We start from the raw sequence: 56087 nt of genomic DNA, 5'->3' as shown, positions 1-56087 counted from the left end.
GCCGGCACGCCGCCCGCAGGCGTCCAGCCAGGCACGAGGATCTTCCCATTGCGGTCCATGATCGCCGTGAGCGCATGCGCGAGGATGATCGCCGGGTCGCGCGTGAGCCCGCCCCAGTGGCCGGAATGCACCCCGCCCTGGCGGAGCGACACGACGAGGTCGAAATGGAAGGTGCCGCGCGTGCCGGTGCAGATCGTCGGCACCTCTGGCGTCACGCGCGGCCCATCGGAGCCGATCAGCACGTCGGCGGCGAGCAGGTCATGGTTCGCCGCGACAAACTCGCGCAGACCCACCGACCCACGCTCCTCCGCGGTCTCGATCACAAGCTTGAGGTTGAAGCCGAGCCGACCGCCGCGCTCGGCAAGGACGGCTTCGAGAGCGGCGAGGTTCAGCGCGTGCTGGCCCTTGTTGTCGGCCGTGCCGCGGCCGTACCAGCGGCCGTCGCGCTCGGTCAGCGTCCAGGGGTCGAGCCCCTCGCTCCACTGCTCGGGGAGGCCGCGCACCGTGTCGCCATGGCCGTAGGTGATCACCGTCGGCAGCCCATCGCCCTCGATCCGTTGGCCGACGAGGATGGGGCCCGCGCCGGGATGGGGGTTGTCGTGGATCGTGACGGTGAAGCCGAGCCGGGTGAGCCAGTCCTTCAGCGCGCCGCCGAGGTAACGGTCAAGGTCCGGCCTGTGCGCCTCCTCCTGGCTGGTGGAGGGGATGGCGACGAGTGCGCTCAAGGTGTCGCGGAACGCGCCGCTGTCGAAATGCGCCTTTGCCCGTGCAATCGCCGTCTCGCGTGTGCCCATTGGTCCCTCCGTGCTGCGGGCGGACGCTGGCACCGGACCGCGCGACCGTCTAGCCTCGCTGCCGCATGGCACGGCTTCTCATCGGCAACGGGGCTGGATTCTCGGGCGACAGGCTCGATGTTGCGCTGCCAGTGGTGCGCACGCTGATCGCGCGCGGCGGGAAGGCGGTCATGACGTTCGAGACGCTGGCCGAACGCACGCTGGCGCTCGGCGTTCTCGCCCGCCGCGGCAACGCGGAGGCGGGCTTCGAGCCGATGCTGCTGCCGCTGCTGCGCCCAATCCTTAGCCTCTGCCTCGACAACGCCATCCCCATCATCGGCAATTTCGGCGCTGCCAACCCGCGCGCGGCTGCGGCGGCGATCGCGCGCCTGGCCGCCGAGCTTGGGCTTCGCAGCCCCCGCATCGCGGTGGTGGAAGGCGATGACGTGCGCGACCTGCTCGACGATCCGGGCGTCCTGTGGCCAGAAGGGCGGCCCGGCGGGTCGATCATCGCCGCGAACGCCTATCTCGGCGCCTTTCCCATCGCCGAAGCGCTTGGGCTCGGGGCGGAGGTGGTCGTCACCGGCAGGATCGCCGATCCAGCGCTCGCCCTCGGCCCGCTGATCCACGCCTTCGGGTGGAGCGCTGGTGCGCTCGACCGTCTCGCTGCTGGAACACTCGCCGGCCATCTTCTGGAATGCGGCGCACAGGTCACGGGCGGCTACTTCGCCGATCCAGGGGTGAAGGACGTTCCGGGCATGGCACGCCTCGGCTTCCCGATCGCGGAGGTGAGCGATGATGGCGGCATCGTCATCACCAAGGCCGACGGCACGGGCGGGTTGGTGGACCGGCGCACGGTGACCGAGCAGATCCTCTACGAGATCCACGACCCCGCTGCCTATCTGACGCCCGACGTGACGCTCGATGTCACGGGCGTGACGATCGCTGAGGAGGAGCGTGACCGCGTGCGCGTCGCCGGTGCGCAGGGCCATGCGGCACCGCCGACGCTGAAGGCAACGGTCAGCCTCGAAGGTGGGTTCCTCGGCGAGGGCGAGATCAGCTACGCGGGGCCGAACGCTGCTGCCCGCGCGCGCCTTGCCGCCGAAACGCTGCGGCAACGCATCGCGCCTGCCCAGGATAGCATCACGGGGAACACGATCCGTTCGCGCATCGATATCCTCGGCCTGCAGGCGGTGTTCGACAGCGACGATGCCGCACGCGGCGCCAACGCCATGCCTGATGGCGAGTTCCGCGTGCGCCTCGCCGCAGCATCGCCCGATCGCGCAGCCGCCGAAGCCGCTTCGCGCGAGGTGCTGCACCTCTACTGCACCGGGCCTGCCGGCGGCGGCGGCGTGCGCATCGCTGTCACGCCGCGCATCGCCACCACATCGGCCCTCATCCCGCGTGCCCGCATCACCCCGCGTGTGAGCCTGATCGGATGAGCAACGTGATCGTGCCGCTGCATGCGATCGCCCATGCCCGCACCGGCGACAAGGGCAACCGGATCAACTGCGCCGTGATTGCCTATGCACCCGAGGCGTTCCCCGTACTGCTTGCCGAGGTGACGGAGGCGCGGATCGCCTCCCTCTTCGCCCACCGGCGGCCATCGCGCGTAGTACGCCATGAGTTGCCGAAGCTCCATGCGCTCAACCTTGTCATCGACGATGTGCTCGAGGGCGGGGTGAACGGCTCCCTCGGCCTCGACGGGCACGGCAAGACCCTCTCGTTCCTCGTGCTCTCCCTTACCGTGAGGGTTCCGGCACCCGTTCTCGCGGCTGTGCGGGCAGCCATTGGCGCGCGGCGCCTGAGCGTCTAGCCTGCCGGCGATTCCCGACCAAGGAGTTGCCGCGTGCTGCAGATCCGCACCCCCTATCTCATCTTCCTCGGCGATGCGCATGACCAGCTCGCCGGCAAGACCGGCGTCGGCATCGCCGAGTGGCGCCGCGATTGGTGCGTCGGCCAGCTGCGCCTTCCGGGCTGCCAGGCCGATGCCGGCCTGGCTGACCTGACGCTTGAACAGGCAGCCGAGCAGGGTGCGAAGACGCTCCTGATCGGCACCACCGTGCGCGGCGGCAGGATCAACGAGGCGTGGCAGCAGCTGATGGTGCGCGCGCTCGAACTCGGGATGGACATCGCGTCGGGCCTGCATGACAGGGTGGGCGACCTTCCCGCCGTGCGCGAGGCAGCGGCGCTGTTCCACCGCACCATCCATGACGTGCGCACGCCCGAGGGCAACTTTCCCATCGGCACCGGCATCCGCCGCGCCGGCAAGCGCGTGCTGACCGTCGGCACCGATTGCTCGATCGGGAAGATGTACACCGGCCTCGCGCTCGATCGTGACATGAAGGCCGGCGGCATGAACGCCACCTTCCGCGCCACGGGGCAGACGGGCATCCTCATCGCCGGTTCCGGCATCCCGCTCGACGCCGTGGTGGCCGATTTCATCGCCGGTGCGGTCGAGATGCTCTGCCCCGCCAACGCGCCCGACCATTGGGACGTGGTGGAGGGCCAGGCGACCGTGCTGCATCCCTCCTATGCCGGCGTGACGGTCGGGCTCGTGATGGGCGCGCAACCCGATGCGCTCGTGATGGTCCATGCCCCCGACCGGCCGACCATGCGCGGCCTTGGCGCCAGGCCTGTTCCCGGCATCGCCGAGACGATCGCAGCACATGAGGCCTGTGCACGCATCACGAACCCGGCAGCGAAGGTGATCGGCATCAGCCTCAACACCTCGAAGATGGACGAAGGGGCGGCAATGGCCGAGATCGCGCGCACGGCAGATCGTTTCGGTATGCCGACGATCGACCCGGCACGCACCGGCTGCGGGCTGATCGTCGATGTGCTGAAGGGGATGTAGGGCAATGCCGCGCCTGTTGACCGTGCATGAGGAGGTGTTTCCGCTTAAGGGCACGTTCCGCATCAGCCGCGGTGCGCGCACCGAGGCGCGTGTTCTCGTCTGCGAGATCACCGATGGCGACGTGATCGGCCGTGGCGAGTGCACGCCCTATGCGCGCTATGGCGAGACGGTGGATGACGTGGCGAGGGCGATCGCCGCGATCGGTCCCTCCATCGCGGGTGGCCTCGAACGCGAGGGGTTGCAGCGGGCGATGCGCGCAGGTGCCGCCCGGAACGCCGTCGATTGCGCGCTGTGGGACCTCGAGGCAAAGCTCTCGGGCAAACGGGTGTGGGAGCTCGCCGGCCTGCCAGAGCCTGCGCGCGTGACGACCGCCTACACGCTCTCGGTCGACGCGCCGGAAGCGATGGGGAAGGCTGCAGCGGAGGCGGCATCGCGCCCGCTGCTGAAGCTCAAGCTCACCGGCGATGGTGAGGATGCCGCGCGCATTGCCGCCGTGCGCGCCAACGCACCCTCATCCCGCATCATCGTCGATGCCAACGAGGCGCTGACCCTCGACCAGGCGCGCGAGATCGCGCCAGCGCTCGCCGAAGCCGGCGTCGAGATGCTCGAACAGCCGCTGCACGCGGAGGCCGATGAGGCGCTGCGCGATGTCGCCTTCCCGCTGCCGCTCGGCGCCGACGAGAGCTGCCATGACACGACAACGCTTGCCCGCCTCGCCGGGCTCTACCAGGTCGTCAACATCAAGCTCGACAAGACCGGGGGGCTGACCGAGGCGCTGAAGCTGCGCGAGGCGGCGCAGGCACGCGGCTTCAGGGTGATGGTCGGCTGCATGCTGGCCAGTTCCCTCTCCATGGCGCCGGCCCATCTCGTGGCGCAGGGGGTCGATTTCGTCGACATCGACGGCCCGCTGCTGATGGCGCGCGACCGCACGCCCGGCCTGCGCTACGATGGCAGCCTCGTCGACCCGCCGGAACCTGACCTTTGGGGTTGACCGCGAGCCCTGGCGCAAAAGCCCTGGCGCAAAAGCCCTGGCGCAACACCGATCCGGAGACACTCCCTTGCCACCGAAGCCGCGCGGCCGCCTGTTCTTCGCCAACCCAGGCCCCACCAACATCCCCGACAGCATCCTCCGCGCGATCGACCGCCCCTCGGCCGACTTCATGGATGAAGGCTTCATTGCGCTGTTCGAGGATTGCTCCGCCCGCCTGAAGCAGGTGCTGCGCACCGACGGGCACATCTTCATGTACGCCGCCTCCGGCCACGGCGCGTGGGAGGCGAGCCTCGTCAACCTGTTCTCGCCCGGCGACACGCTGCTGATGCTCGAAAGCGGCTATTTCAGCGAGAGCTGGACGGAGATGGCGCATAAATTCGGCCTGTCCGTCGAGACGGTGCCGGCGGATTGGCGCCGCGGCGCGCAGGCCGAGGCGGTGAAGGCAGCGCTCGCGGCCGACACGGGCCACAGGATTTCCGCGGTCTGCACCGTGCACAACGAGACCTCCACGGGCGTGACGCTGCCGGTCGCCGCGATCCGCGCTGCCCTCGACGAGACGAAGCACCCGGCATTGCTGCTCTCCGACACGATCTCGTCCCTCGGCTCGCTGCCCTACACGATGGATGCATGGGGCATCGACCTTACCGTCGGCGGCAGCCAGAAGGGGCTGATGCTCCCGACGGGGATGAGCTTCACCGCCGTCAGCCAGAAGGCGATGGTGGCGCATGCGAAGGCCACCATGCCGCGCCACTACCTCGACTGGTCGGTGATGCTGACGCGGCGGCACAAGAGCTTCGTCGGCACCATCCCGACGCAGATGTTCCACGGGCTTGCCGAAGCGCTCCGCCTGCTCGAGGAGGAGGGGATGGAGGCCGTGTATGCGCGCCACCATCGCCTGGCCAAGGCCGTGCGCGCTGCCGTGAAGGTGTGGTCGGGCAACGATGGGCCGCAGCTCTTCTGCACCGACCCGGTGCGTTATTCCGACAGCGTCACGGCCATCCTGATGCCCGAGGGGCACAACGCCGAGGGCGTGCGGAAGGCTGCCGCGCGCTACAACGTCTCGCTCGGCGGGGGCTTGGGCAAGCTTGGCGGGCGGGTGTTCCGCATCGGCCATCTCGGTGACCTGAACGAGCCGATGATCCTCGGCACGCTTGCTGCCGTGGAACTCAGCCTGCGCGATGCCGGCGTGCCGCATGGCAGGGGTGGGGTGACGGCAGCAATGGAAACGCTCTCTGGCTAGGGCAGTATCCGCTGATGTTGCATCGCCGAGCGTTCCGTCATCGAGTCGAATCGCTCGCCAGATGATGGCTGGACCATGAGTAGCGACCGCGGATCATGGTCCAGCGAACGCTGTTCGATTGGAATCGATCGCGCGGCAGATCCTGGCCCAGGCTCCATCCGTTTCACGCCCTGAAACGCAGTGTCGCGGCAGTGGTCCCTCGTCGACCGCACTTCTCCCGTGCCGGGGTCATCGCGACGGGTTGGCCGAAGGCGACGCTCGACCCGGATCAGAACTGCCCGAACTTGCGGGTTGCAGTGTTGCCGGCCTGACTCGTTGCATGTGAGTAGAACTTCCATACTCCGTTCGGTCGAAGCCGACCGAACACGAAACCGAAGCCGTCATAGTCCGTGAGATACGTGCAGGTGATGACGTTCGCCATCAGCAGCCCGAGCACTCCGGTCACGAGATCCGTAATGCCCTGCAACTGAGCCGCTATGGCCCCGGCAACACCGCCGCCGTTCTGGTTGGAGTGGATGAACCATATCTCGCCTGCCCCGCCCCGCACGGCTGCGATCGTGCAACCGGTCAATGGGCCCGTCATGACGAAGGTTGCGGCACCGTGGACACGCATGTACGTGACGTGGTTGGGATTGAACGGCAGATAGCGCAGCCCAAGATCGCCGACGGTGCTCCCCAGGCCGTACTGGAGGAGTTTTCGGCCGACGAATGGCAGGTGCCGCGCGGTATCGTGCAACACCTGCCCGACCGGCTTCGCTCCGACCGGCGCCCCGCCTGCCACAAATGTCGGAAACGGCCCGGCGGGCCGCTGACGCCAGCGCTGACGTGTCAGCCCACCTGGCAACGCATGCGCGTTGTCGGATCGCATGCACGCAAGCACCGCGGGGCTGTTCGCGATGTACATCTCGTGGGTCGACAAATAGCCTTTCGGATTGTTCAGAAACGCCTGGAACGTCATCGCCCACTCCTGTGCTGGCAAGGCCCGTGTCGAGCACACCTGACTGCGCACCGACCGCACCCTGCATTCCCGCCCCACCGACGGCGTCCAAGGTACCGTACCTGGAGTCGCGCGCATCCAACAACGAAGGGTGCAGGCGACTGTCTGGCTCGCGCGCCGGCCTGCCGGAAACGCAACGAGCCCTGCGCTAGATCCCTTCGTCGAACATGCGGCCCCAGCCCCTGATCGCACGCGGGTCGGCACCGGCGGCGGCGAGTGCCCCCCAGAGTGCGGTAGCGACCGTGTCGAGAACCGGAATGCCGAGTTCGCGCTCGAGGGCGGGTGCGACCATCGCCCCGCGCAGGTTGGTGGAGACGATCGCGATGCTGTCAACGCCCTCGGCCGCCACCTCGCGGGCAAGCTCCGCCACGCGCTCGTCAGGCCACGTCGCGAAGCTGTAGTTGCCGGGGTCGTTCAGATGGCGCTCCGCCACGATCGGCCAGCCTTCGCCGCGGAGCACCTTCAGCGTCGCCTCCTGCACGTCATGGAGGAAGGGTGTCACGAGCCCGATGCGCTGCCCACCAATACGCTTGAGCAACGTATCGAGCGCGAGCATCGCGGTGGCGGCGGGAATGCCCGTCGCTGCCGTGATCGCCGCCGTCAGCGCACGATCGCCAGCGAGCCCCGTGTAGCAGGAGGCGGTGGCGTTCAGGCAGATTGCGTGCAGCTTCGCATCCGCCAGCAGCGAGGCAGCCTCGAGCAATGGTGCCTGGGTGAACTGCACGAGTGCGGCGTCGGTCAGGTCGAGCCTGGTCACGCGGAAGCGCGCGACATGCAGCGTGATGGCGGGCGTGGCGGCCAGCATCGCCTGCGTATACGGCTCGGCGACGGTGTTGGATGACGGCACGAGCATGCCGATGCGGGTCTGTGTCATGGGCCCCAGCGTCGCGGCAAGTTGGCGCGCATGCAAGCCCTCGCGTCTGCCGGTGGCACGCGGCATGCTGCACCGCGTGGCGATGAGGGGACGAAGGATCGCATGACCGAACGACGGAGTTTTCCGCCCCGTGCCGGCTGGCCCGGGGGGGCACGCGTGGCGCTTTCAATCGTGGTGAATGTCGAGGAGGGAGCGGAGTACTCACTCACCCGCGGCGACCCGCACAACGAGAAGGTCGACGATACGCAGGAGCGTCTCGAGGGCGTGGCGGATGTGTGCATGGAGAGCCACTACGCCTACGGGCTGCATGCCGGGTTCCGCCGGGTGATGGACGTGCTCGGCGCGTTCGGGGTGCGCGCCACCTTCTCCTCCTGCGGCCGCGCCGTGGCGGAGAGTCCCTGGCTCGCCGCCCTGCCTGCCGAAGCCGGGCACGAGGTATCTGCCCATGGCTGGCGGTGGGAGAAGCACGCCGCGATGGGCGAGGAGGAGGAGCGTGGCAACATCGCCCGCACCGTCTCGGCGATCGAGGCGGCCTGCGGGCGCAGGCCCTCGGGCTGGCACACGCGGTCATCGGCGAGCCTGAACACCCGCCGGCTGCTGATGGAGCATGGCGGCTTCGTCTATGACAGCGACGCCTATGACGATGACCTGCCCTACCCGCTCACCGTCGCCGGGCGGCAGCACATCGTTCTGCCCTATGCGTTCGACACCAACGACATGCGGTTCCGCGCCGGCGGCGGCTTCGTGTTCGCCGACGATTTCTCCCGCTACTGCATCGCCGCGTTCGACAGGCTCTACGAGGAGGGGGCCACGGCCCCGCGGATGCTGTCGATCGGGCTGCACCTCCGCGCGATCGGGCGGCCGGCGCGCATCGGCGGCCTCGTCTCGCTGCTGCGGCACGTCACGCGGCACCACGGCGTCTGGGTCGCGCGACGGATCGACATCGCGAGGCACTGGCGCCAGGTGCTTGGCCTTCCCGCGATGGACGATCCCTGGGGACCGATCGCCTGACGCGGAGAGACGGATCGGTGCGGCATCGGATTTGCTAGGGCCTGTGCTGCACGCAGCAACCGCCCCGGGGGTCATGATGCACGCGCCGTTCCGCCTTCTCGCCGCCGCCACCCTTGCCGCAGCGCTCAGCCTTCCCGCAGCGGCGCAGGCGCCCATCCCGCTCCGCATCACCGGCCACTTCACCGCCAATGCCAAGGTGGTCGAGGGCATCGAGCGGCCGTTCTACGGCACGCTGCCGGGCCGCGTCGGCGCGCCGGTGGCGATCACGTTCAACCCGATCGACCAGGTTGGCGCGCAGCCGGCCGATGTGCTCCGCCTGCTCCGCTCCGGCGCGTTCGACGTCATGACGACGCCGATCGGCCAGGTCGCGCGTGACGAGCCGTTCCTCGACGGGATCGACCTCATCGGCGTCTCGACCACCGTGGCTGACCTCAGGAAGGCGACCGAGGCGATGCGCGCGGCGTTCGATGCCCGCATCCAGGAACGGTTTGGCGTCAAGGCCGTCGCCCTATGGCCATTCGGGCCGCAGTTCTTCTTCTGCAACCACCCGGTGAAGTCGATCGCCGACTTCCGCGGGCTCAAGATCCGCTCCTACACGCCCTCGATGTCGGCGCTGATCCAGCATTTCGGCGGAACGCCCGTGACGCTGAATTTCACTGAGACCTACCCCGCACTCCAGCGCGGCGTGGTCAATTGCGGCATCACCTCTGCCACCTCGGCGCACCAGGGCAACTGGGCCGAGGTGACGACCCATATCTTCCCGATGAGTCTGGCTGGCGGCATGCAGGGCCACTTCATGTCGGTTGCCGCCTGGCGGCGCTTCTCGCCGGCGCAGCAGCAGGCCCTCGATGCCGCCTTCAAGGACATGGAGAACCAGCTCTGGGCACTGGCTGATACCTCGAATGATATCGCCATCGCCTGCATGACGAATCAGCCCGCCTGCACCGAAGGAAAGAAGTTCACCAACGTGCTGTCGCCCGTTCCCGCCGCCGATGAGGCAGCACTCCGCGCGGCCGTGAGCACCGCGGTGCTGCCCTCCTTCCGTGACAGCTGCTCGCGCGTCTGGAACAACTGCGTGACGATGTGGAACAGCACCGTGGGCGCGGCGCGCGGCTACAGCCTCAACTGACGCCGAGCAGCCTGTCTGTCGCCGCCGCCATCACGCTGAAGGCGGCGGCGAAATCCTCCATCGCCATCGCCTCGTCAGGATTGTGGCTGCCGTTCTCGTTCCGGATGAACACCATGCCGGATGGGATGCCGAGGCCGGCGAAGGTCGCGCAGTCATGCCCCGCGCCACTCGCCATCGGCATCACCGTCACGCCGCGTGACGCAGCGGCCGCGTGCAGCGCCGCCTGGATCGCGCGGTCCATCAGCGCAGGTGTTGCGCGCATGCCGGGGCCGAGGTCGATCTTCACGCGGCGTTCGCCTGCGATCGCGGCATCGAGATGCGCACGGGCGCGGTCGAGAACCGCATCATCTTCGCTGCGAATGTCGAGGGTGAAGCGCACCTCGCCAGGGATGCGCGTCGGGGCGTGGCGGGCGGGGTCTGTCCAGAATTCGCCGATCGTCAGAACGAGGTCGCTGCCGCGCGCCTCCTCCTGGTCCCAGAACCGGTCGAGGCCGGCGGCGAGGCGGGCGGCGGCGAGAACGGCATCGTGGCGGAAGCCGCGGGGAACGGCGCCTGCATGGGCATCCTGCCCAATGGCGCGGCAGTTCCGGTACCGGATTGACCCGCGGATCCCGGTGACGATGCCCACCGGGAGCGCTGCCTCGACCAGGGCTGGCCCCTGCTCGATATGCGGCTCGATGAACCAGGCGATGCGGCCAGGATCGAGGCTCGCGCTGCGGGCGCGAACGAAATCCGGATCGAACCCCTCCTCGGCCATGTGATCAGCCAGCGTCCGGCCCGTGTCGGTGCGACGCAGCGTGTCGGGCGCATCCGCCGGCAGCACACCGAAAGCCGCGCGGCTGCCGAGATAGTGGGCCGGGAACCACACCATCTCCTCAGCCCGGATGCCCAGGATGACGAGGTCACGCGCCGGCTGCGCTCCCGCGTGCACGAGGCGTGCGGCCAGCGCGAGGCCCATCGCCACGCCCGCCGCACCATCGTAGTTGCCGCCGTGGCGAACGCTGTCGAGATGGCTGCCGATCACGCCGGCGGGCAGCGATGGGTCACGCCCCGGCAGCGTCATCATCAGCGTGCCGATGGCATCGGTCGTGACGACGAGGCCGAGGCCCTCCGCAACCGCCCGTGCCTCGGCATGCGCCATGCGCTCGCCGGCACCGAAGCTCGCCCGCGTCACGCCTGGCGCATCGGCACTTCTCTCCGCCAGCGTCGCGAGGAACGCCTCGGCGAGGCCGAGTGCACGCGCACCGCTCAGCCGAAGGTCTTGTTCGGCAGCCACAGCGCGATGCCAGGGAAGGCGACCAGCAGCACGGTCAACACCACCATCATGGCAAGGTAGGGCAGCGTTCCCTGGATCACGTCGGTGATCGCGCCGGACCGCCGCACACCCTGCACCACATAGAGGTTCAGCCCGACGGGCGGGGTGATCAGCGCCATCTCGCACATCACCACGAGGAAGATGCCGAACCACACCGGGTCGATACCAAGAGCGGTGACGATCGGGAACACGATCGGGATGGTACCCACCATCATCGACAGCGTCTCGAGGAAGCAGCCGAGGATCAGGTAGAAGATGAAGAGGATCAACAGGATCTCGGTTGGGCCCGCCCCGATCGAGGCGACGAAGGCAGACAGGGTCTGCGGCACGCCGAGGATGCCGAGGACGAAGTTGAGGTAGAAGGCAGCCGCGACGATGAGCACGATCATCGCCGTGACCCCCACCGTCGTCTCGAAGCACGCGTTGAGCATGCGGAACGAGAAGCGGCCGTAGCAGAAGGACAGCAGGAAGGCAGCGACCACGCCAACGGCCGCACTCTCCGTCGGCGTTGCCCAGCCGGCATAGATGCTCCCCATGACGGCGACGAAGATGCCGATCGGCGGCGCGAGGCCGGAGAGCGCGCGCAGCCGCACGCCAAGCGGCAGCGACGGTTCCCGCCCACCCGCGAGCGCAGGGCGCCACAGGCACAGCACGGCCGTGACGAGCATGAAGAGTCCGGTGAGGATGAGGCCGGGAAACACCCCCGCGGCATAGAGGCGGCCGACGGAGGTGTTCGTCATGGCCCCATAGATGATCATGTTGATCGAGGGCGGAATGAGGATGCCGAGCGTGGCACCACCGGCGATGGTGCCAAGCACCAGGCGCGGATCATACCGCCGGTCCTCGAAGGCAGGCAGCGCCACCGTCCCGATCGTCGCTGCCGTCGCGACCGATGAACCCGACACGGCGGCGAACACCGCGCAGGCGCCGATATTCGTGTGCAACAGGCCGCCAGGCAGTGGCCCGAGCCAGGCTGACAAGGCAGCGTACATTCGGTCCGTTGCCCCGCCTTTCACGAGCAATTCGCCGAGCAGGATGAACAAGGGGGCGGCGAGCAGGGTGAAGCTGTCGGTCGCCCCCCAAAGCTGCATGCCCATGGCGTTGACCACGGGCCCGCCGAGATAGAGATCGGCGCCAAGCGCCGCGATCGCCGCCATGACGACGGCGACATGAAGCCCAGACGCCATAAGCGCTAGCATGATGGCGAAGCCGATCGCGGCCTGGGTGACGCCGAAACCCATCAGCGCTTCCCCTCGATCATCGGTCCGCCTTCGGCGGCGATCTCCTCCGCCACCGTCGGCGGCCCGTACCAGGCATTGGCGCGCGCGGGCGCGACGATCGCCAGCCAGACCGCGTGCAACGCGAACACGACGGCCACGATCGCGAACAGCGAGAACCCGGCCACCCAGAGGCCTTGCGGCAGCCAGATAGGCGTCTGCAGCGGGCTGGTCGAGACGGCGTTGAACATCCAGGAATCGGAGGCTTCGGCAAAGCCGCGCGAGGCAGCGAAGCTGGCGAGGATGGCGATGGTGATCGCCGCCGTTGCATTCGCCAGCGCGCGCAGGCGCGGCGGCAAGGCGTTGATGAACAGGTCGATCCGCGTGTGCCGGCGCGTGGCCAATGCATGGGCAAATCCGAAGGCCGACACCACCGCGAGCGTGTAGCCGCCGATCTCATCGGTGCCTTGCAGCGAGAAGGCGAAGAACCGCCGCGCGACGATGTCGACGCAGACGAGCAGGCTGTAGCCGAGCAGCCACCAGCCACAGAGGATGGCGAAGAGGCGCGTGGCGGGCGTGACGGCGCGCGCGACGGGATTGCCGTTCATCCCCCCTCCTTCATCCGCGCGCCCTTGCCCAGAGTGCCGCGGAGGCAGCAGCGCCCTCGCGGCAGATCGTCGCCATGTCGACCTTCGTCGGAACGCCGCCCCGCACGACGATCTCGCCCTCGACGATCACGTGCGCCACGTCGCGCCCATGGCCGCAATGGACCACCGTGCCAAGGGGGTCCATCGCCGGTGTCAAATGCGGGCGGCGGAGGTCGATGAGCGCGAGATCGGCCCGCTTGCCGACCGTCACGCTCCCGAGCTCGTCGCCAAGCCCCATCGCCGCAGCACCGTTGCGCGTGGCGAAGCCGAGCATCTCCATGGGGCCCCAGCTGGCATCGATGCGGCCACGCTGGAGCCGCCCGATCGCGAGCGCCCAGCGCATCACCTCGACCATGTCGGCATGCATGTTGTCGGTCGCGAGACAGAGGCGCGCGCCGGCATCTTCCAGTGCGCGGGTCGGCGCCATCACCGCCCCGGTGGCGTTGCCCTTGGGAATGTGCGCGACGTGCACGCGGGCGCGGCCGATGCGCGCGATGTCGCTCTCCGTCACATGGATGCAGTGTGCGGCGACGAGCCGGTCGTCGAGCAGGCCCAGACCGTCAAGCAGCTCGGCTGGCGTGCAGCCGTCACGCTCGCGGATGCGCGCGACCTCCGTTCCGCTCTGCGACAAATGCGTGGTGACGGGAAGGCCGAGCCGTTCGGACGCAGCCTTCACCACGCGCAGGAACGCCGTGCTGCACGTGTCGGGCGCGTGCGCGGCAAGCTGCACGCCGGTGCGGCGATCGGGCACACCGTCGAACCGCTGCGCAAGCGTCGCCGCTGCCGCAAGCGTCGCCTCGCCGATCGCTGGGTCATGCACCCATCGCCCCTGCGACACCCCGGAGAAATCGACATCGTGGATGCGCGAACACGCGAAGGCGCGGATGCCTGTCTCGGCCATGGCAGGCAGCGTCAGGTGCGCATGCACGTAGCTGTCATTGATCAGCGTCGCGCCGAACAACAGCGCCTCGAGGGCTCCGAGGCGGGCGAGCGCGACCGCTTCCTCCTCCGTCACCATGTGTCCCTGCGGCACGCCCGGCGTGTAGGCGGGCGCGAAGCCCATGTCCTCGGCGACACCGCGCACCATGCTGAGGATCGTGTGCGTGTGCACGTTGATCAGGCCCGGGATCGCCAGGTGCCCCGATGCGTCGAGCCGTTCGGCGGCCGTCGCGTCATCCGGCAATGCGCTGCGCTGCCCTGCGAAGGCGAACCTCCCGCCGATGACGCCGATCGCCGCATCCTCGACCACCCCGGCCCCTGGCTCACCGGAGACGAGCACGGCCCCTGTCACCAGCAGGTCGAACCGCGGGCTCATGCCGCGTGGTCGAGATGACGCAGGAAGCGCTGCAGGCGCGGGTCCTTTGGTGCGCCGAAGAACGACGAAGGCGGCCCGACCTCAGCCACCGCGCCATCGGCCATAAACACCACGCGATCGGCCACCGCGCGGGCAAAGCGCATCTCGTGGGTGACGACGACCATCGTCATCCCCTCGGCCGCAAGGCGCCGCATGGCATCGAGCACCTCCTGCACGAGTTCCGGGTCGAGCGCCGAGGTCGGTTCGTCGAACAGCATCACGCGCGGTTCCATCGCCAGCGCGCGGGCGATCGCCACGCGCTGCTGCTGGCCGCCGGAAAGCTGGCTCGGGCGCTTGTCCATGTGCGCCTCGAGCTGGACCTTCGCGAGGCAGTTCTCCGCCCGCCAGTTCGCCTCGTCACGGTCAAGCCCGAGCACGCGGCGTGGGCCAATGGCGACGTTGCCGCGCGCCGTCAGGTGCGGGAAAAGGTTGAACCGCTGGAACACGAAGCCGAATAGCCGGCGCTGCCGCGCTAGCGAGCGCGCATCGGCGGCACGACCGAACGCGGTCTCGCCGATCGTCTCGTCACCCACCTTTACCGTGCCCGCGTCCGGCATCTCGAGGCGGTTGAGGCAGCGGAGGAATGTAGTTTTCCCACTTCCGGAGGCACCGATGATCGCGACCGCCTCGCCCTCCGCCACGTCGAGGTCGATGCCGGCAAGAACTGTGCGATCACCGAACGACTTGGTGATGCCGCGCGCCGACAGGATGACGGGCCTCATCATGCCGCCTTCACCATGCCGGCAGGCGACGCTCGAGCCAGCGGCTCGCGGTCGCAAGGGCGGTGATCAGCACGTAGTAGTAGAGGGCGAGCAGCAGGTAGATCTCGAACGGTGCGAAATGCGTCGAGATCACCGCCTGGCCGGCGCGCGTGAGCTCATAGACGGAGATGACCGAGAGCAGCGAGGAGTTCTTGGTCAGCGTCACCATGTCGTTCGTGAGCGCGGGAACCATCGGCCGCCACGCCTGCGGCAGCAGCACGTGGATCAACAGCGGCGCGCGCGTCATGCCGATCGACAGCGCTGCTTCCGTCTGCCCCTTCTCGATCGCGCCGACTGCCCCGCGCACGACCTCCGACACATAGGCGGCGGCATTGAGCGCGAGTGCGATGACGCCCGCCCAGAATTCGGAGAAGCGCACGCCGACCACCGGCAGCGCGAAGAACACGAGGAAGATCTGGATCAGCAGGGGCGTACCGCGGATGAAATCCACGTAGCCACGCACGATCCAGACGAGCGGACGTATGCCCGAGAGCGAGGCGAGCCCCAGTGCGAAGCCGAGCAGCAGGCCGAGAATGCCGGCGAGCACGCTGATCTGCAGCGTGATGACCACACCCTCGGCAAGAAGGGGGGCCGCATAGGCAACGACCCCCCAATCGAAGATCATTGATCGCGACCGTTCAGGCGACGGGCGGAATGCCGTCGGGCAGGTTGAAGCGGAGCCCGAACCATTTCTCCTGCAACGCCGCGAGCCTGCCGGACACCTTCATTGCGGTAATGCGCGCATCGAGCCACGCGACGATCTCGACATCCTCCTTGCGCGCGGCGATGCCGGCCCAATTGTCCGCACCAACGCCGCGGACGACGGCGAAGCGGCCAGGCTGGCTCTTCATGACGAAGGCGAGCGTCGGCAGCGTGTTCAGCACGCCATCCACCGTGCCCTGCGCAAGCGCGAGATAGGCGGCCGGATGCTCGTCATACGTCTTCACCTCGCGGAACCCGGCACCGCCACGTGCGGTGGCGATGGCCTGGCCGATGCGCGGGTGCAGCGTTTCGCCGGGAGAGCCGAGCTTCACGCCGAGCACCTTGCCCGACATGTCCTCGATCGCCTTGATGCTGTTCGCGTCACGCGCGCGGATCAGCAGCGCCTGGCCTGCCTCGGCATAGGGGATGGAGAAGCCGACACGCTCCATCCGCGCGCGGGTGTAGCTCATCGAGCTCATGATGATGTCGAACCGACCGGCATAGAGCGCGGGGATCACGCCTGACCATTGCGTATCGATGAACTCCGGCGTCACGCCGAGATCGGCGCACATCTCGGTGGCGAGCTCGACATCATAGCCGACGATCCTGCCGGCATCGCGGTAGGTGAAGGGCGGGTAGGTCGCCTCGCAGCCGACACGCAGCTTGCCGGCCTGGCGGATGGCGGCCAGCGTCGTCGGCTGCGCCATCGCCAGCGGCACGCTCGCGAGACCAGCAAGCCCTGCACCGAGGGCAAGCACCCGGCGCCGGCCGAAGAGAGATTCCGTCATGGTCGACTCCCGATCACCCGTTTCATCGGTGGGCAGCAAGCGCCGTGCCAGCCGGGAGGGCCCATCCGGCGACGATCATGGCCGGGCAGGTGCCGCACGGCTGTGCGTCCTGCCCGCTTGCTGTGCAACGATGGCAACGTGCCCGCGCCGTAGCCGGGCGCGTGGCGGGGCGCTACGCTCCACCCCGCAACGACGGGAAGAGGGTGTGGCATGTCGGAGTTCGATCTGGTCATTCGCGGTGGAACGGTCGTCACGGCCGCCGACACGATGCGGGCGGATGTCGGCATCCGCGGTGGCAAGGTCGCAGCACTTGCCGACAGCCTGCCGGAATCTGGGCGGACGATCGACGCCGCGGGGCTGCTCGTCATGCCGGGCGGTGTCGACACCCACTGCCACATCGAGCAGCTCGAGGCGAACGGCTCGGTGCACGAGGATAGTTTCGTCACCGCATCGGCTTCGGCATTCGCCGGCGGCACGACGAGTGCCATCTGCTTCTCAAGCCAGTTCAAGGGGCATCCGATCGGCCCCACGCTCGACGACTACCGGCGGCGCGCACGCGCCAGCATGATGGATGTGAGCTTCCACCAGATCATCACCGACCCGACCGACGCGGTGCTGAAGGAGCTTCCCGGCATCGTCGCTGCCGGCATCCGCAGCTTCAAGGTCTTCATGACCTACGACCCCCTGCACGTGAACGATGCCGAGGTGCTGCGCGTGCTTGCCGCCGCAAAAAAGCTGGGCGCGATGGTCACGGTGCATTGCGAGAACTACGCAGCCATCGGCTTTCTCACCGAGGCGCTGCTCGCTGCCGGCCACACCGCACCCAAGTACCACGCCTGGTCACGCCCGCCCGTCGTCGAGCGCGAGGCGACCTATCGGGCGATGGCGCTCGCGGAATTGATCGACACGCCGATCCAGGTGTTCCACGTCTCCTCGGCCGAGGTGGCGGAGGAGATCGCCCGCGCCAAGGCCCGCGGCCTCAAGGTCTGGGGAGAGACCTGCCCGCAGTACCTGGCGCTCACCGCCGCCCACATGGACCGCCCCGGTTTCGAGGGGGCCAAGTTCATGTGCAGCCCGGCACCGCGTGAAGAGGCCGAGCATGAGCGGATGTGGGGCATGATCCGCCGCGGCGTGCTCGACGTGATCAGCTCGGACCATTGCGGCTTCAGCTACGAGGGCAGCGCGGGCAAGGGCCAGAACGGCCGCGACGTGACCTTCCGCGACATCCCCAACGGCATCCCCGGCCTCGCCGCGCGCCTGCCGATCGTATTCAGCGAGGGCGTATCGAAGGGACGGATCACGGCGAACGAGTTCGTGTCGCTCACCGCGACCAACCCCGCGAAGCTGTTCGGCCTTGCGGGAAAGGGGACGATCGCCATCGGCGCCGACGCCGACGTCACGCTGTGGGATCCAGCGAAGCAGGTGACGCTCACCAACGCGCTGATGCACCACGCGATCGACTATACGCCCTATGAGGGGATGGCGATCACCGGCTGGCCGGTCGCGACCATCCGCCGCGGCGAAGTGGTGATGCAGGACGGCAAGGTGCAGGCCGCGCCCGGCAGCGGCCGTTTCCTCGCGCGCGGCCCCTACCCTCTCATCGCCCCGCGCGGCATCGTCGCGAACGGCTTCGACCCGGTCAGCTGAGGCACGCTCAAGTCAGCATCGATCCGGCGACGAGTACGAACCCGAGGGAGGCGAGCGCGCCGCCTGCCAGGCGCGGCGCGAGCGGCCGGCCGCGCACCAGGAGCGGGGCGAGAGCGAGCCCCGCCGCGTGCAGGGCGGCCGTCGCCGCCACCAGGCCCGCGGCATGGGGGTCGAGCAAGGCCCCCGAAGCCATCCCTGCGCCATGGGCGAAGCCGTGCGCGGCGCCGAACGCCGCGATGGCGATCGCCCCGATCGCAAGCGGCGGCGACCAGCCGAGCGCGATCGCACCGCCCAGCGCGGCGATGCTCGCCGCGATCTCCATCTCGACGCCGGGTGCGGGCAGCGCCGACCAGCCGGCCACGACGCCTACCACCATCGCGATGACGAAGGTGGCGGGCCACGCCCAGCGCCGCACCCCGCCGACAATGCCGGCCCAGAGGCCGACCGCGAGCATCGCCGCGAGGTGATCGGCCCCGCTGAGGGGATGCAGCACGCCAGCGATGAGGCCGCCATGGTCATGGCCGGGATGCGCCGCCGCGGGGCCGGCGAGGAGGACGAGGCCAAGGGCCGCGACCGACAGGCCAGCGAGACGCGTCGTCATCGTTCTCTCCTTCATGTCAGGCCGCGAGGCCGCCCTGCTGCTCGATGAACCGCGCCACGTCCTCCACGCCGTCGCCGGCGCGGACATTGGCGAACACAAACGGCCGCTGGCCACGCATCCTGCGCGCATCGCGGTCCATCACCTCGAGGCTCGCGCCGACATGCGGGGCAAGGTCTATCTTGTTGATCACGAGAAGGTCGCTGCGGGTGATGCCGGGCCCGCCCTTGCGGGGGATCTTGTCACCGGCCGAGACGTCGATGACGTAGATCGTCAGGTCGGCGAGTTCGGGGCTGAAGGTGGCGGCCAGATTGTCACCGCCGCTCTCGATCAGGATCAGGTCGAGGCCGGGGAAGCGCCGGTTCAGCTCATCGACGCCGGCGAGGTTGATCGAGGCATCCTCGCGGATCGCCGTGTGCGGGCAGCCGCCGGTCTCGATGCCGAGGATGCGCTCGGGCGGCAGGGAGCCTGCGCGCGTGAGGAACTCGGCATCCTCCTTGGTGTAGATGTCGTTGGTGATGGCGGCGATGTCATACGCAACGCGGAAGCGCTTGCAGAGCGCATCCATCAGGGCCGTCTTGCCCGTGCCCACGGGGCCGCCGACGCCGACGCGCAGCGGGCCGGTTGGTGATCGCTTCATGTCCGGAACAACCTCGTGTACTGGGTCTCATGCGCCATCGATGCGATGTCGGCGCGAAAGGCCGCGCCGCCGATTGCGTCCAGCGGTGCGGCTGATGCCGATGCGGCCATAGCGTGAACCCGCGCCTCGGCGCCGGCGAGCACGCGCAAGCCGTCACTCTGACCGAGCGGGACGATCCTGACCGCCGCGGAGACGAGCATGCCGGCGAAGGCCTGGAGGTAGCCGACGAGCGCCGCGCCAAGCGCTATGCCACCAGCACCAGCCGCAGCCCCGACGGCGACGGCGTAGGGCAGCCTGTCGGTGCGGGGCAGTGCGGCCGCGACCGCCGGCCAGGCAGCATCGATGGCACGGGCAAAAGCAGCGCCCTGGGCCAACTGTTCCGTCTGCCGCTCGGCGGAAGCGGAGAAGGCCGCGCCATAGGCGGCAACCCCGGCGAGCGCGTCGACGTCGCCTGCCGCGGCAGCACGATGGGCATGGGCCAGAAGCAGGGCATCCGACCAGCCGGCGCCGTGCGCGAGCAGATCATCCACCCAAGCGGCCAACGTCGTCGCATCCGTGATCTCGCCTGCCTCGATCGCCCATTCCAGGCCATGCGAATGGCTGAACGCACCAACCGGGAAGGCAGGCGAGCACCAGAGCATCAGACGCCAGAGCGCCGGTGCGTCCGTTGTGCGTGGGTCAGGCGCCACGGTCATGGTCATCTGCGAGAATAACGGGGATGGAAGGCTCAACGTCATGGTCATGGTGGTGGTGATGGTGCCCGCCGGCATAGGCCCCGCCCTCGGGGTCGAATGGCGCGGCAAGGGCGATGACGCTGCCGCCCAGGCCGCGCACCATCTCCGCGATCACATGGTCCTCGCGGATGCGGATGCGGTCGCCCAGGAGCTGCGTCGGCAGATGGCGGTTACCGAGGTGCCAGGCGATGCGCACGAGCGCCGCTGCATCGGGGGCGGCAAGTTCGAGCAACGGCTCGGATGCTGCGTGCACCGCGACAATCGTTCCGTCATCGCATCGTAGCGCATCGCCCTCGCGCAGGTGCCGCGCGCGGGCGAGGTCGAGCAGGAGGGCCTCGCCTGCCTCGGTGGTGAGCCTGATGCGGCGGCGGTGTCGCCGGTCATGGTCGAGCACCACGGCATCGGCCGCCTCCCCCGCCCACTCGCCCGCCGCGAGAGCCTCCGTTGCCCGGCGCATCATCAGTACAGGAAGTAGCGCTGCGCCATCGGCAGCACGGTGGCGGGCTCGCAGGTCAGCAACACGCCATCGGCGCGCACCTCGTAGGTTTCGGGGTCGACTTCGATCAACGGTGTCGCGTCGTTCAGCACCATGCTGCGCTTGCCGATGCCGCCGCGCGTGTTGCGCACGGGCTCGAGCATCCGCGTGAGCCGGAGCGAGCGCCCCACCTCCGCCTCCATCGCTGCTTCCGAGAGGAAGGTGATGCAGTGCGCCCCGATCGCGCTGCCGTAGGCCGCGAACATCGGGCGGTCATGCACCGGTTGCGGCGTCGGGATCGAGGCGTTTGGGTCACCCATCGCCGCGCGGATGATGGATCCGCCCTTGATGACGAGGTCTGGCTTGACCGCAAAGAAGGCCGGCGACCAGAGGCAGAGATCGGCGAGCTTGCCGACCTCGACGGAGCCGACGATATGCGACAGACCCTGCGCGATGGCGGGATTGATCGTCACCTTCGCGATGTAGCGGCGCACGCGCAGATTGTCGTTCTCGCCCTTCTCGCCAGGCAGGCGGCCGCGTTGCACCTTCATCTTGTGTGCGGTCTGGAAGGTGCGGATCAGCACCTCGCCGACCCGGCCCATCGCCTGGCTGTCGGAGGAGATGATCGAGAACGCCCCCATGTCGTGGAGGATGTCCTCCGCCGCGATCGTTTCGCGCCTGATCCGGCTTTCGGCGAAGGCGACATCCTCGGGAATGTTGCTGTCGAGGTGGTGGCACACCATCAGCATGTCGAGATGCTCGTCGATGGTGTTGGCGGTGAACGGCCGCGTCGGGTTCGTGCTCGAGGGGATGACGTTGGGCAGGCCCGCGACACGGATGATGTCGGGCGCATGGCCGCCGCCCGCACCCTCGGTGTGGAAGGCGTGGATCGTGCGGCCCTTGAACGCGGCGATCGTATCCTCGACAAAGCCGCTCTCGTTCAGCGTGTCGGTGTGGATCATCACCTGGATGTCGAAACGATCCGCGACATCGAGGCAGCAATCGATCGAGGCGGGCGTCGTGCCCCAGTCCTCGTGAAGCTTCATCGAGGAGGCGCCGGCGCGCACCATCTCCTCGAGTGCGGCGGGGCGCGAGGCATTGCCCTTTCCGGCCAGCGCAATGTTGACCGGAAGCCCCTCGGCAGCCTGGAGCATGCGCGCGAGATGCCACGGCCCGGGCGTGCAGGTGGTCGCTGCGGTTCCCGTCGCCGGTCCCGTGCCGCCGCCGACCATCGTGGTGATGCCCGACGCGAGTGCATCCTCGACCTGCTGTGGGCAGATGAAATGGATGTGGCAGTCGATGCCGCCGGCCGTGAGGATCTTGCCTTCGCCCGCGATCACCTCGGTTCCAGGGCCGACGATGATCGTGACGCCAGGCTGGATGTCGGGGTTGCCCGCCTTGCCGATCGCGGCGATCCGCCCGTCGCGGAGGCCGACATCGGCCTTCACGATGCCCCAATGGTCGATGATCAGCGCATTGGTAATGACGGTGTCGACAGCCCCCTCGGCGCGGCTTGCCTGCGACTGTCCCATGCCGTCGCGGATCACCTTGCCGCCGCCGAACTTCACCTCCTCGCCATAGATGGTGAAATCCTTCTCGACCTCGACGATCAGGTCGGTGTCGGCAAGGCGAACGCGATCGCCGACCGTCGGGCCGAACATGTCGGCATAGGCAGCACGCGTGATGCGGGCCATCGCTCTCTCTCCCTCAGGCCTGGTCGAGCCTGCCCATGATGGCCTGGCGGAAGCCGATGACGATGCGCGCACCGGCAAGCGGCACGAGCGTCACCTCCCGCGTCTGCCCGGGTTCGAAACGAACGGCGGTGCCGGCGGCGATGTCGAGGCGCTGGCCGCGCGCAGCCTCCCGGTCGAACACGAGTGCCCGGTTCGTCTCGGCGAAATGGTAGTGGCTGCCCACCTGCACCGGCCTGTCGCCGGTGTTGGCGACAGTGAGCGTGGTGCGCGGCCTGCCCGGGTTCAACTCGATCTCGCCATCAGCCGGGATGATCTCACCAGGGATCATGCGCTCTCTCCTCAGCGGATCGGATGATGGACGGTGACGAGCTTCGTGCCGTCGGGGAAGGTGGCTTCGACCTGCACGTCATGGATCATCTCCGCCACACCTTCCATCACCTGGTCGCGGGAGAGAACGGTCGCACCAGCGCCCATCAGGTCGGCCACCGTGCGGCCGTCACGTGCGCCTTCGAGGACGTAGTCGGTGATGAGCGCGATCGCTTCGGGGTGGTTCAGCTTCACGCCGCGCGCAAGGCGGTTGCGCGCGACCATGGCAGCGACGGCGACCAGAAGCTTGTCCTTCTCGCGTGGCGACAGGTTCATCGATTGCCCCTCAACACTGCCACACGCGCGGCAGCGGCCGATCCTGGCGCAGCGCCGCCAAACCCGCTACCACCATTCGCCGCATCAGCGCGCCATCGGCCGCGACGATCCGCGCGAGAACCAGGCCATCGCGCAGCGACGCACCGGCCTCCGCCCCCGCGCACGCGGCCGCGGCAAACGCCTCGCGCAGGCGATCACGCACGGCGGCCGCACCGGCCCCCGTCCAGATGATCGAGGCGACGGCCGCACCACCGGCAGCGACCGCGGGGCGGGCGAGGATGCGCGCAACGGGGCCTTCGAGGCGGATACGGTCAGCGTGGATCAGAACACCGTCCCGGCGGAACTCGATGAGGTCGTGCAGCAGCCCTTCGCGCATCGTCTCGCCGCGGGCAGTACGGCCGAACACCAGTGCCTCGACCATCAGCAGTGTCGCGCTGGCCGCCAGCGAGACATGCAGTGAGCGATCGAGACGCGCACCGTCGAACAGGATCGTTTCCTGCGGCAGCCATTCCGCCATCGCACCAGACCCGACCCAGAGCGTGGTTTGGACGCGGGCGGGACGGTCGCTCGCCCGCGCACGGTACACTCGCTCGGCGGCCGCGGCGCTCACGGTCGCCGACGCCCCCTCGTCCCACCTGATTGACGTTGCCAGCCTGTCGCCCGATGCGATGCCACCGGCCGTGTTCAGCGTCACCGCCCCGGCGAGCGCGCCGCGTTCCGGCCGCGGCAGGCGAGCGCGGAGGCAGCCGGCCTGGTCGAAGCGGGCGATCACGGTTCGCCCGCCCACATTGCGGAATGACAGGGCAAGCTGCCCTTCTGCGCGCGCGAGCGAAGGGACGCTAGACAGTGAGGCGCCGTCTGACATCCGCCTCATCCAGCTGTTCGAGGGGCCCGGCGAGCACAACCTCGCCCCTGTCCATGATCACCACCGACTGCGCAAGCTCCCTGGCGAAATCGAAATACTGCTCGACCAGCAGGATGGCCATCTCGCCGCGGCTGCGCAACAGCGTGATCACGCGGCCGATGTCCTTGATGATGGAGGGCTGGATGCCTTCGGTCGGCTCGTCGAGCACGAGCAGCTTCGGGCGCATGATGAGCGCGCGTGCGATCGCGAGCTGCTGCTGCTGCCCGCCCGAAAGGTCGCCGCCGCGCCGCCGCAGCATGCCGCGCAGCACGGGAAAGAGGTCGAACACCTCGTTCGGGATGCGCCGCTCGCGCCGTGGCAGCACGCCGAAGCCGGTCTCGAGGTTCTCCTGCACGGTGAGCAGCGGGAACACGTCGCGCCCCTGCGGCACGGAGCAGATGCCGCGCCGTGCCCGCTCCCACGGCGGCAGGGTGGTGATGTCCTCCCCGTCCCACGTGATCCTGCCGGCGCTCACCTTGTGCTGCCCGCACACCACGCGCAGGAGCGATGTCTTGCCGACGCCGTTGCGGCCGAGGATGCAGGTGACGGCCCCGCGCGGGGCGGTGAGCGAGACCTGCTTCAGCGCCCGGGCCGCGCCATAGTGGAGATCGACCCCCTCGACCGTGAGCATGCCTCAACGCCCCAGATACACTTCGACGACGCGCGGGTTCGCGCTCACATGGTCGATCGATCCTTCGGCGAGCACGCTGCCTTCGTGCAGGCACGTGACCTTCACGCCGAGCGCACGCACGAAGTGCATGTCATGCTCAACGACAAGGACGCTGTGCGTGCGATTGATCCCGACAAGAAGCCGGGCCGTGTCCTCGGTCTCGGCATCGGTCATGCCGGCGACGGGTTCGTCGACCAGCAGCAGCGCCGGGTCCTGCGCGAGCAGCATGCCGATCTCCAGCCACTGCTTCTGCCCGTGCGAGAGCCCGCCCGCGAGACGGTCGCGCTGACCGGAAAGATGCACGGTCTCGAGGATCTCGCCGATGCGCCCGGCCTCCGCCTTCGCCGCGCTGAAGCGGAAGGCGCGGCGGGCGCGGCGCTCGCCCGCTAGCGCGAGGAGGATGTTGTCCTCCACCGTCTGCGTCTCGAACACGGTCGGCTTCTGGAACTTGCGCCCGATGCCGAGGGAGGCGATGGCGGGCTCGTCGAGGCGCGTCAGGTCGTGGTCGTGGCGGAACAGCGCGGTGCCGCTGTCGGGCCGCGTCTTGCCGGTGATCACGTCCATCATGGTCGTCTTGCCGGCGCCGTTCGGGCCGATCACCGCGCGCATCTCGCCCGGCATGAGGATGAGCGAGAGGCTGTTTAGCGCGCGGAACCCGTCGAAGGTGACGGTGACGCCGTCGAGATAGAGCAGCGTGTCGGGCGTCGCTCCGGTCATGCCCGCCCCGCATCGGCTGCCGGATCGTCGCCGAGCTTCGCGCCCGGGCGAAGTCTGAGCGCGCCGAGGCTGCCGATGATCCCGCGCGGGATCAGCAGCGTGACGAGAATGAAGAGGCCGCCGAGCGCGAACAGCCAGAGCTCAGGCAGGTTCGCGGTGAACACGGTCTTGAGGAGGTTGACGGCAACCGCGCCGACGATCGCGCCGGCGAGCGTGCCGCGGCCGCCGACGGCGACCCAGATCACCGCCTCGATCGAGTTCGCGGGCGCGAATTCGGACGGGTTGATGATGCCGACCTGCGGCACGTAGAGGGCGCCCGCGATGCCCGCCATGACGGCGGAGACGACGAGGGCGACGAGCTTGTACGCCTCCGGCCGGTAGCCGAGGAACCGCACGCGGCTCTCGGCATCGCGCACGGCCGTCAGCACCTTGCCGAAGCGGCTCGCCACCATGAACCGGCACACCGCGAGGCCGAGAAGCAGTGCCACGGCGCTCGCCCACAGGAGGGCGACGCGCATCCCGTCGGAGCGGAGGGAGAAGCCGAGCAGGTCGCGGAAATCCGTCAATCCGTTGTTGCCGCCAAACCCCATGTCGTTGCGGAAAAAGGCCAGCATCATCGCGAAGGTCAGCGCCTGCGTGATGATGGAGAGGTAGACGCCGGTGACGCGCGCGCGGAAGGTCAGCCACCCGAACACGAAGGCCAGCACGCCAGGCACCAGCATCACCATCAGCATGGCGAAGCCGAAATTGTCGAACCCGTACCAGTACCAGGGCAGTTCCTTCCAGTTCAGGAACACCATGAAGTCGGGCAGCACCGGGTGGCCGTAGGTGCCGCGCGTGCCGATCTGGCGCATCAGGTACATGCCCATGGCGTAGCCGCCGAGGCCGAAGAACACGCCATGTCCGAGGCTGAGGATGCCCGCGTAGCCCCAGACGAGATCGAGCCCCAGCGCCAGCAGCGCGTAGCAGAGATACTTGCCCGTCAGGCTCACCGTATAGGTTGGCGCATGCAGTGCGGAATCGGTCGGGAAAATCAGGTTCCCGATCCCGATCGCCAGAGCCACCGCGGCAACGGCAAACCCCACGACGAGAACGAGCCGGTCACCGAGGAGGGCGCGGATCACCGGTCAGTTCTCCACCGCGCGGCCCTTGAGCGGGAACAGCCCGCGGGGCTTGCGCTGGATGAAGAGGACGAGCAGCACGAGGACCACGATCTTGCCAAGCACCGCACCCGCGACCGGCTCGAGCAGCTTGTTGACCACGCCAAGCGTCATCGCGGCGACCAGCGTTCCCCAGAGATTCCCGACCCCGCCGAACACCACGACCATGAAGCTGTCGATGATGTAGGACTGGCCGAGATTGGGGCTGACATTGTCGATCTGGCTCAGCGCGACGCCGGCCAGCCCTGCGACGCCTGAGCCGAGCGCGAAGGTCGCGCAGTCGACCCACGGCGTCCGGATGCCCATGCTCGCCGCCATCCGCCGGTTCTGCGTGACCGCCCGCATCGCCAGGCCGAAGGCGGTGCGCCGCAGCACCAGCATCAGGCCGAACAGCACGACGGCGGCGAAGACGATGATCCAGAGCCGGTTCCAGGTGATCGTGATGTCGGCGATCTCGAACGCGCCACTCATCCAGGACGGGTTGCCCACCTCGCGGTTGTTCGGGCCGAAGATCGTCCTGACGGCCTGCTGCAGCACGAGCGAGAGGCCGAACGTGGCCAGCAGCGTCTCGAGCGGGCGGCCATAGAGGAAGCGGATGATCGTTCGTTCGACGATCGCACCGGCCAGGGCGGAGACGAGGAACGCCAGCGGCACGGCGAAGGCGAGCGACCAGTCGAACAGGTGCGGCGCGTGGTTGCGGATCGCCTCCTGCACGACGAAGGTCGTGTACGCGCCGAGCATGACCATCTCGCCATGCGCCATGTTGATCACGCCCATCGTGCCGAACGTCACCGCGAGGCCGATCGCGGCGAGCAGCAGCACCGAGCCGAGGCTGATGCCGTAGTACACATCCTGCACGATGCGCACCATCGCCTGGCGCCGATCGATCGCAGCGACCGCCGCGGCAGCGGCGTCGGCGACAACGGGGCTCGCCCCAGTGAGGCCGGCGAGCAGCCCGCGCGCATCGAGATCGCCACGCGCCGCGATCACGCTGACGGCGGCGACCTTCTCTGGCTCCGCGCGGTCCGAGGCAAGGATGGCGGCGGCACGCGCGGCTTCCATCGCACGGCGGATGCGCGCATCGGTCTCACGCGCAAGCTGCGAGTCGAGGGCCGGGATCGCCTCAGGATCGCGACTCCGAAACACACGCTCCGCTGCGGCAAGCCGCACGCGCGGATCGGCGTTCGAGAGCGACAGAGCGCCGACGGCAGCATCGATCGCGCGGCGGACGCGGTTGTTGAGCCTGAGCGGCCGCAGACCGCCGGCAGCGACGCCGGCTGCGACCTCGCCGGTCGCGGCGTCGCGCATTGCACCGGCAGGGTCGCGCCAGAACACGGCGCGATCCTCCTGCCGGAACATCAGCCTTCCGTCACGCAGAGCTTCGACGATCGGCAGCGCCTGCGGATGGCCGCTCAGCGCCAGGCGTTCGATCGCGCGCGAGAGCTCATCGAAATTGGTGGTCGCCAGCGCGGGGATCGGACCGCCCTCACCCTGCGCCCGCGCCGGGCCGGCCAGTGCGAGGGCAAGCAGCAGAACGACGGCGAAGCCGCGCAGCACCCGGGACACCACCATGATGGGTGGGGGCGGCACGAGCCGCGCCGCCCCCTGCTCCACTGGCTCAGCCGCCGCCGCAGCGGCCCGTGCGGACGTTGAAGTTGCCGCAGCGCATCGGAGCGCGCCAATCGGCGATCAGATCCTTCGAGCCCTCGAGATAGTCGGACCATTCATCGCCGACGACCGTTCCGGGCGTCTGCCACACCGTATTGAACTGTCCATCGGCCTGCACCTCGCCGATCAGCACGGGCTTGGTGATGTGGTGGTTCGGCATCATCGTCGAGATGCCGCCCGTCAGGTTCGGCACGGCGACGCCGATCAGTGCGTCGATCACCGGGTCAGCCTCGGTCGTGCCGGCCTTCTTCACCGCCTCGAGCCACATGTTGAAGCCGATGACATGCGCCTCCATCGGGTCGTTCGTCGGGCGGCGCGTGTTCTTGATGAATGCATGCCAGGTCTTGATGAACTCCTTGTTGATCGGGGTGTCGACCGACATGAAGTAGTTCCACGCCGCGAGGTGGCCGACCAGCGGGGCGGTATCGATGCCGGCAAGTTCCTCCTCGCCAACGGAGAAGGCGACGACGGGGATGTCGGTCGCCTTGATGCCCTGGTTGGCGAGCTCCTTGTAGAACGGCACGTTCGCGTCGCCGTTGATGGTGGAGACCACCGCCGTCTTCTTCCCGGCCGAACCGAAGCGCTTCACCTGCGCGACGATGCTCTGCCAGTCGGAATGACCGAACGGCGTGTAGTTCACCATGATATCGTCCGCCGCGACGCCCTTCTGCTTGAGGTAGGCGTCGAGGATGCGGTTGGTCGTGCGCGGATAGACGTAGTCGGTGCCGAGCAGCGCCCAGCGCTGCACCTTCTCCTCGGCCGCGAGGTAGTCGACCGCCGGGATCGCCTGCTGGTTCGGCGCCGCACCGGTGTAGAAGATGTTCTTGCTGCTCTCCTCGCCCTCGTACTGCACGGGGTAGAAGAGGATGTTGTTCAGCTCCTCGAACACCGGCAGCACCGACTTGCGGCTCACGCTCGTCCAGCAACCGAACACGGCCGAGACGCGCTGCACGCTGATCAGCTCGCGCGCACGCTCTGCGAACAGCGGCCAGTTCGAGGCAGGATCGACCACCACGGGCTCGATGCGCCGGCCGAGAACGCCGCCCTTCTTGTTCTGCTCCTCGACGAGCATCAGCATGACGTCCTTCAGCGTCGTCTCGCTGATCGCCATGGTGCCGGAGAGCGAATGCAACACGCCGATGCGGATCGGCCCGGTCTGCGCGCGCAGGATCGCGGGGCTCGCAAGCGTTCCGGCCGCGGCCAGCGCGGCGCCGCCGACGAGCAGTGAGCGACGGGAAAGGTTCATGGCTATGATCTCCTTGATGACCCAAGCGGACCAATGGAGCGTGCCGCCCGGAAGGAGGTGCGCCCCGTTGCACCCGCCCTGCCGGACTATCTGGGCGCGAGCCCTTGTCCACGGATTGCAAGCAGCAAGCGACGTGCCACGCTGCGCGCGAGGCAGTCCCGTGCACGCCGAGTCACGCCTGCCTAATTCGCAATCACCATCATGCCGCACTGCACAAACCGACAGCGCGCGCTCGGTGAACGTCAGGTCTTGGCGCGACCAGGAGCAATCCCCGCGCCGAAGCGGTCGCGCGCCGTCTCGGCGCTGATCAGCCCATCCGCCACGTCGGCGGCAATGCTCGCAGGGTCACGCAGCCGCGGGTCGCCATAGCCGCCGCCGGCCGGGCCTTCGCAGACGAAGGTGTCGCCCGCCTTCACCGCCATGTGCGGCACCTTCGACGGCAGCGCCTGCACCGTGCCGTCGGCGCGCACGATATCGAGCCGCGCCGTCTCGCCGTCCTCGCCGCCATCGAAGCCCCATGGCCTGAAATGGTGCCCCTCCCCTTCTACCGACGCACCGCCATCGGTGAGGAACCGGAACGCGCGCACGGAACCGAGGCCACCGCGGAACGTTCCGGCCCCGACCTTGTCCTCGCGGAGTTCGTACCGCTCGACGCGCAGCGGCAGGTGCGTCTCGATATCCTCGATCGGGTTGTTGCGCGTGTTGGCGTAGAGCGTGTCGACGGCGTCCATCCCATCGCTGTCGGCGCGCCCGCCGTAGCTGCCCTCGAAGATCTCCATATGCACCCAGTGCTTCTCGCCCGAGAGGCCGGAGAAGGCGATGACCTTCAGGTTGCCGATACCGGCCGAGACCTGGCCCGGCACCGCCTGCGCGAGCGCCTTCATCACCGTGTCGGCGAGCTGGTTGCCGGGGCAGAAGCGCGCGATGGTCGGCGCCGGGTACGTCGGGTTCGCGAGGCATCCCTTCGGCGCGATGATGGTGATCGGCCGCGTCAGCCCCTCGTTCACCGGCACGTGGCCATGGATGGCGGTGTCGAGCAGCACCGAACGGATGGTGAGCCACACTGCGACATCGACCGTGCCCGTCAGCGGCATGTTGATCGGCCGGTCGGGCACCTGCGGCGCGGTGCCGGTGAGATCGACGACGAGCCCGTCGCCCTTCTTCGTCACGGTCGCGACGAGGGGGAGTTCGCGCCGCGAAGGGTCGGGATCATCGAGGTAACCGTCGATGAACGTCTCGGCGCGCCACGAGCCCTCTGGAAGCCTGGCGATCGCCTGGCGCATCAGCCGCTCGGCATGATCCATCAGCGCCGCGCAGGCCGCGCGGAACGCCGGCAGGCCGACGCGTGAGACGAGCGCCGCCATCCTCTCGGCGCCGATGCGGCTGGCCGCGACCTGCGCCTCCATGTCGCCCACCACAAGGTCGGACGCTCGGATGTTGTCGCGCAGGATCTGCCAGACCGCCTCGTTGCGCACGCCTTCCGACACCACCTTGATGGCACGGAACTGGAGCCCTTCCGCGTAGGCATCGATCGCATCCACGATGCCGCACGAGCCGGGGGTGAGCGCGCCGATGTCGAGGTGGTGCGCCGTCGTCCCGGAGAAGCCGACGAGTTCTCCCTGGTGGAACACCGGAACGATGAAGGCGACGTCGGGCCCGTGGCTTGCCCCGCCATAGGGGTCGTTGTGCATGATCACGTCGCCCGGCCGCACCGTGTCGCCGCGCGCGGCGAGGGTGCGCAGCATGTGCTTCACGTAGCCAGGGATGGGCCCCGACTGCAGCGGCGTCGACTGTGCGCTCTCGGCAAGGCCCCTGCCCTCGGCATCGACGAGCGCGGCACCGAAATCCTCCGACTCGCGGATGATCGAGGAATACGCCATACGCATCAGCTTGTAGCCGACCTCGACGGCGATGTTCTCGAGCGCCCCCTGCACGACGGAGGCGGTGATGGGATCGACTGTGACGGGAACATGCGTGTCCATCGGTGCCATGCCTCAGAGCGTGATGATCAGGTTGCCGCCGGCATCGGCGACGAGCGTGCAGCCTGGCGGCACGACGGTGGTCGTGTCGGTCTGCACCACGATGGCGGGGCCGGCGATGGGGGTGCCGAGCGGCAGCCTCTCGCGCGCGAGAACCGGCGTGACCATACGTTCCGCCACCCCGTCGACCGCGAACACCACGCCGGTCTCACGCAGCGTCGCGCCGGCGAGGCCGTCGCCGTGCCGCGGCACGGGGCGGTTCGGCTTCGGCCGCGCGCCTATGCCCGTGACGCGGAGGTTCACGATCTCCACGACGCTGTCGGGGAAGGCATGGCCATACTCGGCGCGATGTGCCGCATGGAACCGCTCGAGCGCGGCTGCGATCGTCCCGGCCTCGACGGCGCCGTCGCCCACCGCGACGCGCAGCTCGTAGCCCTGCCCGGCATAGCGCATGTCGGCCGCGCGCGCGGTGCGCGTGCGGGCTGGATCGATGCCGTCGGCCGCGAAGCGCGCAGCGATCTCGGCTTCCATTGCGGCAAAGTCCTCCGCCATCCGCGCGAGGTCGAATGCGGTCGAGGCCTGGAACGCCGTGCGCAGCGCGTCGTACTTGAGGTCTGACGTCAGCAGCCCCATCGCCGAGGTGATCCCCGGGTGCGGCGGCACCACGACCTCGCGGATGCCGAGCTCGCGCGCGACCTCGGCGCCATGCAGCGGCCCCGCACCGCCGAAGGCGACGAGCGCATAGCCGCGCGGGTCGATGCCCTTCTGCACCGTCCGCGAGCGGATCGCGTTGGCCATGTTGGCGTTGATGATCGTCAGCACGCCCAGCGCCGCCGCCTCGCGCGGGAGGCCGAGCTTCGCGGCAAGCCCGTCGATCACCCGCTCGGACGCCGCGACGTCGAGCGACATGGCGCCGCCGAGGAAGTTCGCCGGAACGAGGCGGCCGAGCACCACGTGCGCGTCCGTCACGGTCGGCTCGGTTCCGCCGCGCCCGTAGGCGGCCGGGCCAGGCCGCGCGCCGGCCGATTGCGGGCCGACGCGGAAGGCGCCGCCCTCGTCGACCCGCGCGATCGAGCCGCCGCCGGCGCCGATCGTGTGGATGTCGATCATCGGCGTGAGCAGGGGGAATCCGGCGATCCAGGTGTCGCGCGCGGTGGCTTCGGCGAAGACGCCCTCCGTCACGATGCCGATATCGGCCGATGTGCCGCCGACGTCGAAGGTGATGAGGTTCTTCCTGTCCGACAACGCGCCGGCCCAGGCGCCGCCCAGCACGCCCGCGGCCGGGCCCGACAGCATCGTCACGACAGGCCGTTCGGCCACCATCGCCGGTGTCACCACGCCGCCGTTCGAGGCCATGATGTGGAGATCGGCGGTGAGCCCCGCCTCGCCGATGCGGCGGTCGAGCCGTGCGACGTAGTCACGCACCTTCGGCCCGACGAAGGCGTTCATCGCCGCCGTTGTGAATCGCTCGAACTCCCGGAACTGCGGCGCGACGTCCGACGAGATCGTCACGAACGCGTCGGGATGCTCCTCGCGCACGATCTCGCGTGCCCGCCGCTCATGCGCGGGGTTCAGGTAGGAGAACAGGAACCCGATCGCGATGGCGGTGATGCCCGCCTCGCGCAGCGCGCGTGCGGCAGCGCGCACCTCGTCCTCCGCCAGCGGGACGAGGACGTCGCCCCGCGGCGGAACCAGCCGCTCCGTCACCACATGGCGGTGGCGGCGCTTGACCAGGGGTGTCGCCTGCCACGGAATCTGCTGGCGGATCGAGTAGTGCTGCGGCCGCTGGTGGCGGCCGATGTGCAGGATGTCGCGGTAGCCGCGCGTGGTGATCATCCCGCACTCGGCGCCACGATGCTCGAGCGCGGCGTTGGTCGCGATCGTCGTGCCGTGCAGCACGTGATCGATCGCGGCGCGGCTCACGCCCGCGTGGTCGCACAGGCCGCCGACGCCCTCGGCCACGCCGATCGACGGGTCCTCGGGCGTCGTCGGCACCTTGTGGATGGTGACGGTCCCCGTCTCCGTGTCGGCGAGCACCAGGTCAGTGAAGGTGCCGCCGACATCGACGCCGATGAGCCTCATCGCTTCTTCTGCGCCTTCGCGCCCTTCGTGGCTGCCTTCGCACCCTTGCGTGGGAAGCGCGCCTTGAAATCGAGCACCATGTCCTCGAGCGTGACGAACCGCACGCCGGGCTGGGACATCATGTAGGAGATCAGCCGCTCGAGCATCAGCAGCACCTGCGGCCGTCCGGCCACGTCGGGGTGGATGGTCATCGGCACCACGGCATAATCGTTCTCGCGGTACACATAGTCGAAATGGTCGCGCCAGATCTCCTCGAGCGCGCGCGGCGAGACGTAGCCGTGCGAGTTCGGGAACTTCTTGATGAACATCATCGGCGGCAGGTCATCGAGGTGCCAGGAGGCGGGAACCTCGACGAGGTCCGTTTCCTTGCCCCGCTTGAACGGCTTCATCCAGGTTTCCGCTGGCTTGGAGTAGTCGATCGGCGTCCAGCTGTCGCCCGTGCGCACGTAGTAGGGCGTGGTGTCGCGGTGCATCAGGCTGTGGTCGTACATGATGCCACGCTCGACCAGGATCTCGATGCTCGTGGCACTCACCTCCCACCACGGCGCGACATAGCCGACGGGCCTGCGCCCCCAATGCTTCTCGATCAGCCCGATGCACTTGTCGAAGATCGCCTCCTCCTGCGTGCGGGTGAGCGCGAGGGGGTTCTCATGGCTGTAGCCGTGCAGGCCGATCTCGTGGCCTGCCTTGGCGACCCTGTCGGTCGCGTCGGGGAAGCTCTCGATCGTGTGGCCTGGGATGAAGAAAGACTGCTTGATGCCGAAGCGCTCAAACAAAGTCAGGATACGGTCCATGCCGACCTCCCCGGCGAACACGCCGCGGCTGATGTCGCCGGGGCTGTCCTCGCCGATGTAGGAGCCGAGCCAGCCGGCGACGGCATCGCAATGGACGCTGAAGGCACAGAGGATTTCTTTCGGCATCGTTTCCTGTCTCCCGTCGTTGCTCAGGCCCGGTCGTTCTGCCGGGCGAAGGTTTCGAGTGCGGCGATTGCGGCTTCGGCATCGATCACGTCAGCGTAGCGGCGGCCGACATCTGTCAGGTTCTGGTCATGCGCCGCGCGGTCATGGTCGCCGACGCAATCCTCCGGCACCTGCACGCGGAGGCCGAGCGAGAACGCATCAATGATCGAGGCCCTCACGCAGCCCGATGTGATGCAGCCCGTGACGATCACCGTATCGACCCCCTCCCGCGTCAGGATGGCACCGGCGGGCGTTCCGAAGAAGATGGAGGGAGCGGTTTTCGTCAACACGACGTCGGGACCGGCCGCGGCGATCCGCGGGTCAAGCGCTGTGCCGGGCGTGCCGGTGATGAGGTCATGCACCGGCCCGACTTTCCAATGCGGCACCGCGGCAGGGCTGTCGAACCCGATCACGCAGGCAACGATCGGCACGCCGGCCGCCTTGGCCGCGCGCATCAGGTCAGCCGTGCGTGCGCAGGCCGCATCGACCATCGGCGCCCCGCCCATCGGTGCTGCTGGATCGGTGAAGCCTGCCTGGAAATCGACGACGACGAGGCCGGGCTTCCGCCCGAACCCGACCTTGCGGGCACCATAGCCACGTTGCGCGTAGAGATCGACCATCCACCCCTCCCGGTTCGGCACGTTGCTTGCAAACACTGTGCCTACTGACTGTCGTTCCGGAGGAAACGCATGGCCTACCGTATTTCCGTCGACACGGGCGGAACCTTCACCGATGTCGTGGTGCTCGATCCGGATGGGCAATTGCACATCGGCAAGGCACTCACGACGCATGAGCGCATCTTCGATGGCATGCAGGCGGCACTCGCCGTCGTCGCCTCGGCGCTTGGCCTCACCGGTCCGGCCCTGCTCGATGCTTCCTCCACCCTCGTCTACGGCACCACCCGGGCCACCAATGCCGTCGTCACCAAGCGCACAGCGCGCACGGCCTTCCTGACCACGCAGGGCTTCCGCGATACGCTGACGCTGAAGGAGGGGGGCAAGCACGGACCGCACGACTATACGGTCGACTATCCCGATCCCTACATTCCGCGCCGCCGCAGCTTCGAGATCGCCGAGCGCATCGGCGCCGACGGCGAGGTTGTGCTGCCGCTCGACCACGCCCAGGCGCGCGCCGTGATTGCGCTCCTCGCGGAGCGCAGGTTCGAGGCCGTGGCGGTCAGCCTCCTCTGGTCGATCGCCAACCCCGCGCACGAGCTCGCCCTGGGCGCGATGATCGAGGAACATCTGCCGGGCGTTCCCTACACGCTGTCACACCAGCTCGTGCCGATCCTGCGCGAGTACCGGCGCGCGTCGGCCACCGCCATCGACGCCTCCCTCAAGCCGCTGATGCAGGCGCACCTGACCGGGATGGAGGCCGACCTTCGCGCGGCAGGCTTCCGCGGCGACCTGCTGGTCTCCACCTCCGCTGGTGGCTGCCAGCATGTCGAGGAACTGGTCGCGAGGCCGATCCACACGCTGAAATCCGGCCCCGCCATGGCGCCCGTCGCCGGCCGCGCAGCGAGCGCGGCGGAGCGCATGGGCGGCAACGTGATCGTGTGTGACACGGGCGGAACAACCTTCGATGTCGGCCTGGTGCGCGACGGGAGCCTCGTTTACACGCGCGATTCCTGGCTCGGGCAGCGCTGGCTCGGCGACATCATCGGCACCTCGACCGTCGACGTCCGCTCGATCGGCGCCGGCGGCGGCTCGATCGCCTGGCGCGATGCCGGGGGGCTGCTCCGCGTCGGGCCGCAATCGGCAGGCTCCAACCCAGGCCCCGCCTGCTACGGCCGCGGCGGCGAGCACCCGACCGTGACGGATGCGGCCATGGTGCTCGGCTACATCGACCCTGGCTTCTTCAACGGCGGGCGCCTCTCGCTCGACCCGGCCGCCTCCGCCCGCGTGATCGGCAGCCTCGCCGAGACGTTCGGGCAGAGTGCGGACGAGACCGCCGCGGCGATCATGACGATTGCGAACGAGCTGATGATCAAGGCGATCGGCGAGATCACGGTGAACGAGGGGCTGAACCCGCGCGAGAGCGTGATCGTGGCCGGCGGCGGCGCGGCAGGGTTCAACATCATGCCGATCGCCCGCGAGCTCGGCTGTGACACCGTCATCCTCCCGCGCACGGCCTCTGCGCTGTCGGCCTGCGGCATGCAGGCTTCCGACATCGTGTTCGAGGCGACGCGCAGCCGCTTCACCGACACCGCCGGCTTCGATGTCGCGGCGGTGAACGCGGCGCTGGACGCTATCGAGGAGGAGCTCGAGGCCTTCCGCCGCGGCCTCCGGGGTGCGAGTGGCGCCCGGGTGCGCACGGAGCTTCTGGTCGAGGCCCGCTACAGGGCACAGGTGTGGGAGCTCGACACCCGCCTGCCCTTCTCGCGCATCGGCGGGGCCGCGGATATCGCCGCACTCGCCGAAGCCTTCCACCAGACGCATGAGCGCGTCTATGCCGTGCGCGACGAGGGCAGCGCGGTGGAGTTCGTGAACTGGAAGGGGCGCATCGCGATCACGCTGTTCGACGCGCCCCCGGCACCCGACGCTGCCGCAACATCACACGCACCCACGCCTGACGCGCGCCGGTCCTGCTACTTCGCCGAGACCGGGCGCGTCGAGACCGCGATCTTCCGCGGCCCTGCCCTCGCCGCCGGTGCCGCGATCGCCGGCCCCGCGATCATCGAGGAGCCGACGACGACCATCGTCGTCACGCCAGGCCTGTCGGCCACACTCTCGGCCGCGGGCAACTACATCCTCCACTGCGCGCCGAAGGGAGCGTGACGATGACCGCACCGCTTGATCCCGTGCTGATGTCGGTGATGGCCAACAGGCTCGACGGCATCGTGCGCGAGATGACGAACACGCTGCTGCGCGCCGCGCGATCGGCCGTCATCTCCTCGGCACGCGACTTCTCCTGCTGCCTCGTCACCGGCGATGACCAGCTGCTCGCCCCGGCCGAGGGGCTGCCGGTGCACATCTTCGGCTGCCACATCCAGACGGCGAACATGCGCCGCTACCACGAAGGCGACATCCGGAAGGGCGACGCCTATCTCGACAACGACCCCTATGGCGGCAACACCCACCCGGCCGACCATACCTTCATGGTGCCGGTGTTCCATGAGGGCGAGCACCTGTTCACCAGCGTGGCCAAGTGCCACATGGCCGATATCGGCAACTCGATCCCGTCGAGCTACTTCGTGCTCGCGCGCGACGTCTACCACGAGGGTGCGCTGGTATTCCCCGGCGTGCGCATCCAGCGCGACTTCCGCAACATCGAGGACATCGTGCGGATGTGCCGTGCGCGCATCCGCGTGCCCGACCAGTGGTATGGCGACTATCTCGCCGGCTTGGGCTCAGCCCGCGTGGCGGAGCGGAGGCTCGAGGAATTCTGCACGAAATATGGCGCGGCGACGGTGAAGCGCTTCATCGCCGAGTGGTTCGACTATTCCGAGCGGAGGATGATCGACAACATCCGCCGCCTGCCCCGGGCGCAGCTCGTGAACAAGGGGCGGTCAGACCCGCTCGAGGGCATCCTGCCAGGCGGGCTCGAGCTCACGGTCAAGATCGAGATCGATCCGGAGGAGGCGATGATCCATGTCGATCTCTCCGACAATCCGCCCTGTGTCGATGTCGGCCTCAACACCTCGCTCGGTGCCGCCACCTCGGCCGTCGTCGGCGCGATCTTCAACGCGCTGGAGAAGGACCTGCCGCGCAACGCCGGCAGCTTCCGCCGCCTCCGCTTCACCTACGCCGAGGAGAGCGTGGTGGCGGCCCCGAGATTCCCCCACTCCTGCTCGATGGGAACGACGAACGTCTCCGAACGCCTCGTCAACATCACGCAATCGGCCTTCGCCCAGCTGGGTGACGGCCACGGCCTCGCCGAGGGCGGCACGGGGCTTGGCGCGGGCATGGCGGTGATCTCGGGAAAGGACCATCGCCGCGGCGGCGCGCCCTTCGTCAACCGCATGATGCTCTCGACCAATGGCGGCCCGGCGAGCCCGGTTGCCGATGGCTGGGTGAACTACGCGATCCCGGTGATCGCGGGGCTGATGTATCGCGACAGCATCGAGGTGGACGAGCTCAAGCACCCCTTGCGCGTGAATGCGCTCTCGCTCGTGCAGGACAGTGCCGGTGCCGGCCGACGCCGCGGCGCGCCCGCGCAGACGATCGACCTGACGCCCACGGGCAACGACGTGACCGCCGTGATCTCCTGCGACGGACAGCATACGCCGCCGCGCGGCGTTGCCGGCGGGCAGGACGGCACCGCGGGCATGACCTTGCGCATCGGCGCGAACGGCGACGAGGCGCGGCTGCCGAACGTGGTGCAGGTGACGCTGCGCAAGGGCGAGGTACTGCGCGGGCGTGACAGCGCCGGTGGCGGATACGGCAGGCCGCTCGCGCGGGAGCCCGCCCGCGTGCTGCACGACGTTCTCGAAGGCTGGGAAAGCCGGGAGAAGGCGCGCGATGTCTATGGCGTCGTCTTCACCGGCGAGATCGATGACGAGACGCTCGCGGTCGACGAGGCGGCGACGCTGGCGCTGAGGCGAGATAAGGAGAACACCCATGCTGCGTGACGTTCCGGTGATCGACATCGCGCCGTTCCGATCAGGCGATGCCGCCGCGAAGCGCAGCGTTGCGGCGGAGGTCGGTCGTGCGGTCGACGGAATCGGCTTTCTCGTGATCACCGGCCATGGCGTCGACCGTCGCTTCGTCGACGAGGTGCGCGCCGTCTCCAATGCTTTCTTCGACCTGCCCGACGAAGCCAAGCGCCAGGTCGCGCGGCCAGCCCCGGACATTGCGCGCGGCTACATCCCGCTCGAAGCCGAAAGCGTGGGCCGCAGCCAGGGCGTCGACGTGCCGGGTGACCTGAACGAGAGTCTGATGGTCGGGCCAGTCGACGTGGGCAGCGGCGACTATTTCTTCGGCCCAGGCGCCGGCAAGCACTTCCACCCGAACCTCTGGCCCACGGAACCTGCGGCACTGCGGCCGCTCTACGAGGCCTATTTCCGCAGCATGGGAACGCTGGCCGCAGACCTGATGGCGATGTTCGCGCTGGCGCTCGACCTGCCGGAGGACTTCTTCGCCGACAAGATCGACCATCACATCAGCCGCTTGCGCGTGCGCAACTACCCTGCCCCGCTGGTGCCGCCGAAGCCGGGGCAGCTTCGCGCCGGAGCGCATTGCGACTATGGCTCGCTCACCATCCTCCGCACAGAGGACAAGCCTGGTGGCTTGCAGGTGATGAACGCCGAGGGCGAGTGGCGTGACGTGCCGATCGTGCCCGACTGCTTCATCATCAACATCGGCGAGCTCATGGCGAAGTGGACCAACGAGATCTGGCGCGCGACGCTGCACCGCGTCGTCAACCCGTCCGCCGAGCAGGCGGCGGTCAGCCGTCGCCTCTCGCTCGTGTTCTTCCACAACCCGAACTATGACGCGCCGGTGGCTGCCCTGCCCGGCACCGTGAAGCCGGGCGAGGCGCCGCGCCATGCGCCGACGACGTCGGGCGAGCACCTCCGCGCGCAGTTCACCCGCACGCAGGTGGCACCGGCCGGCTAGGCGGCGCCGCGGCGGCCGAGATAGGCGTCGAGCACGCGCGGATCGGCGGCGACCTGCGCGGATGGGCCATCGAGGATGACGCGGCCGTTCTCCATCACGTAGGTGCGCTCCGTCACCGCCAGCGCGTAGCTCGCCATCTGCTCCACGAGCAGGATGGAGAGACCCTCCTTGTTCAGAGCCGTCAGCACGGGGAACAGCAGGTCGAGGATCTTCGGCGCGAGGCCGAGCGAGAGCTCGTCGATCACCAGAAGCTTGGGGCGCGAGACCAGGCCGCGCGCGATGGCGAGCATCTGCTGCTCGCCTCCCGAGAGCGTGCCGGCGAGCTGGTCGATCCGCTCGGAGAGGCGCGGGAAGAGGCCGAGCACCTTGTCGATGTCGGCAGCGATGCCGGCATCGTCCTTGCCGATGCGGCTGTAGGCGCCGAGTACCAGGTTGTCGCGCACGCTCTGGTCGGCGAACACCATGCGGCCTTCGGGGACCATGGCGAGGCCGCGCGCGACCATCTGGTGCGACTTCTGGCCCGTCACGTCGGCGCCGTCGAAGCTGATCGTGCCGCCCGCGGGCCGCAGCACGCCGCTGATCGCGCGCATCAGCGATGTCTTGCCTGCGCCGTTCGAGCCGATCACGCCAACAAAGGCGCCGCGCCCGACCGTCAGATCGACGCCACGCACGGCCTCGATCCGCCCATAGGCGACGCGCACGCCGGAGAGGGAGAGGATCGCCTCGCTCATGCCGGCACCGCAACGCCAGGCAGCTTCGCGTTGCCGAAATAGGCCTCGATCACCTTTGGGTTGGATTGGATCGCCGAGGGAGGGCCATCTGCGATCACCTCGCCATAGTCGAGAACGGTCACGCGGTCGGAAACAGCCATGATCATGTCCACATGGTGCTCGACAAGGACGACGGTCATACCGCGGTCGGCGAGGCCACGGATGAGTGCCACGAGATCCTCGATCTCGCCGTGCGTCAGGCCGGCGGCCGGCTCGTCGAGCAGGAGAAGCTTCGGCCGCAGGGCGAGCGCGCGGGCGATCTCGAGGCGGCGCTGGTGGCCGAAGGGCAGGTTCCGCGCCTCCTCTCCCGCGAAACCCGAGAGGCCGACGAAGTCGAGCAGCCGACGCGCCTCGGCCAGCGCCGCGCGCTCCTCGCGGCGGAAGCGCGGCAGGCGCAGCACGGTCTCGGCGAAGGTCGCGCGGAAATGCGGGTGCTGGCCGACGAGTACGTTCTCGAGCACCGTCATCTGCCCGAACAGCTCGGTATTCTGGAAGGTGCGCGCAATGCCACGGCGTGCGAGCACGTAGGGTGGGAGCCCGCCGACATTCTCGCCGAACACGCTCACCTCGCCCGACGTCGCGCGATAGAAGCCGGAGACGACGTTGAGCATACTCGACTTGCCCGCCCCGTTGGGGCCGATCAGCGCGTGCACCGTGCCAGCGCGCACGTCCATGTTCACGGCGTTGACAGCGGTCAGCCCGCCGAAGCGCAGCGTCACGTCGCGGGCCAGCAGCGTCGACTGACCTGCATCGTCATGCCGTGCGGTGACGGGCCCGAGTCCCTCGACCCAGTTCGGCCAGTGCCCCGTCTCGCGTGACGTTTCGGCCGCAACGCTCCGGTGCATCAGGCGCTGCAGCGAGCCGACGATGCCGCGCGGCAGCACGAACAGCACGAGTGCGAGCAGCACGCCGTAGCCGAAGGTCTGCCATTGCCCGAGCCCCTGGAGGAACTGCGTGGCCGAGAAGAGCACCGCTGTGCCGACAACGGGGCCGGCCAGGGTTCCGCTGCCGCCCAGGATCACCATCAGCAGGAGTTCGATCGAGGTTGTGAAGGTGAAGGTCTCGTAGTTCACGAAGAGTGCCAGGTTGGTGAACAGCGCGCCGCCAAGCCCTGCAAAACCCGCGGAGATGGAGAAGGCCAGCGTGCGGATGGCAACGACGTTGATGCCGAGCGCGCGGGCCGCGTTCTCGCTCTGCGCCGCCGCGCGCATCGCCCGCCCATAGCGCGAGCGCACGAGCGCTGCCTGCACGCCGACGGCGGCGAGGAGGAACAGCAGGATCAGGTAGTAGTAGTTGAAGTTGAGCGCGCGCGTTGCGCCCAGCCGCTCGCCGAGGATGGTCGGGCGCGGGATGCCGACGAGGCCAGAGGCGCCGCCGGTGAAGCCCACCCATTCGCGCAGGATGTTCACGAACACGAGCCCGAAGGCGATGGTGATGACGGCGAGATAGACGCCGCGCACCCGCACCGTCGGGAAGGCGAGCATCGCGCCGACGGCTGCCGGGATCAGCACCGAGAAGGCGAGTGCCGCCATGAAGGGGAAACCGGCACGCAGCGCGAGCAGCGCGGCGACATGCGCGCCGAGCCCGTAGAGGGCCGCCTGGCCCAGCGAGACGAGGCCTGCATAGCCGACGAGGATGTTGAGGCCGATCGCCACGATCGCGAGGATCATGGCGCGCATGACGAGACGAAGCTCGTAGCTCGTCGGGAAACGCTCGCCGATGACATCGCCGACCCAGGGGAACACGGCAAGTGCTGCGGCGAGCAGGAGCAGCAGGACGAGGCCGGCGCGTCCGCGCATCAGACCTTCCTCACTTCGGCGCGGCCGAACAGGCCCTGGGGAAACAGCAGCAGCAGCAGGATCATGAGCGTGAAGCCGATGGCATCGCGCGCCGCCGTGGAGAGGAAGCCTTCGATAAGCTTCTCGGCCACGCCATAGAGGATGCCGACGATGACGACGCCGCGCGCATTCGCGATGCCGGCGATGATCGCCACCATGAACCCCTTGAGGCCGACGATCACGCCCATGCTGGCCGAGGCCTGCACAACGGGTGCCACGAGGAAGCCTGCAAAGGCGCCGAGCCCGCCGGCGATGGCGAAGGCCAGCAGCGTGATGCGGTCAGCGTCGATGCCAACGAGGCCGGCGGCGACACGGTTGAACGACACGGCCCGCATCGCGCGGCCAAGCACGGTGCGCTTGTAGAAGAATTCGAGTGCGAAGGTTGCCGCGATCGCGGCAACGGGCAGCAGCAATTCCTGCGGGTAGATGCCGGACCCACCGATACGGATCGGGTGCTCGACCAACGGGGTCGGCAGCGGCCTGCCGAGCGGGCCGTAGGTCGCGGTGGTCGATGATTCGATCATGATGCCAACGGCGATCGTCGTCAGCATCCAGCCGATCGAGTTGGCCTCGCGGTTGAAGGGGCGGACGAACACGCGCTCGACGATCGCACCCACCACTGCGGCGCCGGCAATCGCCGTCGCCGCCGCAACCGGCAGCGGCAGCCCGAGCTCCATGAGCACCACGGTGCCGACGCCGCCGAGCATGAACACGTCGCCGTATGTGAAGTTCACGGCCTTCGCCGCGCTCCACATCACGTAGAACCCGAGCGCGATGAGGCCATAGACGCTGCCGGCGGAGAGCCCGGTCAGCAGGTACTGGACGATTGCTTCCACAACATATTCCTTGACGCATCTGGGGCGGGGGTGTCGTCACCCCCGCCCCGGTGTCGTCATACCGGTATCAGCGCGCGGCCTGGCGGAACGGCGTCTGCTCGACAGGCAGCATCGCGCCGTTATGGAACGCGAACAGCTTGTAGGAGGCGGGCAGGATTGCGTCATGACGCTCCTGCCGCGGCTCGAAGGCCGGCGCATAGTTGGCGACGATACCCTCGTAGTTCACCCGGAACAGCGCCTGGCGGAACGCATCGCGGTCGAAACGACCGGCGAGCTTGATCGCCTCGGCGATGATGTAAGTCGCGTCATAGGCGTTCGCCGTGCCCGAAGGCAGCGGAATGTCGGCGGCGGACGCAATCTGCGGGAACTTCGCCTGGATGCGCTGCAGCACGCCAGCGGCGCGCGGCGGCAGGTCCCCCATCCACGTATACGTGCCGGCGACGAGAACGCCCTCGGCGAGCGGGCCGGCCGTGCGCGCGAACTGCACGCCGATGCCCCAGGCGGAGATGATGGTCGGCTTGTAGCCAAGGCGATCCATCGAGCGGAGCATGTTCGTCGCCTCGCGGTCGACGCCGTAGAAGATGATGGTGTCGACGCCGGCATCACGCAGGCGGATCATCTGGGCCGACATGTCCTGGTCGGCGATGTTGAACGTCTCCTTGCCGGCGAGCGGGGTGTTGGCGGCGGCCATCGCCCGCTCGACATCCGGCACCGCGCCCTGGCCCCAGGCCGTGCCCTCGAAGACCAGCGCGATCTTGCCCGAGCGCGACCGCGCCTTGGCCGCCTCGACGAGGAACGGCGCAACCCACCGATCCTTCATCGAGACGCGAAACATCCACTTGTTGGCGTTGTTCGGGTGCTCGATCACGCCGGTGCCGGCGGAGATCACGCCCATCCAGGGCAGTTCCATCTCGGCGAGAGGATCGCGCAGCGCGATCGCGTTCGGCGTGCGGAACCCGCCCATCATGACGATGCAGTTGTCGCGCTCGCCGATGCGGCGGGCATTGTCGACGGCGCGCGCAGGCTCGCCAACGTCGTCATAGGCGATCAGGCGCAGCGGCTGGCCGAGCACGCCACCGGCAGCGTTGATCTCGTCGAGCGCCGTTTCGACGGCGATTCGGATCGTCATGCCGGTATGGGCGAGCGGGCCCGTCAGTTCCCACGATGCGCCGATGCAGGGTTGCGCACGCTGCGCCGCAGCAGGAAGGGCAGCAGTGCCGATCGCTGCCGCTGACACGAGACCAAGCAGCAGGCGACGCCCGCTGCCGCTGAAACGATCGGTGGCCATTGCCCCAACTCTCCCCGTTCTCGGCGCGGCACAGCCGGCCCTGGTTCGTCCAGGTTTCCAGCACGTGCAACGGACATGCCAGGGATCGATGCCCGGCAAGGCGCTGGCGTCTCGGTGCGCACGCCCAAGATTCCAGCAGACCAGGCCGGAACTGCCCGTGTGCTGTGCAATGCTGTGCCGCACTCTGCACCAGCCCCCGCCCCCCGCATGGCATCGTTCTTGCGGCGGAATCCGCAAATCAACGGAGGAGCAGGGCAGATGAGCGACAAGGGCATCGGCGCATCGGTTCGGCGGAAGGAAGACCAGCGTTTCGTGCGCGGGCGCGGCAACTACGTGTCGGACATGGTTCGCCCCGCCATGGCCTGGGGTGTCTTCGTCCGCTCCCCCCATGCCCATGCCACGATCACCGCGATCGACACCACCCAGGCCGCCGCCATGCGGGGCGTGGCACTCATTCTCACCGGCGCCGACCTTGCCGCCGCCGGAGTCGGCGGCCTCCCCTGCGGCTGGGGCATCAAGGGGCCTGACGGAACGCCGATGAAGGAGCCGCCGCACCCCGCACTTGCCCAGGGCAAGGTGCGGTATGTCGGCGATGCGGTTGCCTTCGTCGTCGCCGAGACAGCGGCCGCGGCGCGTGACGCGGCAGAGGCGATCGCAGTCACCTACGATGTACTTCCCGCCGTAATCGACCTCGAGGGCGCGATCGCCCCCGGCGCGTCGCTTCTGTTTGATGCCGTACCGAACAACCTCTGCAGCGACTGGGAGATCGGCGACAGGGCGATGACGGAGGCAGCCTTCGCGAAGGCCGCGCATGTCGCGCGCATCAAGCTCGTGAACAACCGCCTCATCGGCAACCCGATGGAACCGCGGGCGGCGATCGCCGAGCACGATCCGGCGACGGAGAAGACCACGCTCTGGACCACGAGCCAGTTCCCGCATGTCGTGCGCCTTCTCATGGGCCTGTTCGTGCTGAACATCCCACAGCAGAACCTCCGCGTCGTCGCACCCGATGTCGGCGGTGGGTTCGGGGTGAAGCAATTCCACTACGCCGAGGAGGCCGTCGTCACCTTCGCCGCGCGCAGGCTCGGTCGGGCGGTGAAATGGGTGTGCGAGCGGTCGGAGGGGTTCATTTCCGATGCGCATGGCCGCGACCATGTGACGGAGGCAGCGCTTGCGCTCGCCTCCGACGGCACCTTCCTCGGCATGAAGGTCGAGACGATCGGCAATCTCGGCGGCTACATCTCCACCTTCGGCCCGAACATCCCGACCAACCTCTATGGCCCGCTGCTGGCCGGCGTCTACACCACGCCCGCGGTCTACTGCGCGGTGAAGGTGGTGTTCACCAACACCGTGCCGGTCGATGCCTATCGCGGTGCGGGGCGTCCGGAAGCGACCTTCGTGGTCGAGCGCCTGGTCGAGATCGCCGCGCAGGAGATGGGCCTCGACAAGATCGAAATCCGCCGGAAGAACATGATCCCGAAGGAGGCGTTCCCGTACCAGACGCCGGTGATGATGCGCTACGACAGCGGCGATCCGCTCGGCTGCATGGAGCGTGCGCTCGCCGCCGCCGACCATGCTGGCTTCCCCGCCCGCAAGGCGGCAGCGGCGGCGAAGGGCAAGCTGCGCGGGATCGGGCTCTCCACCTACATCGAGGCATGCGGCCTCGCCCCCTCACGCATCGCGGGCTCGCTCGGCGCGCGCGGCGGGCTCTACGAGAGCGCGACGGTGCGCGTGCATCCGACGGGCCAGGTGACGGTGCTGATCGGCACGCACAGCCACGGCCAGGGGCACGAGACGACGTTCGCGCAGATCATCGCGGAGAAGCTCGGCGTGAAGTTCGAGGACATCGACATCGTCTTCGGCGACACCGACCGCGTGCAGTTCGGCATGGGCACCTATGGCTCGCGCTCGCTCGTCGTCGGCGGCGCGGCACTCGCCAAGGCGTCCGACCGCGTGGTCGCGAAGGGCAAGAAGATCGCCGCGCACCTGCTGGAGGCGGCGGTCGATGACGTGGAGTTCGCCGGCGGCACCTTCCGCGTCACCGGGACCGACAAGGCAAAAAGCTTCGCCGAGATTGCGCTCGCGGCCTACGTGCCGCACGACTATCCGCTCGAGACGCTGGACCCCGGCCTCGAGGAACAGGCCTTCCACGATCCGGTGAACTTCTCCTTCCCCTCCGGCGCGCATGTCTGCGAGGTCGAGGTCGACCCCGACACAGGCAAGGTGACGCTCATCGGCTACACGGCGGTCGACGACGTCGGCACGGTGATCAACCCCATGATCGTCGCGGGCCAACTGCATGGCGGCATTACCCAGGGCGTGGGCCAGGCGCTGCTCGAGCATTGCGTGTACGACAAGGCGACGGGCCAGCTCCTGTCGGGCTCGTTCCAGGACTATGCGATGCCGCGGGCCGACGACATCCCGGCCTATGCGGTCAGCACGCACTCGACGCCTTCGACCGACACGCCGATGGGCGTGAAGGGCTGTGGCGAGGTCGGAACGATCGGCTCGCCGGCGGCGGTGATGAACGCGGTGGTCGATGCGCTCGCCGGCTACGGCATCACGCACATGGACATGCCGGCGAGCCCCTCGCGCGTCTGGGCCGCGATCGCTTCGGCGACGCGGTGACGGCGGAGGGCGGCCCCGGCACGCGCCGAGGCCGCCCCATAGTCTCTAGAGAACGGCAGTCGGCGCGACCGTCGAGCCTGAGCCGCCCTTCATCTTCAGCGGCTGCATGATGAACGCGAACTCGCTCTGCCCCGTCTCTGACAGGTCGTTCAGCCGCATGTTCTCGAGCAGGTGCACCCCGTTCACCGCGAGCGCGATCTGGTGCACGGGCAGCGAGGCGTGTGGCATCGTCTTGCTCGGCGACACTTCGACCGGCCAGTTGTCCGAACCGAGGATGATCGGCTCCTGCCTGATCAGCCATTCCGCCGCCGCAACGCCGATGCCGGGGCAGGAGCCCACGTAGCGCGCGTTCTCCCTGCCCCAGAGCGCGTCCCAGCCGGTGCGGATCAGCACCACGTCGCCACGCTCGATGCGCACGTTCTGCCGCGACATCGCCTGCTGCAGGTCATCGACGGTGATCTCGTAGTCATCGCCGAGCGTGCGCACGCCCTTCTGCTTCGCCACGTCGATCAGCACGCCGCGGGTGAATACCTGGCCGATGCCGTCGACGCCCATCTTGGTGAAGCCGCCGCGCGAGGAGATCTCCGACACCTTGTTGCAGTTGTAGGTCTCGTCGCCGATCGTCTGGTGGGGAAACGCGTCGAGCTGCGTGCCGACCTGCCCGAGTTCGGTCACCACCAGCTCCTCGTTCGAGCCGCGGCGGCTGGCCTGCGGGTTCATGAACATCTGCTTGAGGTGAACGTCGAAGCGCCGCGTGCCGAAGAACGGCATTGCGGGTTCCAGCGTGTGGCCGAGCTCGACCACGCGGCCGGTGCGGATCAGCCGCGTTGCCTTCTGCACCTGGTCGGCCGTCTGCAGGTTCATCGACCCGCGGACATCGGCGGCCCCCCATTTCGAGGGGCAGCGGTCAGCCGCGGCAGGGGGGGACCAGGGCGCGGGCGCCTGGGCCTGGGCCTGGGCCTGGGCCTTGGTTGCCCGGAAGCCGCCCGCGAGGCCGGCACAGGCGAGGCAATGCGCGAAGAAGCGGCGCGACAACGACATGGCGGTTCTCCCGAAACATTATATCATTTTTGTGCCTGACCGTGATGGTCATGGGCAGCGTAACGTTTCGGGAGACAACCGGAAATAGGGCCGCTGGGTCAGCGCGCGTCACGCCCGCGCGAGTGACACCACCGCTGCCGTGAGCGCGCCGTCGGGGCGTGAGAGCTGATCGAGGATCGAGAAATGGTTCGCACCCGGGATCGGCAACGTCTCCGCCGCGTTGCCCGCCGCCGTCCAGGCGGCGGCGAAATCGGCTGACTGGCGGCGCAACTCCGGCAGCTCATCGCCACCCCAGGTGACGACGAGCCTGGCGCGCGATCGCGCAATGTGGCGGATGGGGCTGAGGCGGTCCGCCTCCGCCTCGTCCATCCTGAGCGCGTCGTTCAGCCCACCGGCCTGGATGGGGGCGAGGTCATAGACGCCGCTGATCAGCAGCGCGCCGGTGACGGCCGCGTTGGTGACGCAGGATGCGGCAAGATGCCCACCGGCGGACCAGCCCGACAGCACCAGCGTCCGCATCCCAAAGCCAAGGCCGCGGGCGTTCGCCGCCACCCAGGCCACCGCTGCCTGCGCCTCGGCGACCACCTCCGTCATCGTCGCGTCGGGGCAGAGCGTGTAGCCGGCGAGCGCGACATCGATGCCGTGCGCAAGCGCACCGTCGGCCATCGAGGCGAAGCCCTCCTTCGCGTTCCGCTGCCAGTAGCCGCCGTGGAAAAACAGCATCAGCGGCGCGTCCTTCGCGCCCGAGGGAAACAGGTCGATCCGATTGCGCTCACGCGGGCCGTAGGCCTGGTCCAGCACCGCACCTGGCATCGCGCGGCGCTTCGCCGCTGCGTCACGCCAGCCAGCGAGCCAGGTCTGCGCATCGGCCACCGCGCCCGCGTTGTTGTAGGCCTTGTCCAGCGTCGCGCGGTCCATGCTGCGCCACGCACTCGCCTTTCTGTCCATCACCCACTCTCCCTGCCCTGTCTCGTTCCTGCGTCGTGTAGCAGGTGCCGTGCCACGAATTTTTCCGCAACCATTCACCGCCCTGCCGCGTTAGGGTGCGCGCATGGACAGTTTTTCGATCCTTATGCTCGCCGGCTTTGCGCTGGCCTGCTTCATTGTCGCCACCACGGCGGCGGTGTTCCGCCCTGGCGCCTGGTACGAGAGCCTGCGCAAGCCGTGGTGGCGGCCGCCAAACTGGCTTTTCCCCCCGGCCTGGTCGGCACTCTACGTGATGATCGCCGTCTCCGGCTGGATGGTGTGGCGTGAGCGGGGCTTCGCGGGAGCGGCGCTGCCGCTCGGCGTCTACGGACTGCAATTGTTTCTGAACGGGCTCTGGTCGCCCATCTTCTTTGGCATGAAGCGGCTCGATCTCGCGTTCTATGAGTTGATCGGCCTCTGGCTCTCGATCCTCGCCTGCATCCTGCTGTTCATGCCGATCAGCTCAACTGCGGGCTGGCTGCTCGTGCCCTATCTCGGCTGGGTGAGCTTCGCGGGCTACCTCAACTACACGGTGTGGCAGATGAACCGGGATGCGCTCACGGCGTCAGCCTGACGGATCCGCACCCCGACCTGACTGTTGCATGAGAGAGACGACGCGGCGGGCATTGCCGGCCCAGGTGAGGTCGCGCGCCACGATGTCGCGGCGCGCCGCTTCTCCCAGCCGGGCGCGAAGCCCGGCATCGGCCACCAGCCGCGCAACCGCGCGCCAGAACTCGCCCTGATCCTTCGGGTCGAACAGCAGTGCCGTCTCGCCATCGCGCAGCACCTCGCGGAGGTTCGGCTGGTCGGGCGCGACGATGGCCCTGCCGGCGGCCATGTACTCGAACACCTTCAGCGGTGAGGCATACGCGACCGAGGCGGGCTGCAGCGCGATGTCGAACCCGGCAACCGCGGCGGGGATGGCCTCGCGCTCGGCGAGCCCGGTGAACACCACCCTGTCGCCGACGCCGAGTTGCGCCGCGAGGGCCTCGAGCCCCGGCCGCGCCGGTCCCTCACCGACGACCTTCAGCGTCAGGCGCTCCGCCCCGTCATGCGCGGCGATGGCGCGCACGACGGCATCGAGCCCATGCCAGTCACGCACGAAGCCGACGAAGCCGAGAACGAGGTCTGTAGCGCCGGCCGGTGCCTGGCGCGTGGCGAGCGTTTCGGGAAACGCCTCGAGGTCGATTCCGTTCGGGATGACGACGACGCGCGCGGGATCGACCCGCGCATCGCGCACGTGCCCCGCGAGCACCTCTGTCACCGGCAGGACCCGGGTGGCGCGCCGCCAGACGAAACGCTCTGCCCAGCGCGCGAGCGGCTTGAGCCCGACCCCGCCGAAGCGTGCCCGCTCCTCGGCGAGCGGTGCGTTCACCTCGAGCAGGAGCGGCAGGCCACGGCGCCGCGCGACGATCGCACCAGCAAGGTGGAAGAGGTTGTAGCGCTCATAGATCGCGTCGGGCCGGAAGCCAGCGGCCGCCCGGTCGAGCTTCAGCGTGGCCGGCACCGCATAGGCGAGCTCGAGTAGTTCGCCCACGGCGCGCGGGAGCATGCCCCTCACCCAGCCGATCACGCTGCTGCCGCCGCCGAACCGCGCCTCGGCATAGGCGGACGGCCCGATGAGCAGGACCTCGTGCCCTGCCTCCCTGAGCGCGGCGACGAGGCTGTCGAGGTGCACGCCCTGCCCGTCGCGGGATTGGATGCGATGGCTGTATAGGATCCTCACGCGCCGTCACCCTCACGCATCAGCACTCATCTCTGGCATCTCCTAGACCGGTGTCCGGGCCCCACCATGGTCGTGACGTGTTGCCACGGCGTGAACCACGACCGCACGTTACAGCAGCGCCAGATCGTCGCGGTGGATCATTTCCTCACGGCCATCGAAGCCCAGGATGGCGGCGATATCACGACTGTGGCAGCCGGCGATGCGGCGGGCGTCCTCCGCCGCATAATTGGCAAGGCCGCGCGCGACCAGCGCGCCCTCGGCCACCACCTCGACGCAGTCCCCCCGCGCGAAGCTGCCCTCGATGCCACGCACGCCGGCCGGCAGCAGCGACCGGCCACCCTGCAGCGCTTTCACCGCGCCGGCATCGACGATCAGCCGGCCCGTGGGCTTCAGGGCTCCCGCGATCCAGCTTTTCCACGCGCTCCGCGGAGCTGCGGTGGCGGCGAACAGTGTCGCGCGCGCCCGGCCGGCCATCACCGCGGCGAGGGCATGATCTGCCGCGCCATGCGCGATCGCCATGCGGCAGCCGGCACCGGTGGCGATCTTCGCCGCGGCGAGCTTCGTCACCATTCCGCCCGTGCTGATGCCGGGAACGGCATCGCCCGCCATCGCCTCGATCTCGGGCGTGACGGCGGCGACGGCGGGGATATGCGCAGCCCCTGGGTTGCTGCGCGGATCGGCGGTGTAGAGCCCGTCGATGTCCGACAGCAGCACCAGCAGGTCAGCGGCCACCATCTCGGCCACGCGCGCGGCGAGGCGATCATTGTCGCCGAAGCGGATTTCCGATGTCGCGACCGTATCGTTCTCGTTGATCACCGGCACCGCGCCCAAGGCCAGCAACGTCTCTAGCGTCGCGCGCGCGTTGAGGTAGCGGCGGCGCTCCTCGCTGTCATCGAGGGTGAGCAGCAGCTGGGCCGCGGGAAGGGCGTGCGGGGAGAGTGCCTCCTCCCAGGCGCGGGCGAGCGCAATCTGCCCCGAGGCTGCCGCTGCCTGCTTCTCCTCGAGCCGCATCCGCGCCTTGGGCGGCAGGCGCGGCAACCGCACGCGGCCCAAGGCAATCGCACCGGAGGAGACGACGATCACCTCCGTCCCCGCACGCCTGAGGGCGGCGATATCCTCGGCCAGTGCGGCGAGCCAGGCGGTGCGCGGAAGCCCGGCGGCATCATCGACGAGGAGTGCGGAGCCGACCTTCACGACGAGGCGACGCGCGGCCAGTGACGTGCCGGGCGAGCTCACGCAGCGTCACGCCCCCGCGCGGTGGCGATGGCGAGCCAGAGCGCGCGCAGCACCTCGTCCTTCCCGGCACCCGTGACACCGGAGAGGACGAGAACGGGCCGGCCGGCCGCGCGCGACAGCGCCGTCCGGCGTGCGGCCAGCGCCCGCGGCTCGATCGCATCGGCCTTGTTCAGCGCGACGACCTCGGGCTTCTCGGCAAGCCCCCCGCCATAGGCCTCGAGCTCGGCACGGACGGTGCGGTACGCCTCCGTCACGCCGGCTTGCGTGCCATCGACCAGGTGCAGCAGCACGGCGCAGCGCTCGACATGGCCGAGGAATCGGTCACCAAGCCCGACGCCCTCGTGCGCGCCCTCGATCAGGCCTGGAATGTCAGCCAGCACGAACTCGGACGTCTCGCCGATGCGGACGACGCCGAGCTGGGGGTTCAGCGTGGTGAACGGATAGTCGGCGATCTTGGGCTTGGCGGCGGATGTGGCGGCGAGGAAGGTGGACTTGCCGGCGTTCGGCAGCCCGATCAGCCCTGCATCGGCGATCAGCTTGAGGCGCAGCCACACCCAGCGCTCCTCCCCCAGCGTGCCGGGATCGGCGCGGCGCGGCGCGCGGTTGGTGGATGACTTGTAGTGCGCATTGCCGAACCCGCCCCGCCCGCCGTGGCAGAGGGTGACGCGCTGGCCCGGCGTGGAGAGATCGGCGAGCACCGTCTCCTTGTCCTCGGCCAGGATCTCGGTGCCGACGGGGACCTTCAGCACCAGGTCATCGCCGCCGGCGCCGGTCATGTCCTTGCCGGCGCCGTCGCCGGCGCGGCCGGCCTTGAAGTGCTGGGCGTAGCGGTAGTCGATCAGCGTGTTGAGGTTCTCGACGGCCTCGACGACGACGTCGCCGCCCTTGCCGCCGTTGCCGCCCCAGGGCCCGCCGAACTCGATGAACCGCTCGCGCCGGAAGGCGACGCAGCCATTGCCGCCGTCACCTGCCTTGAGCCAGATCTTTGCTTGGTCGAGGAACTTCATGGGGGTGTTGCGCCAACGAAAAAGGGGCCGTTACCGGCCCCTTTACGCACGCGCATCAGGGCCGCGAGGATTATTCAGCGGCGGCCGGCAGCGGGTCCACGTTCACGTGCACGCGGTCGTCGGTCTTGCGCTCGAAGCGCACCTTCCCGTCAACCAGCGCGAACAGCGTATGGTCACGCCCCAGGCCAACGTTCACGCCAGGCTTCATCTTGGTGCCGCGCTGGCGGACGATGATGTTGCCGGCAATCGCCGCCTGCCCGCCGAACAGCTTCACGCCGAGACGCTTGCCGGCGCTGTCGCGCCCGTTGCGGGATGAACCGCCTGCCTTCTTGTGTGCCATCGGTTCCTCCTCAGCCCACGATCTCGCCGATCCGCAGCACCGTCAGGTGGCTGCGGAAACCACGCCGGCGGCGGGAGTTCTTCCGGCGCCGCTTCTTGAACACGATCACCTTGTCGCCGCGCTTCTGCTCGAGCACGGTCGCGGCCACCGTCGCACCAGCAACGTTCGGTGCGCCGAGTGTCACGGCCCCCTCGCGTGCGACCATCAGCACGTCGGTGAACGTGATGGTCGACCCGGCCTCTGCCTCGAGGCTGTCAACGGTCAGCACGGCGTTCGGTGTCACGCGGTACTGCTTCCCGCCTGTGCGGATGACGGCGTACATCAATTCTATTCCTGCCTCACTGGCCCGGCGCGGCACGCAGGGCGCAAACAACACAGCCGCGGGGCCAGGGGCCAGCCGCGGGAGGCAGGGAGATACGCCGCGGGCGGGGCGAAGTCAACGCCGCGTGCCGCGGGGCTGCACACAAGCTACCCTGCCCCCAGATCAGGGCTTCGAGGATCGACATCGCGCATGCTGACCCACCCATGCTGACACAATGGCCGACATGAACGATTGGGCTGAGACGATCGGACGAAGCGAGAAGGCCACGCGCGAGGGTGACGCCCTGGCAGCCCACCTTGCCGCTGCCACCTCCGTCACCGTTGGGTTGCTGTCCTGGTGCGAGGCGCGGGGCCTGGGCGAGGGGCCGATCAGGGTCATCGCCCGCGCCGGCGGCAGCCCGCACCCGCGGCTCGCCACGCTGCTCGGCGCCGGCCCTGGCGAGCGGGTCGAGTTCCGCCGCGTCGTGCTCGGGCGTGGCAGCATCGCGCTGGCGGAGGCGGAGAACCTCTTCCTCCCTGGCCGACTGCCGGCCGAGATGTGCCATGCGCTGGCGGTGACCGACACGCCCTTCGGCACCGTCCTCGCCCCGCTGCGCCCCGTGCGGCGGACCATCGCGGTCACGCACGGGACGGCGGCGGGGCCAGGCACCATCCTCCGCCAGGAGGCGCTGGTGGTCGGGCCTGGCGGGTCGGTCCTTGCGGCGGTTTCGGAGCGGTTCCTGCCCGTCCTCGCGGGACGTTGAGCTTAGTCGACCCGCGCCTCCGAGGCCCGCACCACCTCCGCCCAGCGCGGCACCTCGGAGGCGATGCGCCGCTGCAGCTGCTCCGGCGGGCCGACGGTGGCAAGCGCCCCCATCTCGCGGAATCGCGCCTGGAAGGCCGGATCGGCGCCCACCTTGAGCATCGCGGCGGTGATGCGCTGGGCGATCGGCGCCGGCAGGTCCTTCGGCCCGATCAGGCCGGACCATGAGGTAACGTCGAAATCCGCGATGCCCTGCTCGATCATCGTCGGCACGTCAGGCAGGCCGGGCCACCGCTTGGCCGTCGAGACGCCGATCGGGCGGATCTGCCCACCCTGGATCTGGCCGATGATCGTCGGCAGGTTGTCGAACATCATGTCGATCCGGCCCGCAATCAGGTCCTGCACCGCCACCGCCCCGGTGCGATAGGGCACGTGGGTGAGCTCGATGCCGACGCGGCGGGAGAAGAACTCGGTGCCGAGATGGCCCGTCGTGCCGTTGCCTGGCGTGCCGAAGGTCATCTGCCCCGGCCGCGCCTTCGCCGCGGCGATGAATTCCGGCACGGTACGGATGGGTGTCGCCGGGTTCACGACGAACACGTTCGGGATCTCGTAGAGATCGGCCAGCAGGGTGAAATCGGTCGCCGGATTGAAGGGAAGCTGGCGGTAGAGGGCCTGGTGCGTCGCCAGCGGCCCGATCGTCGAGATGCCGATCGTGTAGCCGTCCGGCCGCGCCTTGGCCACCGCATCGACGCCCACGTTTCCAGCCGCCCCGGCGCGATTTTCGATCACGACGGGCTGGCCAAGCTCGGCGCCCAGCCGTTCGGCAATCACGCGGGACAGAACGTCAGTCGACCCGCCCGCGGGAAACGGGACGATGAAGCGGACGGGCCGGCTCGGCCACGCCTCCTGCGCCGAGGCGGCGATCGGCAGCGTGGCGGCGGCGGCGGCAAGCAGCGTGCGGCGGCTGATCGTCATCCGGTTTCTCCCATGGATGCGTGGCATTCGCCCGCATGTTGACGGCGAGCATGACGCCGCTGCGCGCGTGCGGCAACCGTGCGCGGTGGGTGCTTGCCATCCCTGGCGCGACCGCGACGCTGCCGCACGAGGTCGCCTACTTGGGCGGTGCCGCGGCTGAGCCGAAGCGCATCGAGCGAGGGGGCGCGCGTACGGCGTGCCTGGCGCGGCGACATTGCGCCCGCGCCATTGGTCGTGTAGGACGCGCCCCGGTCCGGAGGGGTGCCAGAGTGGTCGATCGGGCCGGTCTCGAAAACCGGAGTACCGGCAACGGTACCGTGGGTTCGAATCCCACCCCCTCCGCCAGC

At 68.9% G+C, this 56087-nt stretch carries 53 protein-coding genes and 1 tRNA gene (1 of these 54 running past the window's edge); 15 read left to right on the top strand and 39 right to left on the bottom strand.

Going from position 1 to position 56087, the window contains the following annotated elements; genetic code table 11:
- Window positions 1–794, bottom strand: the 5' portion of a protein-coding gene (locus Q0C38_RS00270) for a M20 family metallopeptidase (protein WP_291295040.1). Its footprint begins 601 nt before the window's first position; only the first 794 of its 1395 coding nucleotides appear in the window; it begins with the start codon at window positions 792–794; its stop codon lies beyond the left edge, outside the window.
- Between the two features lie 65 nt (window positions 795–859).
- Here Q0C38_RS00270 and Q0C38_RS00265 point away from each other — a divergent pair, with 65 nt between their 5' ends.
- From Q0C38_RS00265 to Q0C38_RS00245, 5 genes are all read left to right on the top strand, one after another.
- Window positions 860–2215: an acyclic terpene utilization AtuA family protein gene (locus Q0C38_RS00265; protein ID WP_291295039.1), complete on the top strand. Its 1356-nt coding sequence runs from the start codon at window positions 860–862 to the stop codon at window positions 2213–2215.
- Complete coding sequence (locus Q0C38_RS00260; RefSeq protein ID WP_291295038.1) at window positions 2212–2589, top strand: hypothetical protein; 378 nt, start codon at window positions 2212–2214, stop codon at window positions 2587–2589. Before Q0C38_RS00265 ends, Q0C38_RS00260 begins: the two co-directional genes overlap by 4 nt.
- 33 nt (window positions 2590–2622) lie before the next feature.
- Window positions 2623–3630 (top strand): N-acetyltransferase DgcN, encoded by a 1008-nt coding sequence (gene dgcN / locus Q0C38_RS00255; RefSeq protein WP_366937222.1) that lies wholly within the window; start codon window positions 2623–2625, stop codon window positions 3628–3630.
- A 4-nt stretch (window positions 3631–3634) separates the two neighbouring features.
- On the top strand, window positions 3635–4621 hold the full coding sequence (dgcA, locus tag Q0C38_RS00250) for an N-acetyl-D-Glu racemase DgcA (RefSeq protein ID WP_291295037.1): 987 nt from the start codon (window positions 3635–3637) through the stop codon (window positions 4619–4621).
- A gap of 67 nt (window positions 4622–4688) precedes the next feature.
- Entirely contained in the window at window positions 4689–5861 is a 1173-nt protein-coding gene (locus Q0C38_RS00245; protein ID WP_291295036.1) for an alanine--glyoxylate aminotransferase family protein, read from the top strand.
- Between the two features lie 268 nt (window positions 5862–6129).
- Here Q0C38_RS00245 and Q0C38_RS00240 read toward each other — a convergent pair whose 3' ends face one another.
- Window positions 6130–6819, bottom strand: a complete 690-nt coding sequence (locus tag Q0C38_RS00240) for a hypothetical protein (RefSeq protein ID WP_291295035.1) — start codon at window positions 6817–6819, stop codon at window positions 6130–6132.
- A gap of 187 nt (window positions 6820–7006) precedes the next feature.
- Window positions 7007–7732 (bottom strand): Asp/Glu/hydantoin racemase, encoded by a 726-nt coding sequence (locus Q0C38_RS00235; RefSeq protein WP_291295034.1) that lies wholly within the window; start codon window positions 7730–7732, stop codon window positions 7007–7009.
- Between the two features lie 156 nt (window positions 7733–7888).
- Between Q0C38_RS00235 and Q0C38_RS00230 the strand changes: the two genes are divergently transcribed.
- Both Q0C38_RS00230 and Q0C38_RS00225 read left to right on the top strand, forming a co-directional pair.
- Window positions 7889–8743, top strand: a complete 855-nt coding sequence (locus Q0C38_RS00230) for a polysaccharide deacetylase family protein (RefSeq protein ID WP_291295033.1) — start codon at window positions 7889–7891, stop codon at window positions 8741–8743.
- A 76-nt stretch (window positions 8744–8819) separates the two neighbouring features.
- Entirely contained in the window at window positions 8820–9872 is a 1053-nt protein-coding gene (locus tag Q0C38_RS00225) for a TRAP transporter substrate-binding protein (RefSeq protein WP_291295032.1), read from the top strand.
- Here Q0C38_RS00225 and Q0C38_RS00220 read toward each other — a convergent pair.
- The 7 genes from Q0C38_RS00220 to Q0C38_RS00190 are packed head-to-tail and all read right to left on the bottom strand — an operon-like array spanning window position 9865 to window position 16656.
- A complete protein-coding gene (locus Q0C38_RS00220; RefSeq protein WP_291295031.1) occupies window positions 9865–11148 on the bottom strand; it encodes a hydantoinase/carbamoylase family amidase in 1284 nt (427 codons plus the stop codon). The genes Q0C38_RS00225 and Q0C38_RS00220 overlap by 8 nt on opposite strands.
- Window positions 11121–12428, bottom strand: coding sequence for a TRAP transporter large permease (locus tag Q0C38_RS00215; RefSeq protein ID WP_291295030.1), 1308 nt, complete (start codon window positions 12426–12428; stop codon window positions 11121–11123). Before Q0C38_RS00215 ends, Q0C38_RS00220 begins: the two co-directional genes overlap by 28 nt.
- Window positions 12428–13012 (bottom strand): TRAP transporter small permease subunit, encoded by a 585-nt coding sequence (locus tag Q0C38_RS00210; protein WP_291295029.1) that lies wholly within the window; start codon window positions 13010–13012, stop codon window positions 12428–12430. Before Q0C38_RS00210 ends, Q0C38_RS00215 begins: the two co-directional genes overlap by 1 nt.
- A gap of 10 nt (window positions 13013–13022) precedes the next feature.
- Window positions 13023–14366 carry an amidohydrolase family protein gene (locus Q0C38_RS00205; protein ID WP_291295028.1) on the bottom strand — a complete coding sequence of 448 codons (1344 nt, stop codon included), beginning with the start codon at window positions 14364–14366 and terminating at the stop codon, window positions 13023–13025.
- On the bottom strand, window positions 14363–15130 hold the full coding sequence (locus tag Q0C38_RS00200; protein WP_291295027.1) for an amino acid ABC transporter ATP-binding protein: 768 nt from the start codon (window positions 15128–15130) through the stop codon (window positions 14363–14365). Before Q0C38_RS00200 ends, Q0C38_RS00205 begins: the two co-directional genes overlap by 4 nt.
- Before the next feature lie 7 nt (window positions 15131–15137).
- Complete coding sequence (locus tag Q0C38_RS00195) at window positions 15138–15791, bottom strand: amino acid ABC transporter permease (RefSeq protein ID WP_291295026.1); 654 nt, start codon at window positions 15789–15791, stop codon at window positions 15138–15140.
- Window positions 15792–15804: 13 nt separating this feature from the next.
- Window positions 15805–16656, bottom strand: coding sequence for a transporter substrate-binding domain-containing protein (locus Q0C38_RS00190; RefSeq protein WP_291295025.1), 852 nt, complete (start codon window positions 16654–16656; stop codon window positions 15805–15807).
- Between the two features lie 210 nt (window positions 16657–16866).
- Between Q0C38_RS00190 and hydA the strand changes: the two genes are divergently transcribed.
- Window positions 16867–18303 carry a dihydropyrimidinase gene (gene hydA / locus Q0C38_RS00185; protein WP_291295024.1) on the top strand — a complete coding sequence of 479 codons (1437 nt, stop codon included), beginning with the start codon at window positions 16867–16869 and terminating at the stop codon, window positions 18301–18303.
- 7 nt (window positions 18304–18310) lie between these two features.
- Here the strand turns inward: hydA and Q0C38_RS00180 are convergent, their stop codons facing one another.
- From Q0C38_RS00180 to Q0C38_RS00100, 17 genes are all read right to left on the bottom strand, one after another.
- On the bottom strand, window positions 18311–18904 hold the full coding sequence (locus Q0C38_RS00180) for a HupE/UreJ family protein (RefSeq protein WP_291295023.1): 594 nt from the start codon (window positions 18902–18904) through the stop codon (window positions 18311–18313).
- Between the two features lie 16 nt (window positions 18905–18920).
- Window positions 18921–19541 (bottom strand): urease accessory protein UreG, encoded by a 621-nt coding sequence (gene ureG, locus Q0C38_RS00175; protein WP_291295022.1) that lies wholly within the window; start codon window positions 19539–19541, stop codon window positions 18921–18923.
- On the bottom strand, window positions 19538–20242 hold the full coding sequence (locus Q0C38_RS00170; protein ID WP_291295021.1) for an urease accessory protein UreF: 705 nt from the start codon (window positions 20240–20242) through the stop codon (window positions 19538–19540). Before Q0C38_RS00170 ends, ureG begins: the two co-directional genes overlap by 4 nt.
- Window positions 20220–20735: an urease accessory protein UreE gene (locus tag Q0C38_RS00165; RefSeq protein WP_291295020.1), complete on the bottom strand. Its 516-nt coding sequence runs from the start codon at window positions 20733–20735 to the stop codon at window positions 20220–20222. Before Q0C38_RS00165 ends, Q0C38_RS00170 begins: the two co-directional genes overlap by 23 nt.
- Complete coding sequence (gene ureC / locus Q0C38_RS00160) at window positions 20735–22444, bottom strand: urease subunit alpha (protein WP_291295019.1); 1710 nt, start codon at window positions 22442–22444, stop codon at window positions 20735–20737. The genes Q0C38_RS00165 and ureC overlap by 1 nt, the downstream gene beginning before the upstream one ends.
- A 13-nt stretch (window positions 22445–22457) precedes the next feature.
- Window positions 22458–22772, bottom strand: a complete 315-nt coding sequence (locus Q0C38_RS00155) for an urease subunit beta (RefSeq protein WP_291295018.1) — start codon at window positions 22770–22772, stop codon at window positions 22458–22460.
- A gap of 11 nt (window positions 22773–22783) precedes the next feature.
- A complete protein-coding gene (locus Q0C38_RS00150) occupies window positions 22784–23086 on the bottom strand; it encodes an urease subunit gamma (protein WP_291295017.1) in 303 nt (100 codons plus the stop codon).
- Between the two features lie 10 nt (window positions 23087–23096).
- Entirely contained in the window at window positions 23097–23858 is a 762-nt protein-coding gene (locus Q0C38_RS00145; protein WP_291295016.1) for an urease accessory protein UreD, read from the bottom strand.
- Window positions 23859–23925: 67 nt separating this feature from the next.
- Window positions 23926–24621 carry an urea ABC transporter ATP-binding subunit UrtE gene (gene urtE / locus Q0C38_RS00140; protein ID WP_291295015.1) on the bottom strand — a complete coding sequence of 232 codons (696 nt, stop codon included), beginning with the start codon at window positions 24619–24621 and terminating at the stop codon, window positions 23926–23928.
- A gap of 3 nt (window positions 24622–24624) precedes the next feature.
- Window positions 24625–25377: an urea ABC transporter ATP-binding protein UrtD gene (gene urtD, locus Q0C38_RS00135; protein ID WP_291295014.1), complete on the bottom strand. Its 753-nt coding sequence runs from the start codon at window positions 25375–25377 to the stop codon at window positions 24625–24627.
- Complete coding sequence (urtC, locus tag Q0C38_RS00130; RefSeq protein WP_291295013.1) at window positions 25374–26501, bottom strand: urea ABC transporter permease subunit UrtC; 1128 nt, start codon at window positions 26499–26501, stop codon at window positions 25374–25376. Before urtC ends, urtD begins: the two co-directional genes overlap by 4 nt.
- Window positions 26502–26504: 3 nt before the next feature.
- Window positions 26505–28109, bottom strand: a complete 1605-nt coding sequence (urtB, locus tag Q0C38_RS00125; RefSeq protein ID WP_291295012.1) for an urea ABC transporter permease subunit UrtB — start codon at window positions 28107–28109, stop codon at window positions 26505–26507.
- A gap of 46 nt (window positions 28110–28155) precedes the next feature.
- Window positions 28156–29451: an urea ABC transporter substrate-binding protein gene (urtA, locus tag Q0C38_RS00120; protein ID WP_291295011.1), complete on the bottom strand. Its 1296-nt coding sequence runs from the start codon at window positions 29449–29451 to the stop codon at window positions 28156–28158.
- A 242-nt stretch (window positions 29452–29693) separates the two neighbouring features.
- Complete coding sequence (locus tag Q0C38_RS00115) at window positions 29694–31442, bottom strand: hydantoinase B/oxoprolinase family protein (protein WP_291295010.1); 1749 nt, start codon at window positions 31440–31442, stop codon at window positions 29694–29696.
- A 3-nt stretch (window positions 31443–31445) separates the two neighbouring features.
- Window positions 31446–33512, bottom strand: coding sequence for a hydantoinase/oxoprolinase family protein (locus Q0C38_RS00110; RefSeq protein ID WP_291295009.1), 2067 nt, complete (start codon window positions 33510–33512; stop codon window positions 31446–31448).
- Window positions 33509–34432 (bottom strand): polysaccharide deacetylase, encoded by a 924-nt coding sequence (locus Q0C38_RS00105; protein WP_291295008.1) that lies wholly within the window; start codon window positions 34430–34432, stop codon window positions 33509–33511. The genes Q0C38_RS00110 and Q0C38_RS00105 overlap by 4 nt, the downstream gene beginning before the upstream one ends.
- A 23-nt stretch (window positions 34433–34455) precedes the next feature.
- Complete coding sequence (locus Q0C38_RS00100) at window positions 34456–35091, bottom strand: cysteine hydrolase family protein (RefSeq protein ID WP_291295007.1); 636 nt, start codon at window positions 35089–35091, stop codon at window positions 34456–34458.
- Between the two features lie 69 nt (window positions 35092–35160).
- Between Q0C38_RS00100 and Q0C38_RS00095 the strand changes: the two genes are divergently transcribed.
- Genes Q0C38_RS00095 through Q0C38_RS00085 form a run of 3 tightly spaced genes read left to right on the top strand, consistent with a single transcriptional unit; the run spans window position 35161 to window position 40026 of the window.
- Window positions 35161–37248, top strand: coding sequence for a hydantoinase/oxoprolinase family protein (locus tag Q0C38_RS00095; protein WP_291295006.1), 2088 nt, complete (start codon window positions 35161–35163; stop codon window positions 37246–37248).
- A gap of 2 nt (window positions 37249–37250) precedes the next feature.
- A complete protein-coding gene (locus Q0C38_RS00090; RefSeq protein WP_291295005.1) occupies window positions 37251–39041 on the top strand; it encodes a hydantoinase B/oxoprolinase family protein in 1791 nt (596 codons plus the stop codon).
- A complete protein-coding gene (locus tag Q0C38_RS00085; protein WP_291295004.1) occupies window positions 39031–40026 on the top strand; it encodes an isopenicillin N synthase family oxygenase in 996 nt (331 codons plus the stop codon). The genes Q0C38_RS00090 and Q0C38_RS00085 overlap by 11 nt, the downstream gene beginning before the upstream one ends.
- Here Q0C38_RS00085 and Q0C38_RS00080 read toward each other — a convergent pair.
- The 4 genes from Q0C38_RS00080 to Q0C38_RS00065 all read right to left on the bottom strand — a co-directional run bounded on the left by Q0C38_RS00080 (window position 40023) and on the right by Q0C38_RS00065 (window position 44758).
- On the bottom strand, window positions 40023–40757 hold the full coding sequence (locus Q0C38_RS00080; RefSeq protein WP_291295003.1) for an ABC transporter ATP-binding protein: 735 nt from the start codon (window positions 40755–40757) through the stop codon (window positions 40023–40025). The two genes, Q0C38_RS00085 and Q0C38_RS00080, sit on opposite strands and share 4 nt — an antisense overlap.
- The gene (locus Q0C38_RS00075) at window positions 40754–42595 is read right to left on the bottom strand and encodes an ABC transporter permease subunit (protein WP_291295002.1); all 1842 of its coding nucleotides are present in this window, start codon (window positions 42593–42595) and stop codon (window positions 40754–40756) included. Before Q0C38_RS00075 ends, Q0C38_RS00080 begins: the two co-directional genes overlap by 4 nt.
- Window positions 42595–43470, bottom strand: coding sequence for a branched-chain amino acid ABC transporter permease (locus Q0C38_RS00070; RefSeq protein WP_291295001.1), 876 nt, complete (start codon window positions 43468–43470; stop codon window positions 42595–42597). The genes Q0C38_RS00075 and Q0C38_RS00070 overlap by 1 nt, the downstream gene beginning before the upstream one ends.
- A 67-nt stretch (window positions 43471–43537) precedes the next feature.
- Entirely contained in the window at window positions 43538–44758 is a 1221-nt protein-coding gene (locus tag Q0C38_RS00065) for an ABC transporter substrate-binding protein (protein WP_291295000.1), read from the bottom strand.
- 258 nt (window positions 44759–45016) lie between these two features.
- Between Q0C38_RS00065 and Q0C38_RS00060 the strand changes: the two genes are divergently transcribed.
- Window positions 45017–47386, top strand: coding sequence for a xanthine dehydrogenase family protein molybdopterin-binding subunit (locus Q0C38_RS00060; RefSeq protein ID WP_291294999.1), 2370 nt, complete (start codon window positions 45017–45019; stop codon window positions 47384–47386).
- 45 nt (window positions 47387–47431) lie between these two features.
- Here Q0C38_RS00060 and Q0C38_RS00055 read toward each other — a convergent pair whose 3' ends face one another.
- A complete protein-coding gene (locus Q0C38_RS00055; RefSeq protein WP_291294998.1) occupies window positions 47432–48427 on the bottom strand; it encodes a cyclase family protein in 996 nt (331 codons plus the stop codon).
- A gap of 108 nt (window positions 48428–48535) precedes the next feature.
- Complete coding sequence (locus Q0C38_RS00050) at window positions 48536–49375, bottom strand: alpha/beta hydrolase (protein WP_291294997.1); 840 nt, start codon at window positions 49373–49375, stop codon at window positions 48536–48538.
- 103 nt (window positions 49376–49478) lie between these two features.
- Here Q0C38_RS00050 and Q0C38_RS00045 point away from each other — a divergent pair, with 103 nt between their 5' ends.
- Window positions 49479–49967, top strand: a complete 489-nt coding sequence (locus Q0C38_RS00045; protein ID WP_291294996.1) for a TspO/MBR family protein — start codon at window positions 49479–49481, stop codon at window positions 49965–49967.
- On the opposite strand, the gene Q0C38_RS00040 is transcribed toward Q0C38_RS00045, so the two are convergent.
- The 5 genes from Q0C38_RS00040 to rplU all read right to left on the bottom strand — a co-directional run bounded on the left by Q0C38_RS00040 (window position 49959) and on the right by rplU (window position 54024).
- Window positions 49959–51119, bottom strand: a complete 1161-nt coding sequence (locus Q0C38_RS00040) for a glycosyltransferase family 4 protein (RefSeq protein WP_291294995.1) — start codon at window positions 51117–51119, stop codon at window positions 49959–49961. The two genes, Q0C38_RS00045 and Q0C38_RS00040, sit on opposite strands and share 9 nt — an antisense overlap.
- 108 nt (window positions 51120–51227) lie before the next feature.
- Window positions 51228–52355 (bottom strand): glutamate 5-kinase, encoded by a 1128-nt coding sequence (gene proB, locus Q0C38_RS00035; RefSeq protein WP_291294994.1) that lies wholly within the window; start codon window positions 52353–52355, stop codon window positions 51228–51230.
- Window positions 52352–53362, bottom strand: a complete 1011-nt coding sequence (gene obgE / locus Q0C38_RS00030) for a GTPase ObgE (protein WP_291294993.1) — start codon at window positions 53360–53362, stop codon at window positions 52352–52354. The genes proB and obgE overlap by 4 nt, the downstream gene beginning before the upstream one ends.
- Before the next feature lie 70 nt (window positions 53363–53432).
- A complete protein-coding gene (gene rpmA / locus Q0C38_RS00025; RefSeq protein ID WP_291294992.1) occupies window positions 53433–53702 on the bottom strand; it encodes a 50S ribosomal protein L27 in 270 nt (89 codons plus the stop codon).
- Between the two features lie 10 nt (window positions 53703–53712).
- On the bottom strand, window positions 53713–54024 hold the full coding sequence (rplU, locus tag Q0C38_RS00020) for a 50S ribosomal protein L21 (protein WP_291294991.1): 312 nt from the start codon (window positions 54022–54024) through the stop codon (window positions 53713–53715).
- 223 nt (window positions 54025–54247) lie between these two features.
- On the opposite strand from rplU, the gene Q0C38_RS00015 reads away from it, so the two are divergent.
- Window positions 54248–54766 carry a hypothetical protein gene (locus Q0C38_RS00015; RefSeq protein WP_291294990.1) on the top strand — a complete coding sequence of 173 codons (519 nt, stop codon included), beginning with the start codon at window positions 54248–54250 and terminating at the stop codon, window positions 54764–54766.
- A gap of 2 nt (window positions 54767–54768) precedes the next feature.
- Here the strand turns inward: Q0C38_RS00015 and Q0C38_RS00010 are convergent, their stop codons facing one another.
- The gene (locus tag Q0C38_RS00010; protein WP_291294989.1) at window positions 54769–55740 is read right to left on the bottom strand and encodes a tripartite tricarboxylate transporter substrate binding protein; all 972 of its coding nucleotides are present in this window, start codon (window positions 55738–55740) and stop codon (window positions 54769–54771) included.
- A 255-nt stretch (window positions 55741–55995) separates the two neighbouring features.
- On the opposite strand from Q0C38_RS00010, the gene Q0C38_RS00005 reads away from it, so the two are divergent.
- A tRNA-Ser gene (locus Q0C38_RS00005) sits at window positions 55996–56085 on the top strand.
- The last annotated feature ends 2 nt before the right edge of the window (window positions 56086–56087 follow it).

It is taken from the genome of Elioraea sp., assembly GCF_022842375.1.
GTDB lineage: Bacteria > Pseudomonadota > Alphaproteobacteria > Acetobacterales > Acetobacteraceae > Elioraea_A.
Note: the sequence above shows the minus strand (reverse complement) of the source record. Positions and strands in the feature narration are given on the sequence as shown.

Excerpts from the sequence above, each read along its gene's own strand:
- Q0C38_RS00080 (WP_291295003.1), bottom strand. The coding sequence starts at position 40,757 with ATGAGCGAGGCGATCCTCTCCCTCTCCGGCGTGCGCGTCGCCTATGGG.
- Q0C38_RS00045 (WP_291294996.1), top strand. The coding sequence starts at position 49,479 with ATGGACAGTTTTTCGATCCTTATGCTCGCCGGCTTTGCGCTGGCCTGC.
- rpmA (WP_291294992.1), bottom strand. The coding sequence starts at position 53,702 with ATGGCACACAAGAAGGCAGGCGGTTCATCCCGCAACGGGCGCGACAGC.
- Q0C38_RS00235 (WP_291295034.1), bottom strand. The coding sequence starts at position 7,732 with ATGACACAGACCCGCATCGGCATGCTCGTGCCGTCATCCAACACCGTC.
- Q0C38_RS00240 (WP_291295035.1), bottom strand. The coding sequence starts at position 6,819 with ATGACGTTCCAGGCGTTTCTGAACAATCCGAAAGGCTATTTGTCGACC.
- obgE (WP_291294993.1), bottom strand. The coding sequence starts at position 53,362 with ATGAAGTTCCTCGACCAAGCAAAGATCTGGCTCAAGGCAGGTGACGGC.
- Q0C38_RS00110 (WP_291295009.1), bottom strand. The coding sequence starts at position 33,512 with ATGAGGCTCATCGGCGTCGATGTCGGCGGCACCTTCACTGACCTGGTG.
- urtB (WP_291295012.1), bottom strand. The coding sequence starts at position 28,109 with ATGGTGGTGTCCCGGGTGCTGCGCGGCTTCGCCGTCGTTCTGCTGCTT.
- ureG (WP_291295022.1), bottom strand. The coding sequence starts at position 19,541 with ATGAAGCGATCACCAACCGGCCCGCTGCGCGTCGGCGTCGGCGGCCCC.
- Q0C38_RS00155 (WP_291295018.1), bottom strand. The coding sequence starts at position 22,772 with ATGATCCCTGGTGAGATCATCCCGGCTGATGGCGAGATCGAGTTGAAC.
- Q0C38_RS00015 (WP_291294990.1), top strand. The coding sequence starts at position 54,248 with ATGAACGATTGGGCTGAGACGATCGGACGAAGCGAGAAGGCCACGCGC.
- Q0C38_RS00170 (WP_291295021.1), bottom strand. The coding sequence starts at position 20,242 with ATGACCATGACCGTGGCGCCTGACCCACGCACAACGGACGCACCGGCG.
- Q0C38_RS00150 (WP_291295017.1), bottom strand. The coding sequence starts at position 23,086 with ATGAACCTGTCGCCACGCGAGAAGGACAAGCTTCTGGTCGCCGTCGCT.
- Q0C38_RS00065 (WP_291295000.1), bottom strand. The coding sequence starts at position 44,758 with ATGGCCACCGATCGTTTCAGCGGCAGCGGGCGTCGCCTGCTGCTTGGT.
- Q0C38_RS00050 (WP_291294997.1), bottom strand. The coding sequence starts at position 49,375 with ATGGACAGAAAGGCGAGTGCGTGGCGCAGCATGGACCGCGCGACGCTG.
- Q0C38_RS00060 (WP_291294999.1), top strand. The coding sequence starts at position 45,017 with ATGAGCGACAAGGGCATCGGCGCATCGGTTCGGCGGAAGGAAGACCAG.
- Q0C38_RS00115 (WP_291295010.1), bottom strand. The coding sequence starts at position 31,442 with ATGGCACCGATGGACACGCATGTTCCCGTCACAGTCGATCCCATCACC.
- Q0C38_RS00205 (WP_291295028.1), bottom strand. The coding sequence starts at position 14,366 with ATGAGCCCGCGGTTCGACCTGCTGGTGACAGGGGCCGTGCTCGTCTCC.
- Q0C38_RS00010 (WP_291294989.1), bottom strand. The coding sequence starts at position 55,740 with ATGACGATCAGCCGCCGCACGCTGCTTGCCGCCGCCGCCGCCACGCTG.
- Q0C38_RS00200 (WP_291295027.1), bottom strand. The coding sequence starts at position 15,130 with ATGATGAGGCCCGTCATCCTGTCGGCGCGCGGCATCACCAAGTCGTTC.
- dgcA (WP_291295037.1), top strand. The coding sequence starts at position 3,635 with ATGCCGCGCCTGTTGACCGTGCATGAGGAGGTGTTTCCGCTTAAGGGC.
- urtD (WP_291295014.1), bottom strand. The coding sequence starts at position 25,377 with ATGACCGGAGCGACGCCCGACACGCTGCTCTATCTCGACGGCGTCACC.
- Q0C38_RS00165 (WP_291295020.1), bottom strand. The coding sequence starts at position 20,735 with ATGATGCGCCGGGCAACGGAGGCTCTCGCGGCGGGCGAGTGGGCGGGG.
- Q0C38_RS00260 (WP_291295038.1), top strand. The coding sequence starts at position 2,212 with ATGAGCAACGTGATCGTGCCGCTGCATGCGATCGCCCATGCCCGCACC.
- Q0C38_RS00265 (WP_291295039.1), top strand. The coding sequence starts at position 860 with ATGGCACGGCTTCTCATCGGCAACGGGGCTGGATTCTCGGGCGACAGG.
- Q0C38_RS00085 (WP_291295004.1), top strand. The coding sequence starts at position 39,031 with ATGCTGCGTGACGTTCCGGTGATCGACATCGCGCCGTTCCGATCAGGC.
- urtE (WP_291295015.1), bottom strand. The coding sequence starts at position 24,621 with ATGCTCACGGTCGAGGGGGTCGATCTCCACTATGGCGCGGCCCGGGCG.
- Q0C38_RS00075 (WP_291295002.1), bottom strand. The coding sequence starts at position 42,595 with ATGCGCGGACGCGCCGGCCTCGTCCTGCTGCTCCTGCTCGCCGCAGCA.
- rplU (WP_291294991.1), bottom strand. The coding sequence starts at position 54,024 with ATGTACGCCGTCATCCGCACAGGCGGGAAGCAGTACCGCGTGACACCG.
- urtA (WP_291295011.1), bottom strand. The coding sequence starts at position 29,451 with ATGAACCTTTCCCGTCGCTCACTGCTCGTCGGCGGCGCCGCGCTGGCC.
- Q0C38_RS00225 (WP_291295032.1), top strand. The coding sequence starts at position 8,820 with ATGCACGCGCCGTTCCGCCTTCTCGCCGCCGCCACCCTTGCCGCAGCG.
- Q0C38_RS00105 (WP_291295008.1), bottom strand. The coding sequence starts at position 34,432 with ATGCCGAAAGAAATCCTCTGTGCCTTCAGCGTCCATTGCGATGCCGTC.
- Q0C38_RS00210 (WP_291295029.1), bottom strand. The coding sequence starts at position 13,012 with ATGAACGGCAATCCCGTCGCGCGCGCCGTCACGCCCGCCACGCGCCTC.
- Q0C38_RS00180 (WP_291295023.1), bottom strand. The coding sequence starts at position 18,904 with ATGACGACGCGTCTCGCTGGCCTGTCGGTCGCGGCCCTTGGCCTCGTC.
- hydA (WP_291295024.1), top strand. The coding sequence starts at position 16,867 with ATGTCGGAGTTCGATCTGGTCATTCGCGGTGGAACGGTCGTCACGGCC.
- Q0C38_RS00095 (WP_291295006.1), top strand. The coding sequence starts at position 35,161 with ATGGCCTACCGTATTTCCGTCGACACGGGCGGAACCTTCACCGATGTC.
- Q0C38_RS00215 (WP_291295030.1), bottom strand. The coding sequence starts at position 12,428 with ATGGGTTTCGGCGTCACCCAGGCCGCGATCGGCTTCGCCATCATGCTA.
- Q0C38_RS00055 (WP_291294998.1), bottom strand. The coding sequence starts at position 48,427 with ATGTCGTTGTCGCGCCGCTTCTTCGCGCATTGCCTCGCCTGTGCCGGC.
- Q0C38_RS00100 (WP_291295007.1), bottom strand. The coding sequence starts at position 35,091 with ATGGTCGATCTCTACGCGCAACGTGGCTATGGTGCCCGCAAGGTCGGG.
- Q0C38_RS00195 (WP_291295026.1), bottom strand. The coding sequence starts at position 15,791 with ATGATCTTCGATTGGGGGGTCGTTGCCTATGCGGCCCCCCTTCTTGCC.
- Q0C38_RS00190 (WP_291295025.1), bottom strand. The coding sequence starts at position 16,656 with ATGACGGAATCTCTCTTCGGCCGGCGCCGGGTGCTTGCCCTCGGTGCA.
- Q0C38_RS00090 (WP_291295005.1), top strand. The coding sequence starts at position 37,251 with ATGACCGCACCGCTTGATCCCGTGCTGATGTCGGTGATGGCCAACAGG.
- ureC (WP_291295019.1), bottom strand. The coding sequence starts at position 22,444 with ATGGCCCGCATCACGCGTGCTGCCTATGCCGACATGTTCGGCCCGACG.